At 63.1% G+C, this 57671-nt stretch carries 47 protein-coding genes and 2 tRNA genes (1 of these 49 running past the window's edge); 26 read left to right on the forward strand and 23 right to left on the reverse strand.

What is annotated here, in order from left to right; genetic code table 11:
* Window positions 1-146 precede the first annotated feature (146 nt).
* From BMF89_RS10620 to dnaA, 11 genes are all read right to left on the reverse strand, one after another.
* Window positions 147-222: transfer RNA gene (locus BMF89_RS10620), tRNA-Ala, on the reverse strand.
* A gap of 72 nt (window positions 223-294) precedes the next feature.
* Window positions 295-411 carry a DLW-39 family protein gene (locus tag BMF89_RS22170; protein WP_216353810.1) on the reverse strand — a complete coding sequence of 39 codons (117 nt, stop codon included), beginning with the start codon at window positions 409-411 and terminating at the stop codon, window positions 295-297.
* A gap of 57 nt (window positions 412-468) precedes the next feature.
* A tRNA-Ile gene (locus tag BMF89_RS10625) sits at window positions 469-542 on the reverse strand.
* Window positions 543-655: 113 nt separating this feature from the next.
* Window positions 656-1351, reverse strand: coding sequence for a DUF3566 domain-containing protein (locus tag BMF89_RS10630; protein ID WP_078107061.1), 696 nt, complete (start codon window positions 1349-1351; stop codon window positions 656-658).
* The gene (gene gyrA, locus BMF89_RS10635) at window positions 1348-4089 is read right to left on the reverse strand and encodes a DNA gyrase subunit A (RefSeq protein ID WP_078107062.1); all 2742 of its coding nucleotides are present in this window, start codon (window positions 4087-4089) and stop codon (window positions 1348-1350) included. The genes BMF89_RS10630 and gyrA overlap by 4 nt, the downstream gene beginning before the upstream one ends.
* Before the next feature lie 62 nt (window positions 4090-4151).
* Window positions 4152-6227 carry a DNA topoisomerase (ATP-hydrolyzing) subunit B gene (gene gyrB / locus BMF89_RS10640; protein WP_078107063.1) on the reverse strand — a complete coding sequence of 692 codons (2076 nt, stop codon included), beginning with the start codon at window positions 6225-6227 and terminating at the stop codon, window positions 4152-4154.
* Between the two features lie 397 nt (window positions 6228-6624).
* Entirely contained in the window at window positions 6625-7179 is a 555-nt protein-coding gene (locus tag BMF89_RS10645) for a DciA family protein (protein ID WP_078107064.1), read from the reverse strand.
* On the reverse strand, window positions 7166-8359 hold the full coding sequence (gene recF, locus BMF89_RS10650) for a DNA replication/repair protein RecF (protein WP_078107065.1): 1194 nt from the start codon (window positions 8357-8359) through the stop codon (window positions 7166-7168). The genes BMF89_RS10645 and recF overlap by 14 nt, the downstream gene beginning before the upstream one ends.
* 23 nt (window positions 8360-8382) lie before the next feature.
* Entirely contained in the window at window positions 8383-9303 is a 921-nt protein-coding gene (gene gnd, locus BMF89_RS10655) for a phosphogluconate dehydrogenase (NAD(+)-dependent, decarboxylating) (protein WP_139359626.1), read from the reverse strand.
* 60 nt (window positions 9304-9363) lie between these two features.
* The gene (gene dnaN, locus BMF89_RS10660; protein ID WP_078107067.1) at window positions 9364-10488 is read right to left on the reverse strand and encodes a DNA polymerase III subunit beta; all 1125 of its coding nucleotides are present in this window, start codon (window positions 10486-10488) and stop codon (window positions 9364-9366) included.
* Window positions 10489-11023: 535 nt separating this feature from the next.
* Window positions 11024-12445, reverse strand: a complete 1422-nt coding sequence (gene dnaA, locus BMF89_RS10665) for a chromosomal replication initiator protein DnaA (protein ID WP_078107068.1) — start codon at window positions 12443-12445, stop codon at window positions 11024-11026.
* A 465-nt stretch (window positions 12446-12910) separates the two neighbouring features.
* Here dnaA and rpmH point away from each other — a divergent pair, with 465 nt between their 5' ends.
* From rpmH to BMF89_RS10705, 8 genes are all read left to right on the forward strand, one after another.
* The gene (rpmH, locus tag BMF89_RS10670) at window positions 12911-13048 is read left to right on the forward strand and encodes a 50S ribosomal protein L34 (RefSeq protein ID WP_011776797.1); all 138 of its coding nucleotides are present in this window, start codon (window positions 12911-12913) and stop codon (window positions 13046-13048) included.
* 40 nt (window positions 13049-13088) lie between these two features.
* Window positions 13089-13496: a ribonuclease P protein component gene (gene rnpA / locus BMF89_RS10675; RefSeq protein WP_078107069.1), complete on the forward strand. Its 408-nt coding sequence runs from the start codon at window positions 13089-13091 to the stop codon at window positions 13494-13496.
* Between the two features lies 1 nt (window position 13497).
* A complete protein-coding gene (yidD, locus tag BMF89_RS10680; RefSeq protein ID WP_171983457.1) occupies window positions 13498-13887 on the forward strand; it encodes a membrane protein insertion efficiency factor YidD in 390 nt (129 codons plus the stop codon).
* A 17-nt stretch (window positions 13888-13904) separates the two neighbouring features.
* A complete protein-coding gene (yidC, locus tag BMF89_RS10685; RefSeq protein WP_078107071.1) occupies window positions 13905-14879 on the forward strand; it encodes a membrane protein insertase YidC in 975 nt (324 codons plus the stop codon).
* Window positions 14879-15457: a R3H domain-containing nucleic acid-binding protein gene (locus tag BMF89_RS10690; RefSeq protein WP_078107072.1), complete on the forward strand. Its 579-nt coding sequence runs from the start codon at window positions 14879-14881 to the stop codon at window positions 15455-15457. Before yidC ends, BMF89_RS10690 begins: the two co-directional genes overlap by 1 nt.
* A gap of 6 nt (window positions 15458-15463) precedes the next feature.
* The gene (rsmG, locus tag BMF89_RS10695) at window positions 15464-16114 is read left to right on the forward strand and encodes a 16S rRNA (guanine(527)-N(7))-methyltransferase RsmG (protein WP_078107073.1); all 651 of its coding nucleotides are present in this window, start codon (window positions 15464-15466) and stop codon (window positions 16112-16114) included.
* A gap of 86 nt (window positions 16115-16200) precedes the next feature.
* On the forward strand, window positions 16201-17256 hold the full coding sequence (locus tag BMF89_RS10700) for a ParA family protein (protein WP_241707634.1): 1056 nt from the start codon (window positions 16201-16203) through the stop codon (window positions 17254-17256).
* A gap of 67 nt (window positions 17257-17323) precedes the next feature.
* Window positions 17324-18535 (forward strand): ParB/RepB/Spo0J family partition protein, encoded by a 1212-nt coding sequence (locus tag BMF89_RS10705; protein ID WP_078107074.1) that lies wholly within the window; start codon window positions 17324-17326, stop codon window positions 18533-18535.
* 5452 nt (window positions 18536-23987) lie between these two features.
* Here the strand turns inward: BMF89_RS10705 and trxA are convergent.
* From trxA to BMF89_RS10730, 5 genes are all read right to left on the reverse strand, one after another.
* On the reverse strand, window positions 23988-24314 hold the full coding sequence (gene trxA / locus BMF89_RS10710) for a thioredoxin (protein WP_078107075.1): 327 nt from the start codon (window positions 24312-24314) through the stop codon (window positions 23988-23990).
* A gap of 36 nt (window positions 24315-24350) precedes the next feature.
* Window positions 24351-25307 carry a thioredoxin-disulfide reductase gene (gene trxB / locus BMF89_RS10715; protein ID WP_078107076.1) on the reverse strand — a complete coding sequence of 319 codons (957 nt, stop codon included), beginning with the start codon at window positions 25305-25307 and terminating at the stop codon, window positions 24351-24353.
* A gap of 166 nt (window positions 25308-25473) precedes the next feature.
* Window positions 25474-27117 carry an ABC transporter substrate-binding protein gene (locus tag BMF89_RS10720; RefSeq protein WP_078107077.1) on the reverse strand — a complete coding sequence of 548 codons (1644 nt, stop codon included), beginning with the start codon at window positions 27115-27117 and terminating at the stop codon, window positions 25474-25476.
* Between the two features lie 143 nt (window positions 27118-27260).
* A complete protein-coding gene (gene murJ / locus BMF89_RS10725; protein WP_078107078.1) occupies window positions 27261-29330 on the reverse strand; it encodes a murein biosynthesis integral membrane protein MurJ in 2070 nt (689 codons plus the stop codon).
* Window positions 29331-29401: 71 nt separating this feature from the next.
* Window positions 29402-29902: an NUDIX hydrolase gene (locus tag BMF89_RS10730; protein WP_059388857.1), complete on the reverse strand. Its 501-nt coding sequence runs from the start codon at window positions 29900-29902 to the stop codon at window positions 29402-29404.
* A 216-nt stretch (window positions 29903-30118) separates the two neighbouring features.
* Between BMF89_RS10730 and BMF89_RS10735 the strand changes: the two genes are divergently transcribed.
* From BMF89_RS10735 to BMF89_RS10750, 5 genes are all read left to right on the forward strand, one after another.
* Complete coding sequence (locus BMF89_RS10735) at window positions 30119-31615, forward strand: CCA tRNA nucleotidyltransferase (RefSeq protein WP_078107079.1); 1497 nt, start codon at window positions 30119-30121, stop codon at window positions 31613-31615.
* Between the two features lie 42 nt (window positions 31616-31657).
* Window positions 31658-32200, forward strand: coding sequence for a histidine phosphatase family protein (locus BMF89_RS10740; protein WP_078107119.1), 543 nt, complete (start codon window positions 31658-31660; stop codon window positions 32198-32200).
* A gap of 582 nt (window positions 32201-32782) precedes the next feature.
* A complete protein-coding gene (locus tag BMF89_RS21935; protein WP_171983456.1) occupies window positions 32783-32923 on the forward strand; it encodes a hypothetical protein in 141 nt (46 codons plus the stop codon).
* 147 nt (window positions 32924-33070) lie between these two features.
* A complete protein-coding gene (locus BMF89_RS10745; RefSeq protein WP_171983459.1) occupies window positions 33071-34642 on the forward strand; it encodes a glycosyltransferase 87 family protein in 1572 nt (523 codons plus the stop codon).
* The gene (locus tag BMF89_RS10750; protein WP_078107080.1) at window positions 34635-36080 is read left to right on the forward strand and encodes an NAD(P)/FAD-dependent oxidoreductase; all 1446 of its coding nucleotides are present in this window, start codon (window positions 34635-34637) and stop codon (window positions 36078-36080) included. The genes BMF89_RS10745 and BMF89_RS10750 overlap by 8 nt, the downstream gene beginning before the upstream one ends.
* Window positions 36081-36215: 135 nt before the next feature.
* On the opposite strand, the gene BMF89_RS10755 is transcribed toward BMF89_RS10750, so the two are convergent.
* A complete protein-coding gene (locus tag BMF89_RS10755; RefSeq protein WP_078107081.1) occupies window positions 36216-36821 on the reverse strand; it encodes an NAD(P)H-binding protein in 606 nt (201 codons plus the stop codon).
* Between the two features lie 83 nt (window positions 36822-36904).
* Here BMF89_RS10755 and BMF89_RS10760 point away from each other — a divergent pair, with 83 nt between their 5' ends.
* On the forward strand, window positions 36905-37297 hold the full coding sequence (locus BMF89_RS10760; protein WP_078107082.1) for a helix-turn-helix domain-containing protein: 393 nt from the start codon (window positions 36905-36907) through the stop codon (window positions 37295-37297).
* A gap of 71 nt (window positions 37298-37368) precedes the next feature.
* Here the strand turns inward: BMF89_RS10760 and BMF89_RS10765 are convergent, their stop codons facing one another.
* Complete coding sequence (locus tag BMF89_RS10765) at window positions 37369-38067, reverse strand: ABC transporter ATP-binding protein (RefSeq protein ID WP_078107083.1); 699 nt, start codon at window positions 38065-38067, stop codon at window positions 37369-37371.
* 39 nt (window positions 38068-38106) lie between these two features.
* A complete protein-coding gene (locus BMF89_RS10770; protein WP_078107084.1) occupies window positions 38107-39198 on the reverse strand; it encodes an ABC transporter permease in 1092 nt (363 codons plus the stop codon).
* 194 nt (window positions 39199-39392) lie between these two features.
* On the opposite strand from BMF89_RS10770, the gene BMF89_RS10775 reads away from it, so the two are divergent.
* The 8 genes from BMF89_RS10775 to BMF89_RS10810 all read left to right on the forward strand — a co-directional run bounded on the left by BMF89_RS10775 (window position 39393) and on the right by BMF89_RS10810 (window position 49779).
* Window positions 39393-40751 carry a sensor histidine kinase gene (locus BMF89_RS10775; RefSeq protein WP_078107121.1) on the forward strand — a complete coding sequence of 453 codons (1359 nt, stop codon included), beginning with the start codon at window positions 39393-39395 and terminating at the stop codon, window positions 40749-40751.
* The gene (locus BMF89_RS10780) at window positions 40748-41404 is read left to right on the forward strand and encodes a response regulator transcription factor (RefSeq protein ID WP_078107085.1); all 657 of its coding nucleotides are present in this window, start codon (window positions 40748-40750) and stop codon (window positions 41402-41404) included. Before BMF89_RS10775 ends, BMF89_RS10780 begins: the two co-directional genes overlap by 4 nt.
* 199 nt (window positions 41405-41603) lie before the next feature.
* Window positions 41604-43595, forward strand: a complete 1992-nt coding sequence (locus tag BMF89_RS10785) for a penicillin-binding transpeptidase domain-containing protein (RefSeq protein WP_078107122.1) — start codon at window positions 41604-41606, stop codon at window positions 43593-43595.
* A gap of 347 nt (window positions 43596-43942) precedes the next feature.
* Window positions 43943-45223 carry an FAD-dependent oxidoreductase gene (locus tag BMF89_RS10790; RefSeq protein WP_078107123.1) on the forward strand — a complete coding sequence of 427 codons (1281 nt, stop codon included), beginning with the start codon at window positions 43943-43945 and terminating at the stop codon, window positions 45221-45223.
* Window positions 45224-45246: 23 nt separating this feature from the next.
* Window positions 45247-45825 (forward strand): TetR family transcriptional regulator, encoded by a 579-nt coding sequence (locus BMF89_RS10795; RefSeq protein WP_216353811.1) that lies wholly within the window; start codon window positions 45247-45249, stop codon window positions 45823-45825.
* Window positions 45826-45857: 32 nt separating this feature from the next.
* Entirely contained in the window at window positions 45858-47540 is a 1683-nt protein-coding gene (locus BMF89_RS10800) for an ATP-binding cassette domain-containing protein (protein ID WP_078107086.1), read from the forward strand.
* Window positions 47541-47818: 278 nt separating this feature from the next.
* Window positions 47819-48589, forward strand: a complete 771-nt coding sequence (locus BMF89_RS10805; RefSeq protein ID WP_078107125.1) for a DeoR/GlpR family DNA-binding transcription regulator — start codon at window positions 47819-47821, stop codon at window positions 48587-48589.
* A complete protein-coding gene (locus BMF89_RS10810) occupies window positions 48586-49779 on the forward strand; it encodes an MFS transporter (protein ID WP_078107087.1) in 1194 nt (397 codons plus the stop codon). The genes BMF89_RS10805 and BMF89_RS10810 overlap by 4 nt, the downstream gene beginning before the upstream one ends.
* 73 nt (window positions 49780-49852) lie before the next feature.
* Here BMF89_RS10810 and BMF89_RS10815 read toward each other — a convergent pair whose 3' ends face one another.
* From BMF89_RS10815 to BMF89_RS10830, 4 genes are read right to left on the reverse strand one after another with little or no spacing between them, the layout of a single operon-like run.
* Entirely contained in the window at window positions 49853-50260 is a 408-nt protein-coding gene (locus BMF89_RS10815; protein ID WP_078107088.1) for a hypothetical protein, read from the reverse strand.
* Window positions 50261-50319: 59 nt separating this feature from the next.
* Window positions 50320-51564: an ABC transporter permease gene (locus BMF89_RS10820; RefSeq protein WP_078107089.1), complete on the reverse strand. Its 1245-nt coding sequence runs from the start codon at window positions 51562-51564 to the stop codon at window positions 50320-50322.
* Entirely contained in the window at window positions 51561-52289 is a 729-nt protein-coding gene (locus BMF89_RS10825; RefSeq protein WP_078107090.1) for an ABC transporter ATP-binding protein, read from the reverse strand. The genes BMF89_RS10820 and BMF89_RS10825 overlap by 4 nt, the downstream gene beginning before the upstream one ends.
* Before the next feature lie 6 nt (window positions 52290-52295).
* Window positions 52296-53837: an HlyD family efflux transporter periplasmic adaptor subunit gene (locus BMF89_RS10830; protein WP_078107091.1), complete on the reverse strand. Its 1542-nt coding sequence runs from the start codon at window positions 53835-53837 to the stop codon at window positions 52296-52298.
* A 180-nt stretch (window positions 53838-54017) separates the two neighbouring features.
* Here BMF89_RS10830 and BMF89_RS10835 point away from each other — a divergent pair, with 180 nt between their 5' ends.
* From BMF89_RS10835 to BMF89_RS10850, 4 genes are all read left to right on the forward strand, one after another.
* A complete protein-coding gene (locus tag BMF89_RS10835) occupies window positions 54018-55514 on the forward strand; it encodes a bifunctional phosphatase PAP2/diacylglycerol kinase family protein (RefSeq protein ID WP_078107092.1) in 1497 nt (498 codons plus the stop codon).
* Window positions 55515-55678: 164 nt separating this feature from the next.
* Window positions 55679-56677, forward strand: coding sequence for an ABC transporter ATP-binding protein (locus tag BMF89_RS10840; protein WP_078107093.1), 999 nt, complete (start codon window positions 55679-55681; stop codon window positions 56675-56677).
* A complete protein-coding gene (locus BMF89_RS10845; protein ID WP_078107094.1) occupies window positions 56674-57564 on the forward strand; it encodes an ABC transporter permease in 891 nt (296 codons plus the stop codon). Before BMF89_RS10840 ends, BMF89_RS10845 begins: the two co-directional genes overlap by 4 nt.
* Before the next feature lie 49 nt (window positions 57565-57613).
* A protein-coding gene (locus tag BMF89_RS10850) for a histidine kinase (RefSeq protein WP_078107095.1) crosses the window boundary here: on the forward strand, window positions 57614-57671 show its beginning. Its footprint extends 1229 nt past the window's final position; the window shows 58 of its 1287 coding nt (coding positions 1-58); the start codon lies at window positions 57614-57616; its stop codon lies beyond the right edge, outside the window.

Below are 57671 nucleotides of genomic sequence, written 5' to 3' on the forward strand. Positions count from 1 at the left end.
AGGACTCTGGCACCGCACAGGCTGGGCAGGACGATCATGACGCGCCCGGGATTTACACACGTTTTGTCCTATAACCCACAATTCAACCTTAGTGGGGCGGCTTAACGCAAAGAGTCCCGGTCATTTCTGACCGGGACTCTTTCTTATGGTGGAGGCACGGGGACTCGAACCCCGAACCCCCTGCTTGCAAAGCAGGTGCGCTACCAATTGCGCCATGCCCCCATAAGAAGCAACCCGTCCATACTACCCTAGTTCCATCGATGGTTTTGACCATCTCCAGACCGGGTGCCTTCGCTACTCAACCGTATCGGTTGCCTTGCTCCAGACCGTTTTCCGGGCTTCGGATTCCTGCACTTTTTTGTAGAGCAGGACGCCTGCGACCGCAGCTGCAACTACTAGCAACTTCTTCACACGCACCCCGTTCCGACCCGGTTTCCCGAACCTTTAGCAGAACCTGTGCAGGTTCCGTGGGCGTACCAGGACTTGAACCTGGGACCTCTTCGTTATCAGCGAAGCGCTCTAACCGCCTGAGCTATACGCCCCGATACCTCTTCGGGCCGAGACATGACTTTACAGCACATCCCGGCCCGATCTCAAATCGAGGTATTTTCACCACTGTTTTCCAGCAGTTTCCCCCAATTTCCGAGCGTTTGGGCTAGTCGTCGGTGAGGGTCACGCCGATGCCGCCAACGAGTGTTGCGGCAATGTTATAAAGCACGGCGCTCAGCATCGACAGGGCAGTCAGCAGCACGACATTCACTACGGCAATGATGGTGGCAAAGGAAGCCACCTGTCCCAGCGATGCGACCTTCTTGAGTTCGAAGCCACCGCTTTCCGAGCCCGCCAGGGTGCCCAGAAGGCTGTCCACCTGGTTGAAAATGCCGGTGAGGTCCAGAACGGTCCAAAGCACGACTGCTGCGATCACCGTCACGATGCCCAAGGCAACGGACAGCAGGAACGCCATCTTCAGGACAGACCACGGATCAACCTTGCTCACGAGCAGGCGGGCGCGGCGGACCTTGGCCTTGGGTGCCGGCTTCACGAGCCCGGGAGCCCCCGAGGCGGGACGCTGCTGGCCCTGCACGGGCCTCTGGCCGGGCGCGGCGGGACGCTGCCCTGCCGGGCGCTGTGTTCCTGCGGGACGCTGTCCCGGAACGGCCGGGCGCTGGCCGGGAACCGCAGGACGCTGGCCCGGTACCCTCTCCGCGCCGGTTCCTGCCGCACCCGGCGTGGATGCCGCGGGGCGCTGCTGGGGACGGGCCGGTGCGTCTACCCGCGGAGTCGCCGACGGCTGCCGCAATCCTCCAGGGACACCCGTACTCGGCTTGGGATATGAGTCCGAATTGCTCACTCGTTACCTCCGGTATTGTCTTCGTTCAGCTCGACGCCGGACCCATTACCGGATCCTGCGGCCGATCCCGATTCGGCCGTTGCGGTCGCCTGATCGGCGCCGCCGTTTGCAGCCAACGTTACGTCATCGTCCGCCCCGGACGTTCCTCCGGAGGGATTTTCGACGCTATTGACGGCTGAGGCATCTTCCGCGCCCTCGCCGTGTTCGTCGTCGGACTCCTCGACATCAAGGCCGCGTTCGCTGTTGCGGGCCACCTCGATGATGCGGTCGTTCTTGTCAGGCTTCGCGAAGATGACGCCCATGGTGTCACGGCCCTTGGCAGGAACCCCTGCCACCGCGGAGCGGACAATCTTGCCACCCTCCATGACCACCAGGACTTCGTCTTCTTCATTGACGATCAGCGCACCGACAAGGTCGCCGCGTTCTTCCTGAAGCTTGGCCACCTTGATGCCCAGCCCGCCACGGCCCTGGAGACGATACTCCTCGACGGCGGTGCGCTTGGCGTATCCGCCTTCAGTCACCACGAAGACGAACGAGCCGTCCTGGACGACGTCGGCCGCGAGCAATTCGTCGTCTTCACGGAACTTCATTCCGGTCACGCCCGAGGTGGCGCGCCCCATGGGACGCAATGCCTCGTCGGTGGCCGTGAAGCGGATCGACTGGCCCTTGCGGGAAACCAGGAGGAGATCGTCCGTTTCGGACACGAGCTGCGCCGAGACGAGCTCGTCCTCATCCCGCAGGTTGATGGCGATGACGCCGGCCGTGCGGTTGGTGTCGTAGTCTTCCAGGCGCGTCTTCTTCACCAGGCCGTTCTTGGTGGCGAGCACCAGGTACGGGGCTTGCTCATAATCGCGCAGATCAAGGACCTGGGCGATGTGCTCGTCCGGCTGGAAGGCCAACAGGTTTGCCACGTGCTGTCCCTTGGCGTCCCGGCCGGCCTCCGCCAGCTCGTACGCCTTGGCCCGGTAGACCCGGCCGAGGTTGGTGAAGAACAGCAACCAGTGGTGCGTGGTCGTAACGAAGAAGTGTTCCACGACGTCGTCGCCGCGAAGCTGGGCGCCTTTGACGCCCTTGCCGCCTCGCTGCTGCGAACGATAGTTGTCGCTGCGGGTTCGCTTGACGTAGCCGCCGCGGGTGATGGTGACCACCACTTCTTCCTCGGGGATGAGGTCTTCCATGGACATGTCACCGTCGAAGCCCATGAGGATGTGGGTCCGGCGGTCGTCTCCGTGCTTGGCCACAATCTCAGCCAACTCCTGGCTGATGATGTCGCGCTGGCGCTGCTCGGAAGCCAAGATCGAGTTGAACTCCGTGATCATGGCTTCAAGCTCGGCATGCCTGTCCTGGATCTTCTGGCGTTCCAACGCGGCGAGCCGGCGGAGCTGCATGTCGAGGATGGCGCGGGCCTGGAGCTCGTCGATCTCCAGCAGTCCCATGAGGCCGTCGCGGGCGGCCTCGGTGGTGTTGGAGGCCCGGATGAGCGCAATGACCTCGTCCAGCATGTCCAACGCCTTGAGAAGTGCGCGCAGGATGTGCGCCTCTTCCTCGGCCTTGCGCAGGCGGTAGCGGGTCCGCCGGACAATGACGCTCATCTGGTGGGCGACCCAGTGCCGGATGAAGGCGTCCAGGCTCAGCGTGCGGGGTATGCCGTCGACAATTGCCAGCATGTTGGCACCGAAATTGTCCTGCAGCTGAGTGTGCTTGTAGAGGTTGTTGAGCACCACCTTGGCCACGGCGTCGCGCTTGAGTACGATCACGAGCCGCTGGCCGGTACGGCCGGACGTCTCGTCGCGGAGGTCCGCGATGCCTTGGATCTTGCCGTCCTTGACCAGTTCGGCGATCTTGATAGCCAGGTTGTCCGGGTTTGCCTGGTACGGCAGTTCGGTGACCACCAGGCATGTGCGGCCCTGGAGTTCCTCGACGTTGACCACAGCGCGCATGGTGATGGAGCCCCGGCCCGTCCGGTACGCGTCCTCGATGCCCTTGTGGCCGAGGATGGTTGCACCGGTCGGGAAGTCCGGGCCCTTGATGCGCACGAGCAACGCTTCGAGCAACTCTTCACGGCTTGCAGTCGGGTTGGCCAGGTACCACTGCACACCGTCGGCAACTTCGCGGAGGTTGTGGGGCGGAATGTTGGTCGCCATGCCCACGGCGATGCCGGAGGAACCGTTGACCAGCAGGTTGGGGAAACGCGCCGGCAGGATGGTGGGTTCCTGGTTCTTGCCGTCGTAGTTGTCCTGGAAATCGACGGTTTCCTCGTCGATGTCGCGGACCATTTCCATGGCCAGCTGGGCCATTTTTGTCTCGGTGTATCGCGGGGCCGCGGCGCCGTCGTTGCCCGGGGAACCGAAGTTGCCTTGGCCCAGGGCCAGCGGATAGCGCATCGTCCAGTCCTGGATGAGGCGGACCAGGGCATCGTAGATCGCGGTGTCACCGTGCGGGTGGTACTGGCCCATGACCTCGCCCACCACACGGGCGCACTTGTTGAACGAACGGTCCGGGCGGTAGCCGCCGTCGAACATCGCGTACAGCACGCGGCGGTGGACGGGCTTCAGGCCGTCGCGGACGTCCGGAAGCGCGCGGCCGACGATGACGGCCATGGCATAGTCCAGATACGAACGCTGCATTTCCGTCTGCAGGTCCACCTGGTCTACCCGGTCGGTCAGTACATCGCCCTCGAGAACGGGTTCCGGAATGCCGGCCGATTCAGCGGGAACCTCAGGTGTTTCTTCACTCATAGTCTATGATTTCCGTTTCAGGTATATGTCAGTACTGGAATATTTCTAGGGCTTTGAAGTCTCTAGATATCCAGGAACCTGACGTCCTTGGCGTTCTGCTGAATGAAGTTCCGGCGCGATTCCACGTCTTCACCCATCAGTACGGAGAAGGTCTGGTCCGCTGCCAAGGCATCGTCCATGGTGACTTGCAGGAGCGTGCGGTGGTCCGGGTCCATGGTGGTGTCCCAGAGTTCGGTGTAGTCCATTTCACCGAGGCCCTTGTAGCGCTGGATGCCGTTGTCCTTCGGGATACGGCGGCCGGCGGCCTGGCCGGAAACCAGCTTGGCGTCACGCTCACGGTCGCTGTAGACGTAGTCGTGGGGGGCGTTCGACCACTTGATGCGGTACAGCGGCGGCTGGGCCAGGTAGACGTACCCGTTCTCAATCAGCGGACGCATGTAGCGGAACAACAGCGTCATCAGCAGCGTAGTGATGTGCTGGCCGTCCACGTCGGCATCGGCCATGAGGACGATCTTGTGGTACCGCAGCTTGGAGATGTCGAAGTCCTCGCCGATCCCGGTTCCGAAAGCCGTGATCATGGACTGGACTTCATTGTTGCCGAGCGCCTTGTCCAGCCGTGCGCGCTCCACGTTCAGGATCTTGCCGCGCAGCGGCAGGATCGCCTGGGTCTCGGGGTTCCGGCCACGCTTGGCCGAACCGCCGGCGGAGTCACCCTCCACAAGGTAGACCTCGCAGCGCGACGGGTCCTTCGAAGAGCAGTCGGACAGCTTGCCCGGCATACCGAAGGATTCCAGCGGGCTCTTGCGGCGCGCGTTGTCGCGAGCCTTCCGGGCGGCCATGCGGGCTTGGGCGGCCTGGACAGCCTTGCGGATGACGTCACGGGCCGGACCGGGGTTGCGTTCCAGCCAGTCGCCGAGCTGGTCGGTGACCACCCGTTGGACGAAGCCCTTGACCTCGGAGTTGCCCAGTTTGGTCTTGGTCTGACCCTCGAACTGGGGTTCGGACAGCTTCACCGAGATAACGGCGGTGAGGCCTTCGCGGATGTCGTCACCGGTGAGGTTGTCATCCTTTTCCTTGATGATCGTCTTCTCGCGCGCGTAGCGGTTGATGAGCGACGTCATCGCGGCGCGGAAGCCTTCTTCGTGGGTTCCGCCCTCGTGCGTGTTGATGGTGTTGGCGTATGTGTGGACGCTCTCGGAATATGCCGTGGTCCACTGCATCGCGACTTCGACGGCGATGTGCCGCTCAGTGTCTTCGGTTTCGAAGGCGATGACGTCCTCGTGGACGACGTCCACCTTCTTGTTCGAGTTCAGGTGTTTTACGTAGTCGAGGAGACCGTCGTTGTACTGGTAAACCACCGTACGGTGTTCTGCCGCGACTTCGCCGTCGGTGGCAACAGCGTCGAGATCCAGATCATCGTCGCCTGCTCCCGCGACAGGACGCTCGTCCGTGAGGGTGATGCGCAGCCCCTTGTTGAGGAAGGCCATCTGCTGGAACCGTGCGCGGAGGGTTTCGAAATCGAATTCGGTGCTCTCGAAGATGGTGCCGTCCGGGTAGAACGTCTGGGACGTTCCGGTCTGCTCCGTTGCTTCGCCCTGGACGAGTCCGCCTTGCGGCTTGCCGCCGTCGGCAAAACTCATTCGCCAAACGTGGCCCTGGCGACGCACCTCGGTGTCGACCCTGCGCGATAGTGCGTTGACGACGGAAATACCGACGCCGTGGAGGCCGCCGGACACCGCATAGCCGCTGCCGCCGAACTTGCCGCCCGCGTGCAGGATGGTCATGACAACTTCGACGGTGGGCTTCTTTTCCGTGGGGTGCATATCCACCGGGATGCCGCGGCCGTCGTCCACGACTTTCACGCCGCCGTCGGCCTGGAGGGTCACTTCAATGTGGCTGCAGTACCCCGCAAGAGCCTCGTCCACCGAGTTGTCCACCACTTCATACACCAAGTGGTGGAGGCCGCGCGGGCCCGTGGATCCGATGTACATGCCCGGGCGCTTGCGCACCGCTTCGAGACCTTCAAGGACGGTGATGTCGCTCGCACCGTACTCCTTGGACCCCGAGGGTGTGTCAGGCTTGTGGGCGTTCTCCTTCGCGGGCTCTACTGCCAAGGTCTCTGCATTGTCGTTAGCCACAGGCGCTTTCGACTCCTCCGTGTTCGATGGTCGCCGGCCGTCACCGCACCAAGGAAGCACGTCCGTCAGGACACACCACAGGGATACGGCAGCCGCCAACAGGGACGTCACTGCTAACGCCGGCTACTTCGCCATTGGCGGATCCGCTGTTACAAGTGCTGTTCAGCGGAGCCAATCAACGTTCACCGGCGCCCAGTTGTCTATGCCGATTCTATCGTGACTGAGCGCAGTTCCTCGCAAAACCCGGCCCATATGCTCAGGAAAGTAGCTGTGGGAGGCCGTGGGCCCCATCTGCAAGGTGCCAAAACGGCCCCCTCTAGGGAGCTATACGGTCCAGGGAGGTTTCACGCCCCTGTGCGCCCTTCAAGCAGAATGCGCCGGCGAGGGTGCACGGAAGTTACCCGTAGGTATCCCGGGGGCCCCGCCCATTAACGCTTCGGCCGCCCTTGCGCCAGCTCGGCGCGGTGGGTGCGAGCACCTGGATGGACGTCACCACTCCTTCTCCGAGTTCCCTTCGGAACATGTCCAGGAGGCTGGTGCTCAGGAGCCTGAGCTGGGTTGCCCATGCGGTGGAATCGCAGCGGACATGGAGCGTGGTGTCGGTGAAACTCTCAGGAGTGCAATGCGCGGAAATCTCCGGTCCCACCAAGGCATCCCACTCAGCCATCACGGAGCCGACGGCCACTGGAGAGGTCCAGCCCCGTTCGGCCACGAGCCTTCCAACGACTTTCCCCAGGCCAAGCGGATCCCTGCCGCTGCCGTGGAATTGGCTGAATCCGCGGGTGTCGCGGACGCCCTTGCGTTTGGGAGCGGCACCTGTCCGTGGGGCGGCGCGGCGGATTTCGCCCCGTGCAGCGGCCGCTTCCCGCATCCGGTTCAAAGCTGATTGGGCAGCATCAATCTCGTCGGGGTCCCTGCCCGGCTGGCGTCCGCCGGGGCTATCCTTCTCCATCAATGTCTCCGGGCACAACCTTCACGCGTCGCCCCGCCAGTTCCTCGGGAATGTCCGCGTCGACGGCGGCCGTCACCAAAACCTGTTCGGCGCCGGCCACTATTGCAGCCAGTTTACGCCGACGCTGTACATCCAGTTCGGCGAACACATCGTCGAGAATGAGGATCGGAGCAGAACCGCCGGTACGCGTGTCGTCGAGCATGACGTAGTACGAGGCCAGGCGCAGGGAGAGGCACATGGACCATGTTTCGCCATGGGAGGCATAGCCTTTTGCCGGTGCCTGGCCCAGAACCAGCTCGAGTTCGTCGCGATGGGGTCCCACTAGGGAAATTCCGCGTTCCAACTCCTTGCGGCGCGAGGCCGCGAAGGCCTGGATGTAGCGCTCCGTGAGCTGATCCACGGACAGCGAGCGGAGGTCCTCCACTCCCTCTGAACCTTCAGCGGGACGCTCCGCGGGACCGCCGTCGTCGTCCAGCACGCCCTGGATGGTGGAGCGGTAGACCGCGCCTGCTTCCTTCGATCCGTCCGTCAGTTGCGCGTAGGCGTTCTTGAGGTGGGGACGGAGCCGTTCGACGAGTTCCAGCCGCGCATGCAGGAGCTCCGCGCCGGCCCTCGCCATGTGCTGGTCCCAGACATCGAGCGTTGCCTCATGGCCCGAGGTGAATTTCCCGGTGCGGGCCGATTTCAACAGGGCATTGCGCTGTTTGAGCACCCGGTCGTAGTCGCTGCGGGTTGCCGCATGGACCGGCATGAGGCTGACCAGCAGTTCGTCGAGGAAGCGCCGGCGGTTGGACGGATCACCCTTGACCAGGGCAAGGTCCTCGGGCGCGAAAAGCACCGTCTGGCAAATGCCCAGGATGTCGCGGGCCCGGGCAGGATTTCCGCGGTTGATCCGGCCCCGGTTGGCACGGCCGGCATTGATTTCGAGTTCGACTACCGTCGATTGTTCGCCCCGGACAAGCTTCGCCCGGATCAACGCGCGGTCCGTGCCGAAGCGCAGGAGCGGCGCATCGGTACTGACGCGGTGCGAGCTCAGGGTAGCCAGGTATCCGATGGCTTCCATGAGGTTCGTCTTGCCGATGCCGTTGGACCCAACCAGGACCGTGACGCCGGGGCCAAGCTTGAGGTCAACCTGCGCGTAGCTGCGGAAATCGGTCAGCGAAAGATGTTCGAGGTACACGCGTACTGCTGGTCGGCCGGGGCCTAGTTGGCCGGACGGGTGGCGTGTCCGCCGAACTGGTTGCGCAACGCCGACACCATCTTCATGGCCGGTGAGCTGTCCTCGCGGGAGGAGAATCGGGCGAAGAGCGCAGCGGTGATTGCCGGCGCGGGAATCGCGTTGGCTATGGCTTCTTCCACCGTCCAACGGCCTTCGCCCGAGTCCTCGACGTAGTCCCCGATGGACGCCAGGCCCGGGTCTTCGTCCAATGCTTTGACCATGAGGTCCAACAGCCAGGATCGGACGACCGTGCCCTTTTGCCAGGCCCGGAAGGTACCGGGAAGGTCCTTGATGATGTCCTTGGCCGCGAGCAGTTCGTAGCCTTCGGCGTAGGCCTGCATCAGACCGTATTCGATGCCGTTGTGGACCATCTTGGCGTAGTGGCCTGCCCCCACGCCGCCCACGTGGACGAAGCTGTCGGCACGGTCGCCTTCGGGGCGAAGCGCATCGAATACCGGCATGGCGAGTTCGATGTCTTCGTCCGAGCCGCCTGCCATCAATCCGTAGCCGTTCTGCAATCCCCAGACGCCTCCGGAAACCCCGCAATCGGCGAAACGGATGTCCTTGGAGTCCAGGAACGCCGCGTGTTTCTGGTCTTCGGTGAAGCGCGAGTTGCCGCCGTCGATCACCATGTCCCCGGCAGAAAGCTTCTCGCCGAGTTCGCTGATCACGGCGTCGGTGATATCTCCGGAGGGCACCATGACCCAGACGAGGCGCGGCGTCGGAAGGGCAGCAATCAGCTCGTCAACGGAGGCGACGTCCGCGATGTCCTGATTGCGGTCAAAGCCGGTGACCTCGATTCCGCCTTTGCGCATGCGTTCGCGCATGTTGAAACCCATTTTTCCAAGGCCGATCAGTCCGATGTGCACGGTGTGAACTCTTTTCTGCGTTGGTGGTTGTGGTATTGACCCGACTGACTCGCATTTGATGTCGTTTTGAGCGCCCGTAACGACAACTAATGTCAGCTAGTTGGGGAGGCGGACGGGCATCACGAGGTAGCGGTAGTCGCCCTTGTCGTCGCCGTCGGCGTCAACCTGGGCGGTGATCATGGCCGGCTTGGGTGCCGTGGTGAAGGAGAAGCGCACGAACTTGGTCTCGATCACGCTCAGGCCCTCCACGAGGTAGTGCGGGTTGAAGGCGACAGTGATGTCTTCGCCGCTGAGCTGGGCTTCCAGTTCCTCGGATGCCTGCGCGTCTTCGCCGGTACCGGCGTCGAGGTTCAACTGGCCCTGGGTGAACGCCAGGCGGACCGGGGTGTTTCGCTCCGCAACCAGGGACACGCGGCGAACGGCTTCAACGAGTTCCTGGGTTTGGACCGTCGCGTGGATCGGCGTGGAATCCGGGAACAGGGACCGGATCTTGGGGTAGTCGCCGTCGACGAGCAGGGACGTGGTGGTGCGCCCGCCGCTTTCGAAGCCAATCAGGCGGCTGTCGTCGTCTGCGAGGGCGAGATGGATGTCTCCGCTGCCGCCCAGTGTCTTGGCCACTTCGTTGAGGGTCTTCGATTTCACCAGGGCGCTCGTGGAAATTCCCGGGGTGACGGGCTTCCACGGTACTTCCCGCATGGCCAGGCGGTAACGGTCAGTGGCGAGGAGGGTGATCATGTCATCTTCGATTTCCATCCGGACACCGGTGAGGATCGGCAGGGTGTCATCCCTACTGGCAGCGATGATGACCTGCGAAACGGCCTGCGCGAAAGCGTCACCGGGCAAGGTTCCACTGATGGCGGGAAGTGCCGGAAGCGGCGGGTATTCGGATTCCGGCATCGTGGCGAGATGAAAGCTGCTTCGACGGCACGTCAGCGTGACTTTGCTGCCATCGGTTTCGATGTCGACAGGAGCCGACGGCAGGCTGCGGCAGATATCGGCCAGGAGGCGTCCGGAAACCAGGATGGTTCCCTCTGTGGTGATGTCAGCCGGGATCTCGAGACGGGCGGAGGTCTCGTAGTCGAAGCTCGAGAGACTCACTGTTCCGGCTTCTGCCTTGAGGAGGAGACCTGAAAGTACCGGGACGGGCGGCCGCGGAGACAAGGACCGGGCTGTCCATGTGACGGCTTCTGCCAGGACATCCCGCTCGACTCTGAACTTCACGGAAGGGTGCCGCCTTTCATTGCTGCTGCCAGTGTTCCACCGGAAACTCCCCCAGGAGCCCGGAAATCCGGCGTCCGGAACCCGAAAGCTGCATGGTCCGCAGCGAGCGAACTACAAAGCAGCGCCAAGGATGGACGCGATGCAGACAGCTTAGCCGGAAGTTCGGGCATTAACCCATCCCCGGCCTGCTGGCCTTGGTTCGAAGCAGCCATGGGCTGCGTCGCTGGGTGGGCGGAAGGAGATTGTTATTTGAGGGAATTCATTTTTTTGGGATTAGTAGTGTTAATAACCCCTGTGGAAACTGTGGATAACCGGCTCTGGAGCCGCGGTTCCGGGGTTAAGCCCTGTTCACGACATGTGGGTGACAGGGGTTTTAAACAGGGTGTGGACGTGGATAACCCCCAGGGCCGTTTTTAACGATCCACAGACGGCTTAAGGGTTTTAAGCCCATTAACCGCGCTTGTCCCCTTAAGTATCCACAGGCTTATCCACATGCGCCTGTTAATAAGGTATGTAGTGGCCCGAGGGGACCGACTCAGGAATCGCGTTGCTGCTGCTTGATGCGGTTGGTCAGCTCGGTCACCTGGTTGTAGATCACACGGCGCTCGGCCATCAGTTCGCGAATCTTGCGGTCCGCGTGGATCACCGTTGTGTGGTCGCGGCCGCCAAGCTCCTGGCCGATCTTCGGCAGGGACATGTCCGTGAGCTCGCGGCACAGGTACATTGCGATCTGCCGCGCGGTCACCAACGTGCGTGTGCGGGACTTGCTGCAAAGCTCTTCCATGCTGAGCTTGAAGTACTCGGCCGTCTGCTTGAGGATCTGGTCGGCCGTGATCTCCTGGGCTCCGTCATCGGTGATCAGGTCCTTCAGCACCATTTCGGCGAGGGCCACATCGACGGGCTGGCGGTTGAGGCTGGCGAACGCGGTGACGCGGATCAGCGCGCCTTCGAGCTCGCGGATGTTGCTGGAGATCTTGGAAGCGATGTACTCCAAAGCGTCGTCCGGGGCGGACAATCCCTCGCTCTGGGCCTTCTTGCGGAGGATCGCGATGCGGGTTTCGAGTTCCGGCGGCTGGATATCGGTCAGCAGGCCCCACTCGAAACGGGACTTCATGCGGTCCTCGAATCCGGCCAGCTGCTTCGGCGGGAGGTCCGAGGTGATGACCACCTGCTTGTTGTTGTTGTGCAAGGCGTTGAAGGTGTGGAAGAACTCTTCGAGCGTCCGGTCCTTGCCCGCCAGGAACTGGATGTCGTCAATCAGGAGCACGTCGACGTTGCGGTACGTGGTCTTGAAGCTGGCGCCTTCGTCGTCGCGGATGGAGTTGATGAAGTCGTTGGTGAACTCCTCGGAATTCACGTAGCGCACCCGGATTCCGCTGTAGAGCCGGCGGGCGTAGTGGCCGATCGCGTGCAGCAAGTGGGTCTTGCCGAGCCCGGAGTCACCGTAGATGAACAGCGGGTTGTAGGCCTTGGCCGGTGCTTCCGCGACCGCGACGGCCGCGGCGTGGGCGAAGCGGTTGGAAGAACCGATCACGAAGGTGTCGAAGACGTACTTCGGGTTCAGCCGGCCGAATTCGTGCGAAGTGCTCGGCGGAGTGGGTTGCGGCTTCAGTTCCACGGCCAGGTCGTTCGCGGAAGAGAGTTCGACGGCGGGTGCCGGCTCTTCGTGGATGGGCACCAAATCCGTGTCGACGTCGATCGCGCACCGGATGTCGTCGGAAAAGACGCTGCGGAGGGCGTCATCGAGGGCGTCCTTGACTTGCGTCTGGAGAACCTCGCGGGTCAGTTCGTTGGGCACGGCCACCAGGAGGGTGGAACCGATCAGGCCCTGCGCCTGCGCAAGGATAACGAAACCACGCTGCCGGGGTGTGACGCGATCGTCTTGTTCCAGCAGGCTCAGCACCCGCCGCCAGGAACTTCCGACCGTGTTGGCGTGGTTGGCTTCGTCTACCGTCATCAATTGGTTCCCTCGAGTGCTTGCTTGCCTGGATTGCGGCAGCCGAAGGTCCGTGGCCGATCAAAGGGCATGGATTCCGAACCGAATCCACAGGGTTATGCACAGTCCGTGGATAATCGGCTACTGAGACACTCTAGGGGATGGAAACTCCAGAAGATAGCTGGGAACAAGCTTGTGGATAATTACACCGTTGTGGTTCTGAAACGGGGCCTGTGAGCCACTTCATCCACAGGCTGATGCGTGTACTTAGCCACAGCTGGGGATAACAGGCACGGCGGCTCCCGGTTTGACCTCGGGGGTCTTTTTGCCCTAACGTTGTGAAGTCCTATGTGTCCGCTTTTTGACCACCCGCACCTCCGGTAAATCCGGCGTTGGGCGGCGGCGGATACTCAATAAACTTAGCGTCGGCCAGTTCTTCCCCTTTTGATCGGGTGGGCGCACCTTTGATCCACTGGAGTAACTAACGTGAGCAAGCGGACTTTTCAGCCGAATAACCGCCGTCGGGCCAAGAAGCATGGCTTCCGCCTTCGTATGCGCACCCGTGCCGGCCGTGCCATCCTGGCCGCCCGTCGTGGCAAGGGCCGCGTCGAACTGTCGGCCTAAATATCTGACTCGTCGGTCAGCCTTCCAAGCGAGTCACTAGGTGCTAGCCACCCGTAACCGTCTGCGGACTTCTACCGACTTTTCAACAACTGTACGTTCCGGCGTCCGCAATGGACGCCGGAACTTAGTGTTATATACGGCACCTATCGGTGCCGGCGAACCGAGCCGCATCGGCTTCATCGTTTCCAAAGCTGTCGGGAACGCTGTGACCAGGAACCTCGTTAAGAGGAGACTGAGAGAAGCAGGTGCTTTGTCTTTGAATAGGCATGGCACGGGTCTTGCTGTGGTGGTCCGGGCGTTGCCCGCGGCCGCTACGGCAAGCTGGGACCAGCTGCTGACGGATTACAACGCCGCCTTGGCGGCAACCACGAAACGGCTCGGCGGATCCTCTCCGCGGGTTGTTTCGCCCACCCAGGGCACCACAACGGAAGGGACACCGCGTGCATGAGCTGAGCTCCGCCGTCGTCCGCTTCTTTAGAGTCGCTCCGGGGATCCTCGGAACTTTTCTGTGGGAGCTGCCGCGCAACGTCCTCATCATCTTGCTGAAGACGTACCGCAGGATCATTTCTCCCTTATATGGCCAGGTGTGCCGGTTCTTCCCCTCCTGCTCGGCTTATGCCCTCGAAGCGGTGACGGTCCATGGTGCCGTCAAGGGAAGTTGGCTCGCGGTGCGGCGCCTTGCGCGTTGCCACCCCTGGAACGCCGGCGGCGTGGACCACGTCCCCGCCGGACATCGTCATTGGCCCGAAGGCCAGACGCCCACAATTGTTGTACTGAACAACCCGGACCAGTTCCTGGCTGTGTGGTCTGATGAAGACGGTCGCCGCACAGCGGCCTGAGGAAATAGGGAAAACGTATGGACATCTTTGGAACAATTCTGGCCCCGTTCAAGTGGCTAGTGTCCGCGATCATGCTGGGGTTCCACGACGGGCTGAGTTTCATCGGCCTGCCTCCGGAGAACGGCTGGACCTGGACTCTGTCCATCATTGGCTTGGTGCTGGTGATCCGTGCTGCCCTGATCCCTGTCTTCGTCAAGCAAATCAAGGCACAGCGCGGCATGCAGCTGCTTCAGCCTGATCTGAAGAAGATGCAGGCGAAGTACAAGGGCAAGACCGACCAGCTCTCCCGCCAGGCGATGGCGCAGGAACAGATGGCGCTGTACAAGAAGCACGGCACCAACCCGTTCTCCGCTTGTTTGCCAATGCTGATCCAGATGCCGTTCTTCTTCGCGCTGTTCCAGGTGCTCTCCGGTATCACCCAGGCCCGACAGGCCGGCACGGGCATTGGAGCCCTGAGCCATGAGCAGGTGGTGCAGTTCGACGAATCCAGCATCTTCGGCGCTCCCCTCTCCGCGTCCCTGCTTCACGGCGGCCCTGCAGGCACCGACCAGACGGTTGTCTGGGTCCTGTCCATCGTGATGATCCTGGCCATGACGGCGTCGCAGTTCATCACGCAGAAGCAGATCATGGCCAAGAACATGTCCGACGAGGCGATGGCCAGCCCGTTCATGCGCCAGCAGAAGATGATGCTGTATATCCTGCCGCTGGTGTTCGGTGTGGGTGGCATCAACTTCCCGATCGGTGTCCTGATTTACTGGACCACCACGAACCTGTGGACCATGGGTCAGCAGTTCTTTGTCATCCGCCGCATGCCGACGCCGGGTTCCCCTGCTGCGAGGGCCCTCGCTGAGCGTCGCGCCGCCAAAGGCTTGCCGTCCCACCCGCTTTTTGGCGGTAAAAAGGACGCCGACGTCGCTGCCGAGGTGGCCGCCGTCGAGGTCAAGGCACAGCAGCGCACTCAGCCACAACGTAAGAACAGGAAGAAGAAGTAATGTCTGTTGAAAGCACCGAAGAGGCAACGGCCGCTGCCTCCGCCGAGGAACTGGTAGAAGCCACAGTAGAAACTTCGGAAGAGGACGCTGCTGCCGGCAAGGGCACTTCCGTAAGCCGCCTCGAGGAAGAGGGCGACGTCGCCGCAGACTACCTCGAGGAACTTCTCGACATTGCCGATATCGACGGCGACATCGACATCGAGATCCGGAATGGCCGCACCTACATCTCCATCGCAGCCGAAGACGATTCCGAGGGGCTGGAGAGCCTGGTAGGCCGCGACGGTGAAGTGCTCGAAGCCCTTCAGGAACTCGCTCGACTCTCAGTGCTCTCGGCAACCGAGAACCGCTCGCGCCTGGTGCTCGACATCAACGGTTACCGCAAGGAACGTGCCGGCGATCTGCAGCAGATTGCCGAAAACGCCGTGGCGAAGGTCAAGGAAACCGGAGCTCCGGTGGCACTTGAACCCATGAGCGCGTACGAACGCAAGATTGTGCACGACGCTGTCGCGGACCTCGGTTTTGTATCCGAGTCCGATGGCGAAGGCGCCGGCCGCCACATCGTGGTTTCGGCCGACTAACGGATCATGGTTGAAATCACGGCAGCCGAACTCCAGGCAGCAGAGAAGATTTTCGGTGACCGGCTCGGTCTCGCCCAGCGGTACGTAGAACATCTGGCGACGTCGGGAACCGAGCGCGGGCTGATTGGCCCGCGCGAGGTTCCCCGCCTGTGGAGCCGGCACGTTCTCAATTGCGCCGTCATCGAATCGGCGATAGCCCACGGAAGCCACGTTGCAGACGTTGGATCCGGGGCGGGACTTCCGGGCTTGTGCTTGGCAATTGCGCGTCCCGATCTTGAACTCACGTTGATCGAACCCCTGGAGCGGCGGGTCATCTGGCTTCAGGAAGTAGTGGACGACCTTGGACTGGACAACGTCACGGTCATGCGCACCAGAGCCGAACTCGCAGTGGGAATGGTCGACGCGGATGTCGTCACGGCGAGGGCCGTCTCTGCCCTGTCCAAACTCGCCGGACTGACCATACCCTTGCTTAACGGCAAGGGTGAAGTTGTGGCGATCAAGGGCCGCAGTGCTGCCGAGGAGATTGAGCAAGCAGCTAAGATCATCCGTAGGCTCGGCGGCGTGGAAACGTCTGTTGTGGTTTGCGGGCAGGAGCTCTTGGAGGAACCCACCACTGTGGTGAGGATCGTCGTTAACAAACAGCGGAAGATCGCCTAGCTTCGGCGCTGTGTCCCGCGTGTCCGCAACTGAGCGGTTAAGCTAGAGAACGGCAGCTAGAGCCGAATGAGAGTGAGAGTGTGACAGTGGGCAGTAGCGAAACCTCCACCCAGCGGATCCCGCCATTTATTTCCTTGGGGTCGGCTCGGGCCATGGCTGCACCCTCGGCATCCTTTGAATCTGCACTGATGCGCACGAATTCGGTTGCAAACGCCGCTGTTTCACGTGAAACCGTGATTGTCGGACATGACAACGTCATGGACTCCATTGATGATTCCAGCCCCATTGCACGCCAGCTCGCCAACGAGACCCGACGTCGTGAACGCCTGGTGGGACGTGAGCTTCCCAAGCCGGAAAAGACCCGCATTTTCACGGTGTCCAATCAAAAGGGCGGCGTGGGAAAGACCACCACGACGGTCAATATTGCGGCAGCCTTGGCCTCCGCGGGACTCAATGTCCTGGTGATCGACATCGATCCCCAAGGAAATGCATCCACCGCTCTTGGTATTGAGCACCACGCCGACGTCGACAGTATTTACGACGTGCTGATCAACGACCTCCCGCTGCGTGACGTCGTGGCTCCGTGCCCCGATATCCCGAATCTCATTTGCGCGCCGGCAACCATTCACCTGGCGGGCGCTGAAATTGAACTGGTTTCCCTCGTTGCACGCGAGCAGCGGCTACGCCGCGCCATCGATGTCTACTCGAAGGAACGCGCCAAGAACGGTGAAGGTCGTCTGGATTTCATCTTCATTGACTGCCCGCCCAGCCTGGGCCTGCTGACCGTCAATGCCTTCTGCGCGGCAAGCGAGGTACTCATCCCCATCCAGTGTGAGTACTACGCATTGGAAGGCCTGAGCCAGCTTCTCAAGAACATCGAAATGATCCAGAAGCACCTCAATGCCGATCTGGTCGTTTCCACCATTCTCCTCACCATGTATGACGGCCGCACCAACCTGGCCGCGCAGGTGGCTTCCGAAGTCCGCCAACATTTCCCGGATCAGGTTCTCGGCGCTGTGGTTCCTCGCTCCGTGCGCATCTCGGAGGCCCCAAGCTACCAGCAGACGGTGATGACCTATGATCCGTCTTCCAGCGGCGCGTTGTCCTACATGGAAGCCGCTGCAGAAATCGCCGAGCGCTAGACTTCCTTAATCACTGCAATATCCTTGGCGGGCTCTATTCTTGCCATTCCACCGGAGGGACATACTAATGAGCGAAAAGCGACGAGGCCTGGGTCGGGGTCTTGGGGCTCTCATTCCCAGCTCCGCTTCGGCTGGTGCATCAGGGAACGGCGTCCCGGCGTCCCGCCCTGTGGACCTCTTTTTCCCTGAGGCGCGGAAGGCGCCGGAGACGGTGGACACTCCCGAGGCGCCTGAAACGGAAGTAGCGAAGAGTTCTCCCTCGCGAGGCTCTTCGTCCAAGAGCACGACGGCGGCAAAGAGCCCTGCTGCGAAGTCACCCGCGGCGAAGGTCACCCCCGCGAAGACCACCGACGCTGACCGACCGGCCGGATCGAAGCCAGTCGAGGCCGCCGCTGATGCTTCAGGAGAGGCCGTGGCTGACTCGCTTCCCTCGGAATCGTCCGAGGTCCAACTGGTCGAGGTTCCCGGTGCGCGCTTCGCCGAAATCCCTGTCGGGGACATCCATCCCAACCGCAAGCAGCCGCGCAGTGTCTTCGATGAGGACGACATGGCGGAGCTGGTTCATTCCGTCAAGGAAATAGGCGTCCTCCAGCCAATTGTTGTACGTACTTCAACCGAAAAAGGTGGAGAACCGTATGAGCTGGTGATGGGTGAGCGGCGATGGCGGGCAGTGCAGGCCGCCGGGCTCGAAACCATCCCGGCGATTGTTCGCGATACCACTGATGACGACCTCCTTCGCGATGCGTTGCTGGAAAACCTCCACCGCAGTCAGCTGAACCCTTTGGAAGAAGCTGCCGCCTACCAACAGCTCCTTGAGGACTTCGGTACCACCCACGAGCAGCTGGCCGATCGGATCGGCCGTTCGCGTCCGCAAGTGTCCAACACTCTCCGCCTCCTCAAACTTCCTCCGCTCGTGCAACGGCGCGTAGCAGCCAGCGTGCTCTCGGCCGGCCATGCGCGGGCATTGCTTGCTCTCCCGGACGCAGCCTCGATGGAGCGTCTCGCGCAGAAGATTGTCGCCGAAGGAATGTCAGTCCGGGCCACCGAGGAAGCTGTCGCGTTGTACCAGGATCCTACGGTGCCGCCGAAGAACAGCATTCCGCGTCCCAACGCACGCCATGAGCGTCTCGACTACCTTGCTTCTTCACTTTCGGATCGCTTGGACACCAACGTGAAGATCACCTTGGGTGCGCGAAAGGGTCGCGTCAGCATTGAGTTCGCTAGTGTTGAGGATCTGAATCGCATCATGGATGTTTTGTCACCAGGGGACGAAAGCTAGTCGCTCGGTTTCCACGGAACTGAGGTTTGCTTCTCACGAGGCAGGCCCCATTTTCATTTAATGGTTTCCCTGCGGTGCTTGCAGGGGTTCGTTTGGTCCTTGTTCTTTGCTCTTTCATAGATACCCGGCTCATATGGCGCGCTCCCATGGCGTGCGCTGGCGGGCTCGTTCGCAAGGGTGGGGCGTGGTGTAGTGCTTTCGGGGCTGTGTTTCACGTGAAACGAGGCGTTGTATCGGCCCAAGGTATTGGAAGATCAGGAGCCTTTCGCACCCAACGGGATCCCCCTTGCCGCTCGGAGAAGACAGTATCGAGTTCAATTGGCTGCTGCTATAGAAGTCGACACGCTAGCGTGAGGCTCTGTCTCTGAACCTCACGCTAGCCACCGTTGCCTCGTGGCTGCGTTCTTGATCTTTGCATTGGGTAGCAAGATGTGTCTTGGTTGACGGTTCCCTTGATTCTCCGCATTCGAAGTTCGGGCAGCACGCGCAATTGTTTGCCACAAAGCCAGGCTTCAGCCATCCTGGAGGCTGGGCCTTGTTCTTTGAGTGATACATCTCCACAGACTTCTCGGATGATGCCTCCTGAGCGTGGACCGCATGCCAATGTTTCACGTGGAACAGCCAAGTCTGCCGACGTGGGTCGGGGAAATCCCCTCGACAGTGCGCGGGCCTTCCGGTTGATCAGGCCGGCTGTATGGACCGTCGCCAGCTCCCGTTTCACGTGAAACAGGAGCGGCGATGGAGTCCATCACAATCGAGCCAAACCTCGCCCACCCCGGTAATTGGTAGTCCACTCACAGTTGGGAGCAAATTCGCTGCAACGTGGCGGTGTGCCCTGGGCGAGAAGTAAACAGTTGCTCGGATTCCATCTGTCCATTCACCCTCTAGCAGGTGAAGGCATCAAAGACCATCTGCGCCTCCGGAGCCCACCATTTCAGGATGCGATCGCCCATCACTCAACGACGCGGTGTGTTTTTGCCTGCTTGTGCTCCCCTTTCGGCGTTGGTTGCACCTTGTCGGGCGTAACAGGTCCGACCATCCCCGCTGGGTGCTATGTTGCCAGGACGCGGGTCTTCCAGTTTCCAGCTAGTTGTTTGGGTATCAGTAGCCCAGGCACTGTCTGCTTGCACCTACGGTGGGCCGTACTCGGCGCGAGTTCAGTGGCGGGTGCATACGCCTGTCTGCGGTCTTTGGGGGGCTATCTGTGTGTCTGCGCCAGTGACAGCCACGAACCACCGTTTCCCGGGGACCAAGTGACGACGGGTGCGCCGAACCGAATGCTGCCGAACATCTTCAGGATCTGATGGACGCGGTATTGGTCGACTTCGACGGATTGCTCGCCACTCCAACTTTCACGACGACAGAGGCGCGACTGGTGGGAAGCCGTTCCCTGAGCTCGTTGGAGTGTGGCAGTACGGCTGGAAGGGAGTCCGCCTGGGAAGAATACTTCACTGAGTTCGCGTGATTGTCGCCCGGCGGCTGGGAGACAACAGCCCCCGAACTCGTGGATTGCGGCATGGCGGTCAGGCTGGGGCGATCTCCCATCCGGACTTCGGAGCCTATTCCATCTTCCATGTTCGGACGCGTTCAAGACGGTTCGCGATCCCTCGGACATCGTCGTCGAATTCCACAGCTCGGTAAGTGCGATGGGTCCCCGAATGCGTCAGCACCGCAAGACGGACTCAGGAAGAATCTGATCGAAGTCTTCCTGTGGACCACGGAACTCACAGGAGAGACAGGATCTCGTGGTGTGCGGTTTCGGCGATGGCTCCAGACGACGGTGCCTGCGCCTACGCGGACTTAGGTGCCTGCCGAGAACGGCGCCTGGAGGCAGCACAGATGACCCCTGTACCTGGCGTGCCGGCTTGCGGTGAACTTGGATCGAACGTGAGGGGACGCCGGCTCCCCCGGAGACGTCGTGCGGCGGGATTGAAATCCTGGCATCCTGCCCGCAGTTGTCCTCGTGCCGCGCTGGCCTCAGGTGAGGCTCGCTTGCTGTACTGCTTGCTGGCGCGGCGATAAGCGCGCCGAGGATGTCCGGATGGCTTTCAGTCCTGGTTGGCAGCGCACCGAATCTCTTCATGGACACTTCACACACTTCGGTCTGTCGAATGATCCAGCCCACGGGCGTCCGTGGCTGGGGCGTCCTGAGTCCGGATCCTTCAAGAGATTCAGAGGGCGGTCGTCCTAGCGGGCTTCTATCGCTCGAGCTCCGGCTAGCTAAAGCGAGAGAGTTAGTAGGACCCGATGTGGCTTCGGTTGAGCTCGTCGTCGGATCGTCGACGCTATGCAGGCCACTGCTTCCACGGGTCGGCGGGGCGGTATCGACGAACCTGGACGCAGACGATCCGAGAAAGCTTACCCGCGTGGAGTGTGTATCTCGCTGTTGAAAAGTCTGAGAGCGGCGGTGGATATCGCTGTGGATAACTTTGTTGATAATTCGGTGGGATGGCGGGAGCTCGGGCCGGGGCTCTGTGGGTATCTCGTCGGCCGGCGTCGGTATTCGTGTGGTCCTGAGGTTCCTCGCTGGCTCTGTTTCACGTGAAACAGTGCCAGCGCCTGTAGATTAGCCAGATTTGCCCCGTTTGGGCCCAATATTGGCAGATTCACGGGCTTCTGGGAACTTTCCGGTCCGTATCAAATCTGATCTCATCTGGCCGGCTGAGCTTTGCTGCGTTTCGCGCCGGATATGCTCGCCCATCGGCCGGGAGAAGCTAGTCGAAGTGGTTCTTTGCGCCCGTGGATATCGCTGTGGATAACTGTGTGTATAACTTTGGGCCGGTCGGTGGATATCCCTCTCAGCGAAGATCCAGTTGAAGTGGAATCTTGCCTTCATCTTGCCCGCCAGTGCCCTGCTCGACTCGGCTCGGCTTTGCGCTCTCGGGATCTTCTATGCCGCCTGCGCGCCGTGTGAGCGCTCCTGAGTTCGACGGTCGCTGCATGTTTCACGTGAAACGCGACCGAACCGAAGACTGCCGATCACCCGACACCTTCCACCGTCGTTGGGCAAGGGTCGGTGGCAACGACCGAGATCGGGGACCCCAGGAGCGTGACTGCAGCGGGAGCGCCTGCTGACATTCGGAGAAGCATTGCTGAGATCCATCGGCCCGTGGGTTAGCTAACCGGACGCGGTTCAGTCACGCGGAAACGCGGTTGAGTCACTAGATTGCGGCCAGCCCTGGATTCTGAATCTCGGACCCGGCGGCCGCGTAGGCATAACGCTTCTCGTAGTTCACCTTCGTTCATGAGGTAGTTCGGCCCAATCATTGCTCGCGGTTAGAGGGTCCTCCTCAGATCTTTTGGATTGAGCAGGCGCTCCAGATCAACCCTGTCTACCCCGGACACCCCCGCCAAACGCAGCCAACCCCGCCGTGGCCACCCGAGTTGATCTGCCTCGGGGTTCAATTGTTAGCGCTTCTCGCGTCGTTGCAGGAAGGGGCATGTGCGAGGGACGCCCAAGGAGACTACTACCTCCAAGCTGATCAATTCGTGGCGGTCCCTCTTGCAGGACTCTTTGTCCCGCTGAGGCGGGCTTGAACCCAGACTTTCGTGCTGGGAGGCAATTGCCGTGGACCTAGTTCCAGTTGCGCGTTTGAGGCTCCGTCTCCCCCAATGCCGTATGTCCACGATCATCGGGGTACAGACCGCCTTCAGGGCCACCCTGGCCCGGCTCAGGCGAGTTTGTGGACCCGGGAACCAGTGCCCGAAGCTGTGGATGGTGGGTTCAAGATAGCGTGGTCGGCTGAGTCGAGCCGGACTGCAAGGCAGTCCGCCAAAGCAACTTCACCGTGGCGGCAGGGATCCTGGAAGGGTACTCCCACAATCAATCTGAATCCCTCGAACGGACCAAGTGATTGCCTAACGGCCCGCTCTGAGGTCACGTGCGCCCGCGAGCGAAGAAGGCCTAGCCTTCCTAGGGCCTGACATGTTGTGTAGCTGCGGCACCTTTGTCCGCACTGTGCAGCCGCTGGCCCCAGGTCCAGCTGCCTGAGAGGGTCCGATGCCGCACACTTCTGCTCATTCAGCCACGTTCACGTCTACGCCGTTACGGATCGGCGTCGCGGATCGATGGGGGCTGCCGATAGAGCCACCCACAACCCGGCCCCAAGGTCCCCCGACCTTCTCACACCATGAGGATGAAGGCGTCCGCACCTCGCCTGCTCCCAGCCTCGTAGTGCCAAGGGGCCATTCCAGGGAGCTTTATTGTGGCGCAGGGCAATGGCGAACTCCTCCCCCGATTGGCGGCCAACAAGCGGACTCCTCAGCCTCGATGCGTATCCAAGGGTGACCGGAATCGAAGGCACTGGTGATGACGGACGGATCCATCGACGAGGGTGGGCCGGTGTGCGGGAGTGAAGCAACCTGAATTAATTGTTTATTGAGCAATTGGCACTAACGGTCGAGTCTTCTGCCGGCCGACGTCGTTTCGCACGCGCTTGTCCGGTGTCCGCATGGCTCTACGCGTTGCGAGATTCGCTGGTAGGCACCTGGCGCGCCTGCCTGTCGACGGCCCACGGAAGCGTCGGTATTGATCGCAGGCCCGAGGATGTGCCCGGCCGGCTCTCGGGACGCCACGGTGTTTCACGTGAAACATCGCTGATGTCGGGATTCTCAATAGGACGCTGATCGCGTGCCAAGGAGTGTGATTTGCAGCGACCCCCGGCGTACCGGCCAACGGCTAGCGTCCAACAACTCGAAAAATGGTTCTCTACGGGAATTGATCGACCTGGAAAGCCGCAATGAATAGGGGACGACGCCCCGGCTCGGCGGCAAGCCGTAACCCCCGCAACCAGCAGTGCCAGCGCAGTTCCACGTGAAACCGTCCAATCGCCACTGTCTCGCGATCTGTCTGCGCGAGCGCCAGGTCATCCAGCAGTGAACCCGGCAGCCAGAGCACTTTTACTCCACTCGTCAACGACCCATGTTTCACGTGAAACAGTGCATGTGGTGAACGTATGGTTCGACCTGTTTCGAATGGCGATGGATCGTGGGCGCCAACGGACGAGCAGTACGGTTTCACGTGAAACAGTCGGATCACTGCCCTTGGTACGAACGTAGGGACTCGGCAGTATAAATGGAATCTCCCTGCGTCCGCGGCCATGCATGAGTCGGCTGGGCACAACTATTGCTTAGCAAACATTCCAGCGCTCGAAGGCGGAATTGATTCACTCACTCCGGCCCGTCTCCGGGGGGCCGAAGGTTCAGTGTCCGTCTGGGCCGTTCCAGCGAAGAACTCCCGCTTTTGAAAGTGAAAAAGGTTCACAATAGGAATACAAACCGAGACTGGCAGCCGCCGCTCGCTGCGCCTCTCAATATCACTAGCCGACACCACAAGCCTCGGGCCTCGAACTCAATAGCGTGTACCCAAAGACATGAAAAAGCCGGCGGTCTCGCTCAACAGCGAAACCATCGGCTCAATCGGGAAGCAGGCCTTACAGGCGCGCCGGATGTCCTAGGACAGAACGGATTCAAATTCCTTTTCGAAGAACTGCTTCGGCTTTGCACCGATAACTGTGCTCTTCACTTCTCCCCCGCTGAAGAGGTAAACGGCTGGAATGGACGTGATGCCGTACTCGGCGGCTATGGCCGGGTTGTCGTCGACATTCAGCTTGACGACATCGACCTTGTCTCCGTATTCAACCGAGATCTCATCGAGGATTGGACCCAACTTGCGGCACGGGCCGCACCATTCTGCCCAGAAGTCCACAATGACCGGCTTTTCAGCGGCCAGGACGTCGGTGCTGAAACTGGCGTCGGTAACGTTTTTCGCGTTGCTCATAATTCTTTCCCTTCGAATGGATGGCTGCTGTGCCGGTTAGGCCTGCAGGTCTGCAAGATAGTGTTCGACGTCCAAGGCAGCGACACAACCGGATCCGGCTGCCGTGATGGCCTGGCGGTAAGTCGGGTCCACGACATCGCCGGCGGCGAAGACGCCCTTGATGCTGGTCTTGGAGCTGCGGCCGTCGACGGCGATGGTGCCTTCAGGGGCGAGCTCCAGTTTTCCCTTGACGAGTTCGGTGCGGGGATCGTTGCCGATGGCCACGAAAACTCCTGTAACGGCGAGCTCGGACTCGGTGCCGTCGACGAGGTTTTTCAGCTTCAGGCCAGTCACCTTGTCCCCGCCGATGACGTCCTCGACGGCGGTATTCCACACGAAGTTGATCTTTTCGTGGGCCTGGGCGCGGTCACCCATGATCTTGGAAGCCTTGAGGGTGTCGCGACGATGTACCACGGTGACGGACTTCGCGAACTTGGTGAGGAAGAGGGCTTCCTCCATGGCAGAGTCGCCACCGCCGATCACTGCGATGTCCTGGTCTTTGAAGAAGAAACCGTCGCAGGTTGCACACCAGCTCACGCCGTGGCCGGAAAGACGCTTTTCATTCTCGAGGCCGAGCTCACGGTATGCGGAACCCGTGGACAGAATGATGGCGCGTGCCTTGAACTTCTCCCCCGTGCCGATAGTCACGGACTTGATGTCGCCGTCGAGGTCCAGTTCGGTGACATCCTCAAACTGAATCTCCGTCCCAAAGCGTGCCGCCTGCTTTTCGAAGTTCTCCATGAGATCGGGTCCCATGACGCCCTCGGGGAAGCCGGGGTAGTTCTCGACGTCTGTCGTGTTCATCAGTTCGCCACCGGCAGTCACGGAACCGGCGATGAGAAGCGGGTTCATGTTGGCCCGTGCCGTGTAGACGGCCGCCGTGTAACCGGCAGGCCCGGAGCCTACGATAATGACATCACGTACGTTGGACGCGGTGTTTTCTGCGTTGCTCACTGTTGGGTGAACCTCTTCCTTAGTCGATGCACCGGTTCCTTGCGGCCGGCCACATGGCACAACCCTATGGCGGCGCGGAATATTCCGATGTTTCCGGGGACCCTAATATCCACCACCATTCAGGGTACCTTCTGGCAGTGCAGGGCATGGAAGCGAGAAGCGTCGGCTACTGGACCTTGATCTCCGCAAGGCGCAGGCCGTAGCCGTAGCGCGTCTTGGGGGCGGTCAGTTTGGGCAGGGCCTTGATGGAGATAATCACGTATTGGGCCGTTACAGGGGCACTGAGCGGCATGGTGAGCTCCGGTGAGGTGAAGCTGTTGGTGCCCACCAACTTGGCACCGTCCAAGGCCGGACGATCATTGGTGTAAACGCTGATGTTTCCACCGGATGCGCCCAACTGGCTCAAAGTGACGGACGTCACCTGCGAGGGTGTCTTGAGCTTGACCAGCAGCGACACTCCATCGGGTGCGAGTCCACCCCAGTCCGCCGTGGCGAATTCCATGTCCGACCAGTAACTGGCGGCATTGCCGTCGTATGCCTTGACCAAGTCCTTGTCGTAAGTTGCTGCGAAATCGAAATCGCCCATGCGGGTGACTCCATCGATGACCGGCGGCGCTGCGACCGGCGGTGCCGAGGCGGTACCTGTGCTGCTCGGCTGTCCAGTTACGGTTTGAGACGCTGAAGAGGACTGCTTGGCCGCGGGAGCCCCGCCGGGGATGAGGTTGCCGAGATTGGTGACAGCAAGGATCAAACCTACGATCAACACGGCGGCAAGGACCCCGCCTACGAGCCAACGGAAGGAACGGGGCTCGCGAACCGGCTCCTCGTCGTAATATTCGTCCTCGTCGAGGGGCCCTGCTTGCTCGCGCGCGTTCGACGGGAAGCTCGATGCTCCCCGGCTGTATCCGGCGGCAGCCGCGGCCGCATCGCGGGAAGCGCCCGTGCCGCGCGCTCCGCCGTCGTCGTTAACGAAGCCATAGTCGTCCTCGGACCAGAGAGAGACTTTGGATTCCTGGGCCGGGGTTGCAGAAGTAGGCGCCTGAGGAGTGGATGCTGGAACAGCCTGCGTGGCGGGCGCCGCTTGGATTTGCTGGGGAGCGGTCCGGCTCGCCTCGGCGGCCGAAGTGGACGCGGGCCTCCCCGAAGGCGCGGCTTGGCCGTCGTCGTTGTTTGACTTGCCGCTGCCCTTTACGGCGGCCGCGGCCGCTGCGGCAGCAGCCCCTGCCCCCGCTGCCGCAGCAGCGATGCGGGAACCAATGCCCCCGGAGGCCGACGCCGGCCGGCCAGCGGGCATGGGAGGAACCACCGGGCGGTGCGGGTCAGCGGCAGCCGGCAGCGATTCGCCAGCGGGATGGGGCTCGACCTCGTCGTAACTGATGTACTCGGCGTCGTGCTCTTCGTCGTCGTAGAGCCCGTCGTAGGTCTCGGGTTCGTGGGAACGGGCCTGGCCGAAGATCTCGCTGCCAAGCGTGTCCGTGAAGAACGGTTCGACGTAAGGCGGATTGGTGGCCACCACCAGGTCCAGCAGGTCGGGCGCGCTGCTGTGGTTCGTAATGAGGTACGTGGTGCTGTCGCTGACCCCGAGGTCGAGGATCTGGACATGTCCGGGCCGTTCGCCGGTGGCGACCTCGCGGGCGCTCTTGGCAACCTGATCGGCGTTTCCGGGGCCAGCCACGAGGATGCTGACAGGCCTGTTGAGGACCTGGTCCACGCCGTCGAGCACCAGATCCTGGTCGTGCGAAGTCAACACGGTGGCTGTGACTTTGTAGCGGCCGCCAAGCACTGATCCGACATCGATCGGGTGGGACACGGGTTCCTCCTAAGACTGTCCGGAAGCTGCGGGTCCTGAATACGGGATCCGGCCAGCCGGGTGACCCGTGGTCTGCAACTACCTGTATTAGTTTCTGATCCTAGCTGATTGGGCCGTTCCGACTCCCGGTTTGAGCCGATCCGTCACCTTTTGCGGCGTGATCCACCGCGGAAATAGGGGTTGTTTCCCAGTGTTCCCTGATAGGTGCGGCGGCCGGGCAACGGGATGCCTGGGCGGCCTGCTCCCCGTTGTGCGGTGCTGGGGAGGTCTTCATCGGGCAGGTAGGACTTCTCGACGTCGGACCAGGCGTCCACCTTGTCCGTCCCCTCCGCAATGCCTCCATCGGTATCGTGGCCGTGATCCCACCCGTCCTTCGAAGGCATGGTCTGCACGGCCGGACCGGCGCGGAAGGATGCTGCGTCGAACTCCCCCGAGATGCGCGGAATGAGTCCGGTGTCGTCGGAAACCGTGGCGCGGGCCGCCGTCGGGGTCTGCTCTCCACCCGCGGACGGTGCTTTCGCAACCGGAACGCCCCGGCCGAGCCGTCCAAGCACCGGACGGAGCAAATCGCGGAGCTCACTGACGTGGAAGACGCGCAGCAGGAAGAGGTATGCAAGCAGCATGACGGGCCCGACGACGACCACCGTCACCAATGCGGCAGGCCGGCTGCTCCAGGCGAAGCCGTCGGCGTGATAGCTGCCCAGGAGCCACAGGGCCACGGCACCGGCGATCGCCGAGCCCAAGGCGGCGTAGCCCATGCGGATGTACGAGTTTGCGATGCGGGGGCCGTCCACGTGGCCGAGGAGGCGTCGCAGGAACCAGACGCTGATCACCACGGAAAGGATGTTTCCGAGGGTATACAGGACGGCGATCGCGAAGATGATCCGCCCGACCGGCAGGAACTGGATGATGAACGCGCCCACAACGTTGACCAGCGCAAGGATGAGCTGGATGTAGAAAGGGGTCCGGGCGTCTTCATTCGCGTAGAAGACACGCGACATCATGAAGTTGGCGCTCATGAACGGGGTGCTCAGCGCGAGGATCGTCAGCGTCTGGGCTAGCATGACGCCGTCCTGGGGTTTCCCGCCGGAGAAGAACATGCCCAGCGGTCCGGCGAGGGCGAACAGAGCCAGTGCCCCGAAGACAGTGGCGACGGCCATGGTCCGCAGCCCGTGCGACAGGGCTTCGCGCAGTTCGGCTTTGTTGCCCGCCTGGGAGGCATGGGCCATCCGGTTGAACAGCACCGTGGCGAGCGACAACGCGATGATCGAGTGCGGGAGCAGGTAGAGCTGGCTGGCGACTTCCAGGACCGCGTTACCCGGGAGAGTGGCGGCCGCCGGGTCTTGCGCGTGCTCCAGCCGAAGCCGCTCGGAGCCGGGAATCGTGGCGATCCTCATGACGTAAAGGAACGCGAGCTGCCCGACGGCGGCGGTCAGGAGCGTCCAGACGCTCAGTTTCGCCGCCTGGCCCAGTCCTACGCCCCTCCAGCCGAAGCGGGGCCGGAGCCCGAGCCGCAGGCGGATTACCGGGACGAGGAGTATGGCGGTCTGCGCGAGCACGCCGACAGTGGAGAATCCGGCGATCAGGAACGTCTGGACAGGCCCCCAATTGTCCAAGGTGTGGGGGTTGGTGTTGTTGGCGCCGAGGATCCAGATGAACATGCCCAGTCCGGCGATGGCCACCACGTTGTTCAAAATGGGAGCCCACATCGCGGGGCCGAAGGCACCGTTGGCGTTGAGGATCTGGGTCAGCAGCGCATACAGACCGTAGAAGAAGATCTGCGGCAGGCAATAGAACGCGAAGGTTACGGCCAGCGATTTCTGTTGGGGTGAATAGCCCTGGGTGGTGAGGTCGATAACCATCGGCGCGGCCAGGGTGACCAGGGTGGTCAGCGTCAAGAGAACCAGCACAGCCAGGGTCAGGAGCCGGCTGATGTAGTCCGCGCCGCGGTCCGGACCCTTGCTGGCCTTGATGATCTGCGGGACCAGCACAGCGTTGAAAACGCCACCGGCCACCAGGAGGAAGATCAGGTTCGGCAGGTTGTTGGCATTGATGAAGGTGTCGTTGACCGTCGATCCCAGGCCCAGTGCGGCGCCAAGCATCCAGGTTTTGGCGAAGCCGAGGAACCGTGAAACGAGCGTCCCTGCGGCCATGACGGCGCTGGAACGGGTTTCTCCGGACTGTGGTGACTGGGTTGTTTTGGCGGCAGACATTGTCATTATCGTCCCACGAGCCAGGCTGCCTGTTGCGTCAAACCGGCATCAGCCGGAAGGAAAGGCCCGCGTTAGAGGTGTTCGGGCAGGACTTCCCGGGCGAGATCGGCGATGCGCCGCTCATTGGGAAAGGACAATTTGCGGGCCAATTCCTGGAGGGGAACCCACGCGGCATCGATGGCCTCTTGGTCGGGATCGTTCTCGATGGTCAGCTCCCCGCCCGTGGCGCGCAGGAGGAAATGGTGCACGGTTTTGTGGACGCGGTGCCCGCTCACGGTGAACCAATAGTCGATGCTGCCGAGCGGAGCGAGGACGTTGCCCTCGATTCCGGTTTCTTCAGCGATCTCGCGGACGGCTGCTTCCTCGTTGTTTTCCTTGCCCTCCGGATGCCCTTTCGGCAGGCACCACTCGAGCCGGCCACCCCTATTAAGCCGGGCGATGATCGCAACCCTTAGTTCGCCGTCGGACGTGTCTACGACGACGCCGCCGGCAGAGACTTCCTCCACCGTCGGAAGGGCGGCCTGGGCCGGGTGCGGAGCGGGCGCGACGTGGGCACCAATTGCCGACGGCAATGGTGCGTTCGTCCTCCTGCCAGGTGCACTCGGGATCGGGTTGGCCATGAAGTCCACTCTAACGACTCTTGCCCGTTGGTGATGACCGGGACATGGACTCACGGTGACGCGCGGATGGCGTGAGACCGTGATCCCGGTGTTGTTCCCACCCAATCGCGGCGCAATGACGAGGATCCGGTGTGATGGCGCGGTGAAATCTGACAAGCTTAAGGAACTATGGCGCAAGTATTGGACAGTTCTTCAGTTAATTTCCAGATGGATCCAGTGGTCCTGGACCTCGGTCGGCGGTTCGTGGACGCTGGATTCGAACTGTCGCTGGTTGGCGGGCCGGTGCGGGACCTCTTCCTCGGACGTGTCTCGCCGGACCTGGATTTCACCACTGACGCCACTCCGGACCAGACCCTCTCGATCATCAAGAGGTGGGCCGACAATTTCTGGGAAATCGGACGCGCCTTTGGAACGATCGGGATGAAGAAGTCCGGCTTCCAGATCGAGATCACGACCTACCGCGCCGAGGCTTACGACGCCGATTCCCGCAAGCCGGCGGTGGCTTTTGGCTCGTCGCTCCTGGACGACCTCCTGCGCCGCGACTTCACCATCAACGCCATGGCGCTCCGGCTGCCGTCGCTGGAACTCGTGGATCCTTTCGGCGGGGTCCGCGACCTCCACGCCTCGGTCCTCGCCACTCCGGGAGCACCCGAAGCGTCATTCTCCGATGATCCCCTTCGCATGATGCGTGCTGCCCGTTTCGCCGCGCAGCTCGGCGTTGCCGTGCACGACGACGTCCGCCTCGCCATGTCCGGCATGGCCGAGCGGATCAAGATCATTTCCGCCGAACGCGTGCGCGAGGAACTCGTCAAGCTCATTAACGGTGCGCACCCGCGTGCGGGCATCGACCTCCTCGTGGAGACCGGACTTGCCGAATTCGTCCTCCCCGAGGTCTCCGCGCTGCGCCTTGAAGCCGATGAGCACCACCGGCACAAGGACGTCTACCAGCACTCCTTGCAGGTCCTGGAGCAGGCTGCGTCGCTTGAGACGGGCCCGGACGGCCCGGTGCCAGGTCCGGACTTTGTGTTGCGCTTCGCCGCGCTCATGCACGACGTCGGGAAGCCGGCGACGCGCCGTTTCGAACCGGGCGGCGCGGTGAGCTTCCGCCACCACGACATGGTGGGCTCCAAACTGACCGCAAAACGCATGAAGGCCCTGCGCTTCGACAATGACACCATCAAGGCCGTGGCGCGGCTCGTGGAGCTTCACATGCGCTTCTACGGTTACGGCGACGCCGGCTGGACCGATTCCGCCGTCCGCCGCTATGTCGCAGACGCCGGCCCCTTGCTGGAGCGCCTGCACCGGCTGACCCGGTCCGACGTCACCACGCGTAACCAGCGCAAGGCCGAGCGGCTCTCCTTTGCCTACGATGACCTTGAGCAACGGATCGAAGTCCTGGCCGAACAGGAATCGCTCAATGCCATCCGGCCGGACCTGGACGGAGCGCAGATCATGGATTTGCTGGGACTCAAGCCCGGACCCGTGGTTGGCCGCGCCTACAAGTTCCTCCTGGAGGAGCGCATGGAAAACGGTCCGCTGTCCCAGGAAGAGGCCGAGTCCAAGCTCCTGGGGTGGTGGACCGGCCAACCCGAGTCCGCCGTCGAACTTTCATCGGAACCAGCCGTCGATGCCAAAGCAGGCACCGCCGAACCAGAGGAGTCCTAAGTGAACCCCGCAGCCAAGCTCTCCCGGCCACAGCTCTGGATCATGCGTCACGGCGAGACCGAATGGTCCAAGAGCGGCCAATACACCGGTTTGACGGACCTTCCCTTGACGGTCGAGGGAGAGCAGCAGGCCGTGGAAGCGCGCAAAATCCTGGAAGGCATCGACTTCGACCTGGTCCTGACATCGCCGCTGCGCCGAGCCCGCCGTACCGCGGAATTGGCGGGCTTCCCCGACGCCGTTCATGAGCCGCTGGCTGTGGAGTGGAACTACGGCGATTACGAAGGCATTAGCTCGGATCTCATCCGCAAGGACAACCCGGATTACCTCATCTGGACCGACGGCGTTCCCAACGGCGAGACACTCGACTCTGTGGCGGCCCGGGCCGACAAGATCATTGCCCGCGTCCTCGAGTCCGGAATGGACAATGTCCTGATTGTCGCGCACGGCCATTTCTCCCGCATCCTCACGGCCCGTTGGCTCGAATTGGACGCGAGGGAAGGACGCCACTTTGTTCTGGGAACGGCAAAAGTTTGTACCTTGGGATGGGACAAGCGGACGCCGGCCATTCTCCGCTGGGGACTGTAAGAAGAATTAATTTCTAAATTGTTTGTAATTTGCTGGTCAACAGTGCGATTCATGGTGTAACTTTATTTTTGATCCCAGAGCAATCTGCCGGGATTGAGGCGTGCGCTACCCAGTCAGTCATCTGCGGTTGCGCCAAAACAGAAAAGGAGGTTGGGAAAATGATTACTTTGACTAGCGGATGGAAGATGACCGTTGCTGGCACCCCGGCCTTCGCTGTTCGACGCCGTCCTGCGGCCTAACTTCTCCTGGTTTCCTTCTTCCCCCTGATGTTTCAGGGCTGATCAAGGGGCAATCAGGCTCCGAGTTGGGCCTGCCATTGAGCGGTATCACGCGATCGACGTGGTGCGCAGTTTCCTCATAGTTCGGAACCAGCTTCTTGTTGGGGACGGCTGCCCCTGGATACCCCTACCGGAGTTCCATGCTCCGGTACGGATACGGTCGTTCGAGAAATCCGCTTAATCCACCCCTCATTGCCTGGCATTCACGCGCCTAATTCCGCCGCTGTTTTCTTCGAATTCAGGGGGCTTAATTGTCATGCCTGAATTCCGGCAATTCTCTTCAATAACGAAAGGAGGTGAACCCTTGGCCAAGCGCCTCAGGGACTTGATGGTCTTCAACAGCAAGCCCGTCGTCAAAGACAAGACCCTCTTCAACGGACAACTGTTGGACCAACGCCGGGAAGACGTCTACGTCGTCCTGCATCAAATGGGCATCATCCGCTGAGTGTCCCCACCACTGCACTACAGGAGGGACTGATGGCACACATCGGACCGTTCGCCCCGGAAGCCCGCGCGGCTACGCGTGGGCTTCCGCCTTTTAAAGCGGGGGCTTAGGGAGGAGCGCCCCGTGCCTGAAGGTAAGCTCGATTCCATGCAGGAGACAAAGCCGCACATCCAGCAAAAGCGTGCGCGCTTTGTGGTTCCCAGCCGTAGTGATTCCTTGCTCAGGAACTTCACCGAGTTGATCGGGGGACCCCTCGGACGGCGGTCCTCCCCCGGGGCCATCTCCCCCGGATTCTTCACCGTGGAGCGGGTCCTGGTCATCCTCACGATCGTCGCCGCCATCGTGTCGATCATGATCAAGGGTTATTGCCGCGTCAACGGCTGGCACACCCCCCAGCAGTTCTATGCCACCTGCTACTCGGATTTCCCCGAACTTTTCAGCAGCAGGGGCTTCGCCGACGGCGTCTTCCCGTTCCTTGATCCGAAAAGCATGTTCGAATATCCGGTGATCATCGGGCTGATAGCCGGTGCTACCGCACGGTTGGTCCCGGGCCACGGCGCCACCCCCGATCGGATCCTGGGCTACTTCGACGTGAACGCCACCCTGATTGCGGCCATGTGGATCGTGGTGGTCCTGGCTACCGCGCGCATCAATCGTCGCCGGCCTTGGGACGCGGCAATGGTGGCCCTCGCGCCCGGGATTGTCCTGGCCGGAGTCATTAATTGGGACATGTGGGCAGTTGCCATGCTCGCCGTGGGGATGTACTTCTTCTCGAAGGACCGTCTCGTCATAGCCGGCCTGTTCATCGGCTTGGGAACGGCCACCAAGCTTTATCCGCTGCTTGTCCTCGGCGCGATCCTCCTGCTGGCCTTGCGAAGCGGCCGCCTGCGGGGCTTCTTTGTGACCACCGTGTCAGCCGCGGTCGCTTGGCTGGCAGTCAACGTCCCGATCGCGGCCATCAACCCAGCCGGTTGGCGCTACTTTTTCGATTACACCCGTGATCGCCCCGCGGGGTACAGCTCCTTGTGGTTCGCGTATAACCTCGTTGCCGAACGCCTCCGACTGGCCAAACTTGGCCCCGACGCCATCAATGCCTTGGCGATGGACATGTTCCTCCTTGCGTGCGTTCTGATTGCAGTATTGGCATTGGCGTCGCCGCGTCGCCCGCGGCTGGCCCAGTTGACCTTCCTGATCGTCGCAGCCTTCGTGCTGAGCAATAAGGTCTATTCGCCGCAATATGTGCTCTGGCTGGTGCCCTTGCTGGCTTTGGCCAGACCCCGCTGGCTCGACTTCCTGGTCTGGCAGGCAGCCGAGGCGTTGCATTGGGCTGCCACCTGGATGTATCTGGGTCAGATCAGTAGCGGCGGGGCGGCGCAGAACAACATCGATATGCCGTACTACGTCATGGCCGTGATGCTGCATATGGCCGTAACGGCATATTTGATGTTGAGGGTTGCATGGGACATCTGGGATCCACACCTTGATCCCCTCCGGGTCCAGGGTGTGGACGATCCCCACGGTGGCCTGTTCGATGGCGCGAAGGATTGGTTTCGGGTGGACCTCAAGAGTCCGACGGCCTCGGTGCTCCCCTGGCGGCGCGTTGAGGTGAACTCCGCTGAGGACCGTTCCGGGCGCGAGCCGCAATCCGGGCGCGACACCTCCGGAACTCCCCGGGACTCAGTCAGCTCCACGCAAGGCGAGGGCGAACGCCATGGCTGAGGTCGCCGTCGTCGGCTCCGGACCGAACGGTTTGGCCGCCGCGGTAGTGATGGCCCGAGCGGGCCTGGCTGTCCGGGTGTACGAGGCCGCCCAGACGATCGGTGGTGGAACGCGGACGACTGAACTGCTGGAGCCGGGGCATATCCACGACGTCTGCTCCGCTGTGCACCCCATGGCGCTGGCTTCGCGTTTCTTCCGGGATTTTGAGCTCGAACGGCGTGTGGAGCTGCGTTTGCCGGAGGTCCAATACGGAACACCGCTCGACGGCGGCAGGGCAGTTCTCGCGTATCGCTCGCTGGAGCGGACGGCTTTTGAACTCGGGGCCGATGGAGCAGCATTTACCCGCCTCATGGGACCGTTGGTGGAGCATCTGGGCGGCGTCCTTGACGTGACGCAGAACCAGTTGCTGCGGATGCCGGCCCGTCCGATCGCCGCGCTACGCCTCGGCCTGGCAACCTTGGAGCAAGGTTCACCGTGGTGGAACCGGCGCTTCATAGGAGATGCGGCGCCCGCACTCCTGACAGGTGTGGCGGCACATGCTCTGTCTCCCCTTCCTTCGCTCACAGCCTCAGGGGCGGGACTCCTCCTGGGTGCGCTGGCCCATGCCGGTGGCTGGCCCATTCCGGTTGGTGGATCCGTGGCCATAGCGGATGCCATGGTGCGGGACATCGAGGCCCACGGCGGAGTGGTCGAGACCGGTGTGCGGATCGATTCCTTGGAAGAGCTGCGTCCCGCGAAGGCCATCCTGCTGGATGTCGCACCACCAGGACTGCTGCGCATGGCGGGCGCCGCGCTTCCCGCCCGCTATAGGAAGTCGCTGGAAACATTCCGTTTTGGGAATGCGGCATGCAAGGTGGATTTCATCCTGTCCGGGCCGGTGCCTTGGACGGCTCCAGGTTTGGCCGACGCCGGGACGGTGCATGTGGGCGGCACGCGTGCCGCCATGGCGGAGGCCGAGAACCTTGTAGCTGCGGGCCGGCATCCCGCGAAGCCGTATGTCCTTGTGGCCCAGCCATCCATAGTGGATCCGGGGCGCGCTCCCGTAGGGCGGCACATTCTCTGGTCCTATTGTCACGTTCCCAAAGGTTCCACGGTGGACATGGCCGAGGCGATCATGTCCCGGATCGAGGAATTTGCGCCGGGTTTCCGCGACGTGGTGGTCGGCTGGAAGACGACAACGGCGGCGGGCTTGGCCGACTACAACGCGAACTACGTGGGCGGCGATTTTAGCGCGGGGCTCATGGACATCCGAGGACTGGTACAACGTCCCGTCCTCTCCTCAGTGCCGTGGCGGACTCCTCTGCCAGGGGTGTACCTGTGCTCCTCGTCTACGCCTCCAGGACCCGGAGTAACAGGAATGCCCGGGTACCATGCTGCTAAATATGCCCTGAAGGACATGTTCGGTCTCCCGATACCCGGGCTTGGCCTAGGCGCATAACCCCTGCGACGCCCGCTCACTTATGTCGTCAAAATCCGAAACGCTCGCTCACTTGCGTATACGAGCGGCCCGCGTTTTTCTTCAGATGTGAGCGGGCGTTGGGAAATGGGCCCTCATAGGTGAGCGGGCGTTGGGCTAGTTGGCTGCCGTGAAGCGTGCCCGGCGGTGGGCAGGAGTTTCGATTTCGTCCAGCATGGCCACAGCGTAGTCCTGGGTGGAGATGGTGTTGCCGGCCGGAGAATCCATTGCAGTGGAGTAGTTCCCGGTGCGCTCACCCGGCTGTATGACGGGCGCGGGTGCGAGTACGGTCCAGTCCAGGCTCTCGGGAGCTTCCTTGACGGCGGCGAAAGCGGCCGCGGCCGTGGTTGCTTCGGCCTTGTACGCCTCAGGGAAGTCGGGCGAATCGAGGAGGCGGACGCCGTCGATCTCTAGGGTGCCTGCGCCGCCGACGATCATGAGCCGTGTGCTTTCTGCGTTGCTGTACGCGGTGTCCATTGCTGCCAGCCACTCCCCGTGGTCTCCGCCGGTGCGGCTGGGACCGGTGGCGAGGATGACGGCGTCGTGCTCTTTGGCGACCTCCGCGAAGCTCTGGCCATCAGCGAGGTCGGCGGCGAGGGCCTTCGCTCCAGCAACCTCCGAGCCCTTACGGGAGATCGCGGTGACTTCGTGGCCGCGGGTGAGGGATTCGTTGACGATCTGGCTTCCGACCATGCCTGTTGCGCCGTAAACTGCGATTTTCATGACTCTCCTTGGGGTTGCTATCCTCGTGATATCAAAACAGTATCTAATTGATACTGATAGCTTCAAAGGAACTTAGTTACCTCATGGATACCAGCGACCTGCCAGCAAACATCCTCGACCCTGACTGCCCGTCGCGGGTGATCTTTCAACGCATCGGCGACAAGTGGGCTTCGTTGGTGGTCCAGGTCCTCGCGGACGGCCCGATCCGGTTCTCCGAGCTCCGCAAGATGGTCCATGTAGTGACGCCGAAGGTGCTCACCCAGACCCTTCGAGCCCTGGAGCGGGACGGTCTCATCACCCGGACCGTCCACGCGCAGGTGCCCCCTCGCGTCGACTATGAACTGACCGAGCTCGGAGCTTCCTTGCTGGAGCCCTTGACCCTTTTGCGCCTCTGGGCGGAGGATCACGTGCCCAGCATTCTCAAGGCCCGCGACGCCTATGACGATGCCCATGACGAGGCCGTGATCGGAGGCTGAACCTTCCGGCCTTCGCCAACTGACTCGCAGTAAGTGTCGTTTTGAGGCCTCATAACGACAACAAATGCGAGTCAGTTGGGTGTGCCGACGGGGACGCGCGCACTGAGGCGTCCGTCCCGCACGGTGGCGACGGAGTCGGTGAGCGGAAGGAACTCGGTGTCGTGCGTGACCATGACGGTCGCCGTCGCGAACTCGTCGGTGACTTGACGCAGTAGCCGCACGATCGATTCACTGCGTTCGTGATCCAAGGCTGCGGTCGGCTCGTCGACAAGCAGCACCCGGGGCTGGCCCATGAGCGCCCTCGCGATGTTTACCCGCTGCCGCTGCCCTCCGGAGAGCTGGTGCGGCCTCTTGCTGAGCGAACTCCCGAGCCCGACGACGTCGAGCAGTTCGGTAGCGCGCTCACGTGCCGCTTTGGCCGGCTTTCCCCGGAAGTGGTCGCCGATGATCAACTGCTCGACGGCGGTCAGCGACGGCAGGAGGTTGGGTTGCTGGAAAATGATGCCCACTTTTTCCCGGCGCAGGGAAGTGAGTTCGGGGTCCTTGAGTCCTGTGGCATCCGTGCCGTCTATGATGACGAGCCCGGAACCCGGCCGAACGAGTGTTGCCGCCACGGCAAGAAGCGAGGACTTCCCGGAGCCCGACGGGCCCACGAGGGAAAAGAACTCGCCGGCGTCCACGCTGAGATCCACGGCGTCCAGGGCCTTGAGGGTGGAGTCTCCGTCCGGGTACTCCAGGGTGACGTTGACGAGGTTCAGTACGGGGTTCATTGATATGCCTTTCATGGAATATTAGATTTCGGCGTTGGCCTAGTTGCCGCCAAGGGCGATGAGCGGATCCACCTTGGTGATGCTGCGTACGGCCATCGCCGCACCGCCAAGCCCGAGGATCACGATTCCGGCAATCGGGACGAGCGTCGTCAGTGGAGTCACGAGGAATGGGGCGGCCTTGGCAGCAAAGAAGCCGCCAACCACGCCAACGCCGCCGCCCAGTCCCGCCCCTGCGAGCAAAACGATTCCCGCTTGGACCAAGGCGTCGCGCACGACGTAGCCGGACGAGGCACCCATGGCTTTGAGCACCGCGATGTCGCGTGTGCGCTGCACAGTCCAGACGGTCAGGAACGCCACGATGACAAGCGCCGAGATGCCATAGAGGAAAGCCTGCATCAGCATGAGGGAGCCGTTTTCACTCTTGTAGGAACCGAGGGCCTGGAACGAGCCACTAGGCGTGGCACTCACCGTGCCGGCTGCTGCGTTGGCGGCGTCGGGGTCCACAGAGGCTCCGGCGTCGTAGGTCACCGCGAGGACCGTCCCAATCGATTCCCCGGCAGGAATATGTGCGAGCTTTTGCCACGTTGCCCGGGAAGTCCAGACAACCCCGGTGTGCGAATACCACTCGTCCTGGGTAACGGCGTAAACCGTCAGGCTGGTACCGCCCACGGTCACGCTGCTCCCGGTACTCAGCGCCAGTTCCTTCGCCAAGGCCTCCCCGACCACCACCTCGCCGTCCCTGACCGCCACTGGCGAGATGCCGCCGTCGGCCCCGAAGACCGCGACGTTGGCAGTGCCGGCGGCATTATTGGAGGAATCGAGGGACTGGAACCGCGTCTGGGTGATACCCACTGCTTCGACAGAAGCAACACCCGGCCGGTTCCGCCAGGCTTCAAGCTGCTTGTTGGAGACTTCCGATTCCGTGTAGGACGCCTTGGCCTCGCCCCCGGCTGGCGCGCCGAAGGCGATTTGCTGCGCTGGAAGGGCTGAGATGGCCGACGTGGACTGGTCACCGAGGCCCGCCGTCAGCCCGGAGAGCATGACGAGGAGGAGTGTGATGAGGGCGACGACGCTTCCCATGAGGGCGAAGCGGCCCTTGGCGAAGCGGATGTCGCGCACTGCGAGAAACATGGAATTCCTTTGGTTCGGAGGCGATTTTCTGGTCCTGATTCAACTTTCCTGGCAGTTGGCGGCTGAAGCATCGGGAAGTGGATGGACCCATCCGATCGCCTTGGTTGACCGCGGGATCAACCGTTTGGTTGATTGGAGCCGAATACGGCGGAACCGGGGCAAAAGTGTCGGAGGGCGAGGCTACGCTGGAGGGCATGCAGGGAGACGATTCGCAGCAAGTCGCCGCGCCGCCTGCGCCGCGGCAGCAACCAGGTGACACGGCGCAGCCCAATGACACGAAGCCCATTGGCTCCGCCGTGATTCTGCGGGTCCTGCGCGTCAGCCTGCACGTCGGTTTTGCGGTGCTCTTGTTGGTGGCGGTCGTCAGGCTTGCAGTCGCGGGCCTTTCGCCTTTCGCCACCGGGGCGGGCCTCGGCCTTTCGCTGCTACTGGCTGCTGTCTACCTCGCAGGGACGGTTCTCGAGAAGAGGCACGCCGGCCATTCCAAGCGTTTCAATCCGAAGCCATACGCGCGCTGGTGGCTCGCCGTCGTTGGATTCCTTTGGCTGCTGCTCATGCTCATCAGTCCGGACTTCGCGTGGATAGCTTTCCCGCTGTTCTTCCTGCAGCTGCATATCCTGCCGCGGCGTTTCGCTCTTCCCGCGATCGCTGCCAGCACCGCGCTCCTGATCGCGGCGATGTGGTTCCATAACAGGGGTGCCGGGGCGGATGCCCTGCAACTTGCCATGGTCCTCGGGCCTGTTTTCGGGGCCGCCTTCGCGGTTGTCACCGGCCTGGCTTATCGGGCGCTCTACGTCGAGGCGGAGAACCAACGCCTTGCCGCCGAGGAATTGCGCCGTACCCGGGCCGAATTGGCACGAAGCCAGCACGACGCCGGTGTGCTGGCAGAGCGCGAAAGGCTCGCCCGCGAAATCCACGACACCCTGGCGCAGGGATTCTCGAGCATCGTCCTGATGGGGCGCTCGGCGGAGAAAGCCCTCGACGCCGGTGACAATGTCGCGGCCCGCGACCGGCTCAGGACCGTCCGTGAGACAGCGGCCAGCAACCTGGCGGAGGCCCGCAACTTTGTCCGCGGACTTGGATCCCCCGAACTGGATGAGTCTGAGCTGGCGGACACCCTGCGGCGCCTCTGCACCAAGACCGAGGCCGAGGCCTCCGCCCGTGGAGCCACGCTGCGCTGCCGCTTCGAGCTCCAGGGCACGCCGGTGCCGCTGCCCAACCCATACCGGACCACCCTGTTGCGCGCGGCTCAGTCTTCCCTGGCGAACGTGTGGGCGCATGCCCAGGCGGGCACCGCCGTCGTGACCCTTTCCTTCCTGGACGCCGAGGTGACCATGGATGTGTTCGACGACGGTGCGGGCTTTGATCCCGAAGCGGCGGCTGCCGCAGCAACCCGCGACGACGGAACCGGCGTCGGGCTCAAAAGCCTGCGCGAGCGGCTCGCTGCCCTCAACGGAACGCTCGACGTCGAGTCGGCTCCCGGGGAGGGGACCGTGGTGGCAATCCGGCTGCCGCTGGGTACCGGCAACGCAGCCCAGGAGGGGGCCTCGTGACCACCATCAGGGTCTTGCTTGTTGACGATCATCCCGTGGTCCGCGCGGGGCTCCGGGCCATGCTTTCCGACTTCGAAGGCGTCCGCGTGGTGGCGGAAGCCGCCGACGGCACCGCCGCATTGGCGGAACTATCGAAGCTCCACACCCTCGGCGAACCCGTCGACGTGGTTCTCATGGACTTGCAGATGGGCTCGGGCATGGACGGCGTCACCGCCACGGGCAAGATCAAAGCCGGGGAAGCCGGGACTCCCGCGCCGCCGGTCCTGATCCTGACCACCTACGACAACGACGCCGACATCCTCGCCGCGGTAGAGGCCGGTGCCAGCGGATACATGCTTAAGGACGCGCCACCTGAGCAAATCCGGCAGGCCGTGGTGTCTGCGGCGGCGGGTCGGACGGCCCTTGCGCCCGAGGTTGCCGCCCGGCTCATGGGGCGGATCCGCAATCCGGTGAACGCCTTGAGTGCCCGTGAAGTGCAACTCGTGGAGCTCCTCGCCACTGGGATGAGCAACCGTGCGATGGCGAGGCAACTCTTCATTTCCGAGGCCACAGTCAAGACCCATTTGGTGCACATTTACGGCAAGCTCGGCGTCGACAACCGGACCGCGGCCATCGCGGCGGCGACGCAGCGCAGGATCATCCGCAGTCAGTAGAATCGGCACGCACTCCGGGTGCCTGGGGAACCCAACTGACTGGCAGTAGGTGTCGTTTTGGGGGCCGAAAACGACACCTACTGCGAGTTACTTGGGGAAAGTGGCTACGCGCTGTTCTTGAACCCCTGAAGCATCACAAAAGCGCAACGTGCTGTGATTTGGATCATTCCTGTCGGTCCAAGAAGGCATAATGGCGCAAATGGGGAAAACTAAAAACATTGTCCTGGGGCTTGCCGCCCTGATGATTGCCGGGTCGCTGACCTCTTGCGATGACGGCCGCTCCGGAGCGGAGGGCGCGGCCAAGCAGCTCGCGTCCTCTTTGGCGGCGCTCGACGTCGGATCGCTCGCCGTTGACGGCAAGGATGCCGCGGCGGCAAACGAGCAGCTCAAAGCGGTGTTCGCTGCCCTTGATCCGGCCAAGCCTTCCGTTGAGAGCGGCGCGGTGACGCTCGACGGCGACAAAGCGTCAGTCCCGCTCAACTTCACGTGGAAGATCGGGACCGCGGAGTGGAAGTACACCTCCCAGGCTGCACTGAAGAAGTCGGGCGACAAATGGGCGGTCCAGTGGAATTCGGCACTCCTGGAGCCGGACCTTAAGGACGGCGAGGTCCTGGACAAGACCGTCAATTCGCCATCCAGGGCCGACATCCTCGGCGCAGGGGACGCGAAATTGGTCAGCTACCGTCCGGTGGTTCACGTGGGGATCGACAAGACAACGATAGGATCGGCCGATCCTGCAGCGTCCGCGGCGAAGCTCGCGCAACTGGTGGGCGTGGACGAAGGCGCGTATGTGAAACAGGTCCAGGCTTCCGGCCCGCAGGCCTTCGTCAGTGCGATCACGCTGCGCGAGGACGGCAGCCGGACGGTCACAGACCAGCAGATCGCCGCGATTCCCGGCGCCCGTGGCATCCGCGATTTTCTGCCTTTGGCACCAACCCGCACCTTCGCCCGCGCCGTCTTGGGTACCGCGTCCGAAGCAAGCGCCGAACAGATCCAAAAGTCCGGGGGCGCCCTCAAGGTGGGAGACACCGTCGGATCCGGTGGCCTGCAGGAGCAATATGACACTCAACTCCGAGGCCAGGACGGGGTCTCCATCAAAGCCCGGCCTCAAGGCATGACAGACGACCAGATCAAGGCAGCAAATCCGGATCCGCGCCGAGTGCTTTTTGCCGTCAATGCGAAGCCCGGCGACCCGTTGAAGACCACCCTGGATCCGCGCTTGCAGCAGCTCGCCGAAGACACCTTGGCCGGTGTTGGGCCGGCCTCGGCAATTGTGGCACTCCGTCCCTCCACCGGCGCCGTCCTCGCAGCGGCCTCCGGTCCCGGCAGCAACGGCTACAACACGGCGATGCTCGGCCAGTACGCGCCGGGGTCCACGTTCAAGATCGTCGATTCCCTCGCCTTGATCCGCAATGGAATGACGCCGGATTCCAAGGTTGAGTGCACGCCCACAATCACGGTGGATGGCCGGACCTTCAAGAACGCCGAAGGCTACCCGGCGTCGTCCTTGGGTTCTGTTGAATTGCGGGACGCCTTTGCGCATTCGTGCAACACGGCCTTCATCAGTTCCCGCGACAAAGTGAGCCAAGCCCAGCTCGAGTCTGCGGCAACCTCGCTGGGTGTGGCAGTCCAGGCCCCGAAGCTGGGGGCTGACGCCTTCCTGGGCTCCGTGCCGGGAAACGCTGATGGCACCGAGCACGCAGCTTCGATGATCGGCCAGGGCAAAGTGCTTCTTTCGCCGCTCGCGGCGGCCATCATGGCCGCATCGGTGGCCCACGGCGCGCCGGTGTCGCCGCAACTCGTCCTGAACCCCGGCGCAGTCCCGTCCGCAGGTGCCACGCCGACGCCGTCAGGCCCGCCGTCGTCGTCGGCGTCCCCCGGTGCCTCGGAGTCCCCCATCGCGGCAGCGTCCGAGAAACCGGTCACCCCGGCTGAGGCAGCCGCGCTGACTGACATGATGAGGGCGGTGGTGACCTCCGGCCACGCCGGTTTCCTCGCGTCAGTGCCGGGGGCGCCCGTTGGCGCGAAGACCGGAACGGCCGAATTCGGAAATGACAACCCGCCCAAGACTCACGCCTGGATCGTTGCAGTGCATGGAGACCTGGCGGTCGCAGTGTTCGTGGAAGACGGCGGCCTCGGCGCGACTACCAGCGGTCCGCTGCTCAAATCGTTCCTGACCGCCGCCGGCTGAGCTCGCGGGCCGCAGACCGCTGGTGTTCGTTCTCTGGATGGACGTATTCTCAGGCTGTTCCGCCGCGCCTTCTGCTGGAAGGTGAAGCCAAAGAGCAACAGCATCAAGGGGAACCCATGTCGACGCCGGAGCAAGGATTTCAGCCCGCTTACCCACCACCGTCCGATCAGCGCCCCGTCAGCATGGGGCAGTTGCAGTGGTACAGGAGGGAAAGATTCTCGGTTGGTAACGTGGCGCGGTATGTGAGCGGGCGTCGCAGCCTCTGGACACGACCGCGAGGCGGGTGCACACTTAATTCAACGCTTGTTGAATTAGTTGCGGAATGAAGTTCAACTCCGGGAGTGGCCATGGACCAGCCTGAAAGCACCACATGCGTCATCGCGGGCGGGGGACCCGCCGGGGTGATGCTCGGACTCCTCCTGGCGCGGGCCGGCGTCGAGGTCACGATCCTTGAAAAGCACGCCGACTTCCTGCGCGACTTCCGCGGCGACACCGTCCATGCCTCCACCATCCGACTGTTGGATGAGCTTGGGCTGGGCGAAGGATTCCGGGCCTTGCCCCAAAGCAAGCTCGGCAATTTCAAACTCCCCACGGGCGGCAAGGAAGTCACCCTGGCCGACTTCGACCGCCTCAAGCCACCCTACGATTACGTAGCCATGGTTCCGCAGTGGGACCTCCTGAACTTCCTGGTGGACGCCGCACAGCAAGAGCCGCAGTTCACGCTCCGGATGAACACCGAGGCCACGGATCTGCTGTACGACGACGGCGGGAAAGTCGCCGGGGTGGCGTACCGCACCCGGGACGCGGCGTCCGGCGTCGAAATCGGAACGGGGGAGCTTCGCGCGACGTTGACGGTGGCATGTGACGGCCGCAGCTCGGTGCTCCGGCAGAAGGCGGGCCTCGTCCCCCGTGAGTTCCCCGTGCCGTTCGACACGTGGTGGTTCAGGCTGTCCCGGCGTGCGGATGAACAGGAACAGTTGGCTTCGATCATGCCCCGCTTCTCCCGCGACGATGTGCTCCTCAGCCTGACCCGCAAGGACTTCTACCAGATCGCCTATATCGCGGAGAAGGGCAAGGATCCGAAATTGCGGGCCGAAGGGGTGGAGAGTTTCCGTGCACGCGTGGCCCGCATCCGCCCGGACCTGGCGGACCGCGTGGACGAAATCAGGTCCATGGACGATCTCCATTTGCTCGACGTGAAGCTCAACCGGATCAAGCCATGGCACAAACCCGGGCTGCTCCTCATCGGAGACGCCGCCCACGCCATGTCGCCCGCAGGCGGTGTGGGGATCAACCTGGCCATCCAGGACGCAGTCGCGGCAGCCCAGCGCCTTGCCCGCCCTTTGCTTCAGGGCACCTTGGGCGAAGCCGACCTCGCCTCGGTGCAGAAGCGGCGATGGTTCCCCACGGTGGTGATCCAGAATGTTCAGCTCCTCATCCAGAAAGCCGTTTTCGGCCCCGCAGTGAAAGGCCAGTTGATGGGCCCGCCCAGTCCGGTCGTCTTTATCGCCCGCCACGTGCCGTGGTTCCGGAAACTTCCAGCCCTCATGATCGCTTTCGGGCCGCGGCCGGAACACGCCCCGGACTTTGCGCGCCGGAAGGCCGCCGCGAACCGGAAATCGCTGTGAACAGAGGGCGGCGGCCCGGACGCGTGAGCAGCCGGGACGCGGTTCTCAGTGCGGCTCGCGAACAGTTCAGCCGTAAAGGATATGACGCCGCGACTGTCCGGGCCATCGCGGCGGAGGCCGGCGTGGATCCGTCCATGATCAACCACCATTTCGGAAGCAAGGAGCAGCTGTTCATGGCTGCTCTTGAGTCCCCCGTGGACCCCAAGGACCACATCACGGCGGTCCTCAGGGGTCCGCGGGAAGGGGTCGGGGAGAGGCTGGTAATGCGTGTCCTGACCGTGTGGGACTCGCCCGCGGGGGCAGCCGGCGTCGCGGTTCTGCGAACGGCGATGCAACATGAGTGGGGTGCCGCGCTGGTCCGCGAGTTCATCCTCAACCGCGCCATCAACCCGCTTCTGGCCGGCCTCGGGGTGTCCGCGGAAGAGGCGTCGTGGCGCGGAAACCTGGTGGCGTCGCAGATTTCCGGACTTATCCTGACCCGCTACCTGATCAAACTGGAGCCGATCGCTTCGACGCCGCACGCCGTCGTCGCCCGAGCGCTGGGGCCGACCATCCAGCGATATCTCACTGGTGCCGTTGGTGCGGACCACCTGGGCGGCTGAGGATCCCCCGCGGTCCGTGGGAAGATTGGCCAGTGGCCCATATTGACGTTTCAGGCATCGACTACTTCCTCTCCGACGGCACCCAACTGCTCAACGGCGTGACCTTCAAGGTCCCGGACGGCAGCAAAACAGCCCTGATCGGGCCCAACGGAACGGGAAAGACCACCCTGTTCAAGATCATCGCCGGCGATCTCACGCCTGACGAAGGAGTGGTGGGACGCTCCGGCACCATGGGCATCATGCGACAGTTCGTCGGGCAGGTCCGCGATGAATCAACCGTGCGTGACCTGCTCGTTTCCGCCGCGCCGCCAGCCCTCGCCGCGGCCGCGAAGGCGGTCGAGGACGCCGAGCTCGCCATGATGGAGCACGACGACGAGCCCACCCAAATGCGGTACGCCCAGGCGATCGTGGACTGGGGAGACGCCGGAGGGTACGACGTCGAGACCGTCTGGGACGAAGTCTGTATGGCCGCACTCGGCATCCCCTTTGACCGCGCGCAGCACCGACCGGCGTCGAGCCTTTCGGGAGGCGAGCAAAAGCGCTTGGTGCTCGAGGCGCTGTTCTCCGGGCCGGATCAGCTCCTGCTCCTCGACGAGCCGGACAACTACCTCGATGTTCCGGGCAAGCGTTGGCTCGAAAGCAAGCTCAATGAATCCAAGAAGACGGTCTTCTTCATCAGCCACGACCGCGAGCTGCTCAACAACGCCGCAGGCCGCATCGTGACGCTGGAACCCGGCATCAACGGCGCCGGGGCCTGGGTGCACGGCGGCGGCTTCGGCACCTACGTGGACGCGCGCATCGACCGCAACGCGCGCTTCGAGGAACTGCGCAAACGCTGGGACGAGGAGCACTTGAAGCTCAAGGAACTCGTCATCATGTACAAAACCAAGGCGGCGTTCCGCTCGGACATGGCCAACAAGTACCAGGCTGCCCAGACGCGGCTCGCCAAGTTCCTGGAGGCCGGACCGCCCGAGGCCTTGCCGCTGGAGCAGAACGTCAACATGCGCCTCAAGGGGGGCCGGACGGCCAAACGAGCGGTGGTGGCTGAAAAGCTTGAACTTACGGGCCTGATGAAGCCGTTCTCCACCGAAATCTGGTTCGGCGACCGCGTGGGCGTGCTGGGTTCCAACGGTTCGGGCAAGAGCCACTTCCTGCGGCTCCTCGCCGCTGGCGGCACCGACCCGGAGCGCGAGCACTTGCCCGTTTCCGACGTCGAGATCGCCGAAGTTCCGCACGAAGGAACCGTCAAACTGGGTGCCAGGATCCGTCCCGGATTCTTCGCCCAGACCCATTCCCGTCCGGATCTCCTGGGTCGGACGCTCCTGGACATCCTGCACCGGGGTGACGAACACCGTTCCGGGCTGGGCCGGGAGGCAGCATCCGGCGCGCTCGACTCCTACGGGCTGGTGGGTTCGGCGGAACAGAAGTATGAGTCGCTCTCCGGAGGGCAGCAAGCGCGTTTCCAGATCCTGCTCCTCCAACTGTCGGGCGCCACGCTCCTGCTCCTCGACGAACCGACGGACAACCTGGACCTGCACTCGGGCGAAGCCTTGGAACGTGCCATCGACGCGTTCGAAGGCACCGTCCTGGCTGTCACCCACGATCGCTGGTTCGCGAAGTCCTTCGACCGCTTCCTCGTCTTCGGATCCGACGGCAAAGTCTACGAGTCCGCGGAGCCCGTCTGGGACGAGTCCCGGGTAGAGCGGGCGCGCTAGCCTCCAGGCGCCCCCGACGCCCGCTCACCTTTGGTGGTTTTTTCGGGAACGCCCGCTCACGTCTTGTGGGTTTTTCGGGAACGCCCGCTCATGTCTGGAATAGGTGAGCGAGCGTCTACCGGAAGTGCCGCATAGGTGAGCGAGCGTCTGAGCCGTTGTCACGCAGGGCGACTTCCACATCCACTCCACGCCCCGTTCTCGCGCCGGTCACGTCCAAACCACCCGCCCATATGATCACGAGTGATGATTAAATGCTCATTCTTGGATAGCATATGAGCATGAGAACTGCTGACCGCCACCGGCTCATTGGCGAGCTGTTGCGTGAGCGCGAAGAGATCACCGTTGACGAGCTCGTTGCCGAATGCGGGGCCTCGGGGGCCACTATTCGGCGCGACCTGGAAATCCTCGCTTCCCACGGCGTCCTGCGCCGCGTGCATGGCGGGGCCCGCAGCCTCGTGGACCGCGGCGACAACCCGGGCTATGGGCAGCGCGAACTCGAGGACCAGGACGCTAAGGAGAGAATCGCCGTCGGCGTCGAACGGCTGCTCCGCGACCGCGATCACGTGTGGCTGGACAGCGGTTCCACGGCAACGGAGATCGCGCGCCGGCTCGCGCAGCGGGCACTGACCATCATGCCGATGTCCCTTCGTGCGGTGGAATTCCTGGCCGCCGACATTCCCTCTGGACGGCGTCCCGGTCTCTTGTTGCCTGGCGGCAGCCTGGTTCCCGGCGAGCAGTCGTTCCGTGGGCCGATGGCAGAGGCCAACATCCGCTCCTTGCGTTTCGACGCCGCGATCGTCACGCCCTGTGCCATCAACCTCAAGGACGGCCTACTGGCGCACGATCTCGAGGACGCCGCGATCAAACGGGCAGGCCTGGAATCGGCCGGCCGGGTGATCGTGGCCTGCACGGGAAGTAAATGGAATGCACAGGCCGTGGCTCTGGTTGCAGCCATGGACGCGGTAGATGTCATTGTGACGGACCGGAAGCCAAGCACTGAAGAACGCACCCTACTTGAAAATCTCTCCGTGGAAGTTGTGACCGTATGACCACCAGCACCCGAACCGCCCCGAACGTCAAAGCCGCAGCAATCGCCACCTTCCTGGTCTTCGGAATGAACGGGCTGGTTTTTGCCAGTTGGGCGGCCCGGATACCCGCCGTCACCCAGACCCTGCACCTGACGTCAGGCCAGATGGGCACCCTGCTGCTGTGCACCGCCGTCGGGTCCCTTGTGGCGCTGCCCTCCGCGGGGTGGGTTGTCGGCAGGATCGGTACGGCCAATACCGTCCGCGCTGCCGGTCTGCTGGCCGCCTCTGCCGGAGCGGCCATCGCGTTCTCCTTGATGGCCGGCTCCGTGGCCGCCACCGCGCTTGCGCTGTTTTTCTTCGGCGTGGGGGTTGGGCTATGGGATGTGTCGCAGAATATCGAAGGGGCCGACGTCGAACATCGCCTCGGGCGCACCATCATGCCGCAGTTCCACGCGGCTTTTAGCGGGGGCGCTTTTGTGGGTGCGTTGATTGGTGCGTGGCTTTCCCAGATCGGCGTCGGACTTCCGGAGCATTTGCTGGTCATTGCCGGCGTCGTGGTTCTTCTCACCTTGACCGCGCCACGCTACTTCATGCCCCACGAAACCACGGGAACGATGCCCGACGACGGCGCGCCCGCCGTGAAGGGCCCCTCGGCCTGGCGGGACTCCCGCACCCTGTTGATCGGCGTCGTGGTCCTCGGGGCGACCCTCACGGAAGGCGCCGGAAACGATTGGATCGCCAAGGCGTCGGTGGATGGCCTGAATGCTTCCGAATCGACGGGCGCTCTTTTGTTTGCGCTCTTTGTGGCCGCGATGACGCTCATGCGTTTCTTTGGCGGCCGCGCGATCGACAGGTTCGGCCGCGTAGCCGTGCTGCGGGTCAGCATGGCCGCCGCTGCAGTGGGCCTGACGCTCTTCGTCTTCGCGGGAAACCTGGTCCTTGCCGGGGCGGGTGCGGCCCTTTGGGGCATCGGCGCAGCCCTGGCCTTTCCGATGGGCATGTCCGCTGCTGCGGATGATCCGAAACGCGCAGCCGCACGCGTGTCGGTGGTCTCGACCATCGGTTATGTCGCGTTTCTCGCCGGTCCGCCGCTCCTCGGTTACCTGGGCGACCACACCGGCATCCACATGGCCCTGCTTGCCATCGGTGCTCCGATCCTGATTGCCCTGTGGTTGGCAGGAGCCGCGAAGCCCCTCGTTAAAAGCAACTGACTCGCAGTTGTTGTCGTTATGAAGCGTCAAAACGACAACAACTGCGAGTCAGTTGGGTGGCTACGCGTCGGTGTTACGGAGCCGAGGTGGCGGGTGCCGAAGGAATGGCGGTCGGCGATGCCCCGTTGGTCGGAGCGCCGCTCTGCCGATTCCGGCCCTGGCCCCCGTTGAAGTTCTGGAACTGGCCGCGGCCGGGACGGGCCTGGCCCGCGTCCATTGCCTTGGTGACGCCGACGCCCGCAAAGAACCCGACGGCAACCAGCAGCACTGCAAGGAGGATCTGCGTCAAGCGACCCATCTTGAAGCGCTTCTTGGGCACGAACGGCTCCGACGGCTGGGGCTGGCCCCAGCCCTGTCCGCTGGGTTCCTGGCCGGGGGCTTGCAGGACCGCGGTCGGCTGTCCGGCGTGCGGCTGCTGGGTGTAGGGCGGCTGGGGTTCCGGCTGGTTGGTGGGGCCGGGCTCCGGTGCTGAGTAGGACATTTAGGGATCTCCTGTTTGGCTGTTTTCTTTAGTTGCTGGGGAGTGGAACTGTGGGCCGGCTATTCGTACCGCAGGGCGTCGATCGGCCGGAGTTTCGCCGCCTTGTTGGCCGGGTAGATTCCGAATACCAAGCCGATCGCCGCGGATACCAGGAACGACAGCCACACGGTCCACCACTGGACTTCGGGTTGTGTTCCCAGCAGGGGGAAGGCGCTGCCGATATAGCCGGCGGCGATTCCGAGCACTCCGCCGATCAGCGAAATGATGAGCGATTCGATCAGGAATTGGCTCACGATGCTGCCCCGCGAAGCTCCGATCGCCTTGCGGATGCCGATTTCGCGGGTACGTTCGGTGACCGTGACGAGCATGATGTTCATGACGCCGATCCCGCCCACCAGGAGCGAAATGCCGGCCACGGCTCCCAAGAGCACGGTCAGCGTCGCCGTCGTGGTGGTGGCGGTCGTGAGGATCTGCGCCTGGTTCCGCACTTGATAGTCACGGTTGGCGGAAGTGACGTTGTGCCTGGCATCGAGGATCATTTGAACCTCGTTCTGGGCCTGGTTCATCACGTCCGCTGACTTCGCCTGGACCGTGATCGAGGCGAGGGACGGCGAGTACCCCGTGAACTTGTCCTGGGCTGCGCTGTAGGGGATCACCACAATGTCATCCGGATCGTTGAGGCCCGAGGACCCCTTTTGAGCCAAGACGCCGGAGACCACGAAGTTCTGGCCATTGAGGGCGATGGTCTGCCCCACGGCCGAGGTCACCGAGCTGCCCACCAGGTCCTGCGCCACGGTGTTGCCGACCACGGCCACCGCGGTGCCGCTGCTGGCGTCACCGTCGCTGAAGTAGGATCCCGCCGCGAGCGTGTCGTTCGAAATGGAAAAGTACGACGGCGTGGTCCCCACGAATGTTGCGACCGCGTGGGTTGCGTCCTGGTAAGTACCCGTGACGTTCTGGGCCGTGACCACCGGTGCCGTTGCGGCGATGTCGGGGGCCATGACCGGATCCGTCAGCGCGGCCATGTCCTGGAGCGTGAGGTTGGTGCCACGGGACCGCGGACCGGTGACGGCTTGTCCGCCTGCGGAGCGGCCGCCGGCCGTCGTCTGGCGGCTCACGGTAAGCACGTTGGTTCCCAGTTTGCCGATCTGGGTCTTGATGGCGTTGGAAGTTCCGGCGCCTACGGCCAGCAGGATGATGACGGATGCGATGCCGATCAAGATGCCCAGGGTGGTGAGGATGGAGCGCATCTTGTTGGCCATCACCCCTGTCAGGGCGAAGCGGACGGATTCGGCGATCATCATGCCGGCACCGCCGTGGCTACCGGGTGGGCGTGGACGTCCCGAAGCCGGTGGTCCTCAATGATGTGCCCGTCCTGGAATCGCACAACACGGTTGGCCCGCGCCGCGACGTCCGTCTCGTGGGTAATCATCACGATGGTCCGGCCGTTGGCGTGCAAGGACTCGAAGAGATCCAGGATTTCGTGCGAGGACTTGGTGTCCAAGGCTCCCGTCGGCTCGTCGGCCAACAGCAACACGGGGTTGGTCACAAGCGCCCGGGCGATGGCAACGCGCTGCTGCTGTCCACCCGAGAGCTGTGAAGGCTTGTGGTCGGCGCGTTCCGCCAAACCCACCGAAGCGAGCACTTCCAAGGCCCGCTCGCGCCGTTCCTTGCGGTGCACTTTTGCGTAAGCGAGCGGCATGGAGACGTTGTCCACGGCCCGCGTGCGCGGTATCAGGTTGAAGTTCTGGAAGACGAAGCCGATTTTCCGGTTGCGGATCTGGGCGAGCTGGAATTCGTCCAAGGTCCCGGTGTCGATCCCGTCCAGGTGATAAGTCCCCTGCGTGGCGCCGTCGAGGCAGCCGATGATGTTCATCATGGTGGACTTTCCGGAGCCCGAGGCGCCGATGATGGCTACGAAGTCGCCCCGGTCAATGGAGATGCTGACGGAATCAAGCGCCCGTACTTCGGCCTCCCCTTTGCCATAGATCTTGCTCACGGAGTCCAGTTGGATGACAGCGTCGTTCACGGCTGATTACCCGCCATTTCCGCGTGTGCCACCGGTGCCGCCGCCCGTAACTCCGGCGCCGCCTGTTCCACCGAATCCACCCGTGCCGCCGAGTCCGCCCGCGCCGGTTCGTCCGGTGGTGCCGGTGGTGTCAAGCGTGGAAGAGATGGCCGGGAGCTCAATCTGATCGCCCGCGTTGAGTCCGGTGAGCACCTGTGTGCGGCCGTTGTCCGTGATCCCGGTGGTGATGGTCACCGCCGTCGTAGTGCCGTTCTTCATGACATTGACGGTCTGCTTGGTGCCGGTGGTGGTGATGGCCAGCGAAGGCACCGCCAAAGCGTTCTTGGCGGTCGCCGTGGTCACGGAGATATTGGCGCTCTGGCCGAGCCGGAGGTCAGCCGGCGGGTTCTTGATGGAGATCGTCACGGGATAGCTGACAACGTTGTTGGTGGTTGTGGCGTTCTGGGCGATTGCCGTGATGGTACCGGTGACCGGTGCCGCGGACGGGTCGGTCTTGAGTGCCGGGAAGGTGAAGGTGGCCGAGTCGCCGGTCTTCATGGCGGCGATGTCCGATTCGGCGAAGTTGGCGATGACCTGCAGGTGCGCCGTGTCGCTGATCGTGATCAGCCCGGAGGACGACGTGCTCGCGGCGCTTGTGGAAGCGCTGCCGGAGGAAGCGGACGCCCCGGAAGAGGAGGATCCGGAAGCGGATGAGCCGGAGCTGCCACTACCGGCGTTGCCTCCGACGACGGCGTTCACGGCGGTGACCGTACCTGACACCGGGGCCGCGAGTGAGCAGGCCGCCAGGTTCTTGGTCGCAGTGTCGACCGCAATCTGGGCAGAAGTCGTGTTGGACGTGGCGCCGCCGCCGCTCTGGGCGGAATTGAGGGCGGTCGCGGCCGAGGCGACCTGCTCTTTGTCCTTGAGCGCCGAGCTGGCTTGCTGGTTGGCTGCCTGGGTCAGTGCTTGGTTGTCCTTCGCCAGCTGGGCCTGCGCAGCGCTGAGGGCGGACTGCGCCGGTTGGCTTTTCGGCTGGGCACTGGCGGTGGCCTGCGCAGAAGCGAGCGTTGCATTGTCATTGTTGACGGCCGTTTGCGCGGCGGCCACGGCACTGGCTTGCTGGCTCGCGTCCAGGTCGGCCGTTTGCTGGGCGTTGGTGAGGCTCTGGCTCGCTGAAGCTACCTGGTTGCTGGCGGAGGCCGCCTGTTGGTTTGCCTGCGCCGCGGCGGAATCCAGCTGGGCCTGGGCAACCGCCAGGGCGTTCTGGGCGTTGGTCGGATCAATGGTGACCAGCACCTGCCCGGCCGTGACCTGCTGGCCTGTCACCGCGGAGACAGTGGCGATGGGCCCGGTGCAGTTCTGCGCGTTGATGACCGTGGTGCTCGCGGGCGAGACGTTTCCGCTTGCGGTAGATACTGCGGTGAGGTCCGCTGCGCTGACCGCGACCGTGCGGGCGGCGGTGTCTGAGGCCGTCTGCGGCGCGCCATTCAGCACGAAGAAGGCACCGGCGGCAAGGCCGACAACGACCACCCCGATGCCGCTGTTGATGAGTTGAGGTTTTGAGAGCATGCCCGAAGACTATGGTCGCTGTCTTGGAGCATGCCGAGTGCTACCTGATGGTTTACCCTATGTGACACCCTGCCCGGCGTGTAGCTTGAGCCATGCCCGCGGGGGGCTGCGAGACGCGTGCACGGCTAAATGACCACCGGTCATCCCCCAGACTATCCGACCCGCCGATAGTCTGGTGGGATGCGAAGCATGCTGCGATGGGGGCCCGGCCGGATAGCGCGATTGGATCGGGCGGCGGTCCGGGTGGTCTCGAGGTGGCCGGAAGGCCCGCATGACGACGTGTGGAAGACCCTCTCGCGGGCCGCAACCAAGGGCAAGCTCTGGTTTGCCGTGGCTGGCGTTTGTGCGGCATTTCCGGGGAAGCCCCGCAACGCAGGGATCCACGGACTCCTGGCCCTTGGCGTTGCGTCGGCGATCACCAATCTCGGTTTCAAGGCGCTTCTTCCGCGGACGCGTCCATTGCCCGAACTCCTTCCGGCATTCCGGTTTGTCAATCCGCAACCCACAAGCTCCTCGATGCCTTCGGGCCATTCGGCGTCCGCGGTTGCGTTCACTCTTGGCGTCGCGCTGGTGAGCCCCCGCCTTGGAGCGGCCTTGGCTCCGGTTGCGGCAGGCGTGGCGTATTCCCGGGTTCATACCGGCGCCCACTGGCCCTCCGACGTGATGCTCGGCTCGGCAATCGGCGCAGGAGCGGCGCTGCTCACGCGAAAGTGGTGGCCTGCCCGGCCCCCGGTTCCGGACACGGACCGTTCACCGGCCGACGCGCCTGCAGTCGGCGACGGCGAGGGGCTCAGCATTGCGGTCAACGCCCTTGGTGGTTCCTACTCGCCGGAGACCGAGGCCCAGCTTCGGGAAATATTCCCAAAATCGCATATAAGACTGATTTCCGACGGCGACGATGTAGTTGCCGAAGTCCGGGCCGCGGCAGGGCGCCCCGGGACGAAGGCCCTGGGCGTGTGGGGCGGTGACGGAACTGTCGGCGCCGCCGCTGCCGCCGCCGTCGAGCACGATCTGCCCTTGCTGGTGCTGCCTGGCGGGACGCTCAACCATTTCGCGCGCGACGTGGACGCCCGATCCCTCGAAGGGGCCCTCAAGGCCGCCAAAACGGGAGCAGCAGCATGGACGGACCTGGGCCATGTGAGCGCGGGCCGCGGCATCGACGGCAAGGACGAAACCGCCGAACTCATCATGCTCAATACCGCGAGCATCGGTGTCTACCCCAACCTGGTGCGACGACGCGAACGGCTGCAGCCCGCCTTGGGGAAGCCCCTGGCGGGACTAGTCGCCGGCTTGCGGACGTTCGGCGCGGCACGGCCCACCACACTCCGGATCAACGGTGTCCCCCACAAGTTGTGGATCCTCTACCTGGGCCGCGGCCGTTATTACCCGCGGGACCTGGCGCCTTTGACCCGTCCGGTGCTCGACGACGGGGTGCTGGACATCCGCATGGTGACGGCCGATGAGCCTTTCGCACGGTTGCGTCTGCTGTGGGCGGTCCTCACCGGAACCGTGGGTACGTCCAAAGTCACCCATCTCAGCGAAGCGGCGGAGCTCAGGATCGAGGCGTCCGGAGAACCGCTCGTGATAGCGGTCGACGGCGAGCCGTTGCCCGGCGTGCGGACCGCCGACTTCACCGTGAAGCGCCGGGCGCTACGGGTGTATTCACCGCTTTACTAATGCTTTCCCAGTGGCGGGATCCCTGGCCGAGGCCGGCGTCATCCATAGGGACTACCCTGAGCGACCCCTGAATCATCCCTGAGACCGGCGAATTCGGCCCTCCCGGTGGCTAGCGTTGTACCTACAGTCACCACATAGCTGCAGCAAGCGGAGGGAACGCTTCCATGATTGAGGCAACAGGCTTGAGGAAGGTCTACGGCGCAAAGACAGCCGTGGACGGAATCAGCTTCACCGTTCAGCCCGGGAAAGTCACGGGCTTCCTTGGCCCGAACGGCGCCGGCAAATCCACCACCATGCGCATGATCATGGGCCTGGACCGCCCGACGTCGGGCGACGTCCTTGTCAACGGGCGGCACTACTCCCAGCACAAAGCGCCGCTCCACGAAGTGGGAGCGCTGCTCGATGCCAAGGCGGTGCACACCAGCCGCAGCGCGTACAACCACCTGCGCGCCATGGCCGCAACCCACGGGATTCCGAACTCACGCGTCGAGGAAGTCATCGAGATGACCGGCCTCACCGCGGTAGCCAAGAAGAAGGCCGGAGGGTTCTCCCTCGGCATGGGCCAGCGGCTTGGCATCGCCAACGCACTCCTCGGTGATCCCCAGACGCTCATCCTCGACGAACCGGTCAACGGACTCGATCCCGAGGGCGTCCAGTGGGTCAGGAACCTCGCACGCTACCTGGCAAGCCAGGGCAAGACCATCTTCATCTCCAGCCACCTCATGTCCGAGATGGCCCAGACCGCGGACCACCTCATTGTGATCGGTCGAGGCAAGATCATCGCCGACACCACGGTGGATGCGCTGATCGAGAGCCAGTCCCGCAAGCGCACTTTGGTCCGTACCTCGGAGACGACGCGCTTGTCCGAGTTGCTGGCCCGCGACGGTGTCCGCGTGGAACAGAACGAACGGGAAACCCTGGAGGTATACGGGGTGGAGCCGCTCCGCATCGCCGAACTCGCCCTCGACAACCGGGTGCTGGTTTACGAGCTCACGCCGCTCACGTCGTCGCTGGAAGAGGCCTATTTCCAGCTGACCAAGGACGAGGTGGAGTACCACTCGCACATCACCGGTGGACCGACGGCACCAGGCGGGCCGCTGGACGCGAACCCCGCCGGAGTCGGCGCCACCCCAGCTGCCACCATGGAAGGGATCCAGTCATGAGCACCACCACCGTCAGCAAGAAACATGCGGTCCCGTCAGCCGGGACCGGTGGCGTCACTTTCCTCAGGGTGTTGAACTCCGAAGCCATCAAGTTCCGGACCCTCATGAGCACGAAACTCCTGTTGGTCCTGACCTTCGTGGCCATTGTCGGCATCGGCCTGCTGTCTGCCTTGGTCCGCTGGAACTTCATCAACCAGATGGTCGAAGTCGGCCGGCAGGGTCACAAGGAAACGGTGCAGCAGGCCGTTGACTCCTTCCCTCCCGGATCGGGGTTCAGCCTGTACAACCTGCCGAACGCCGGACTCAACATCGGCATCCTGGTCATGGGATCGCTGGCCGTACTCTTCATCGCCTCTGAGTACGCCACCGGCATGATCCGGTCGACCATGAACGCGGCTCCGGGCAGGCTCTCCACGTTCGGCGCCAAGGCCGTGGTCCTGGTTGTGGTCTCCTACGTCCTGTCGGTCGTGGCCGGCGTGGTGACCTTCCTGTTGGCGTCACCCATGTTCGCCAACTTCTCCCTTGACCTCGGCTGGAACACGGACGGCGTCCTCTACAGCGTTTTCACCGGCGGCCTGTACGTCTCCGGTGTTGCGCTGATCGGCCTCTCACTCGGAACACTGCTGAAGAACCCGGCCGGCGGAATCACCGTCCTGGTGGGCATCATGTTCGTCCTCCCCTTCGCCGGCCAGTTCCTCAGCCTCGCGCCCGGTGACTTTTGGAAGTATGTCCCGCAGTACCTGCCCAGCGAGGCCGGTGGCCGCTTCCTGTCGATCGGCCACGTAGACGGCACCCTGGATCCGTGGGCGGGCGGCCTCGTGTTCCTCGGCTACGTCATCCTGTTCATGGTTCCTGCCCTCATTGCCCTCAAGAAGCGCGACGTCTGATTCGCACTTCAGGGTCACCCGCTCAAGGCAAGGCCACTAGGCTCAAGCCATGAGTGAAGAGTTGCCAGCACCGGACGCGTCGGCCCACGGAGCCGACGCGTCCTTTG

The organism is Arthrobacter sp. SRS-W-1-2016 (assembly GCF_002009585.1).
GTDB classification, from domain to species: Bacteria; Actinomycetota; Actinomycetes; order Actinomycetales; family Micrococcaceae; genus Arthrobacter; species Arthrobacter bambusae_A.

Bases quoted from the DNA above. Each gene is read 5' to 3' on its own strand.
- BMF89_RS10805 (WP_078107125.1), top strand. From the start codon at position 47,819: ATGAGAACTGCTGACCGCCACCGGCTCATTGGCGAGCTGTTGCGTGAG.
- dnaA (WP_078107068.1), bottom strand. From the start codon at position 12,445: ATGACGGTAGACGAAGCCAACCACGCCAACACGGTCGGAAGTTCCTGG.
- BMF89_RS10820 (WP_078107089.1), bottom strand. From the start codon at position 51,564: ATGATGATCGCCGAATCCGTCCGCTTCGCCCTGACAGGGGTGATGGCC.
- BMF89_RS10645 (WP_078107064.1), bottom strand. From the start codon at position 7,179: ATGGAGAAGGATAGCCCCGGCGGACGCCAGCCGGGCAGGGACCCCGAC.
- BMF89_RS10690 (WP_078107072.1), top strand. From the start codon at position 14,879: ATGTCTGTTGAAAGCACCGAAGAGGCAACGGCCGCTGCCTCCGCCGAG.
- gyrA (WP_078107062.1), bottom strand. From the start codon at position 4,089: ATGAGTGAAGAAACACCTGAGGTTCCCGCTGAATCGGCCGGCATTCCG.
- BMF89_RS10790 (WP_078107123.1), top strand. From the start codon at position 43,943: ATGGACCAGCCTGAAAGCACCACATGCGTCATCGCGGGCGGGGGACCC.
- BMF89_RS10785 (WP_078107122.1), top strand. From the start codon at position 41,604: ATGGGGAAAACTAAAAACATTGTCCTGGGGCTTGCCGCCCTGATGATT.
- BMF89_RS10750 (WP_078107080.1), top strand. From the start codon at position 34,635: ATGGCTGAGGTCGCCGTCGTCGGCTCCGGACCGAACGGTTTGGCCGCC.
- BMF89_RS10770 (WP_078107084.1), bottom strand. From the start codon at position 39,198: ATGTTTCTCGCAGTGCGCGACATCCGCTTCGCCAAGGGCCGCTTCGCC.
- murJ (WP_078107078.1), bottom strand. From the start codon at position 29,330: ATGTCTGCCGCCAAAACAACCCAGTCACCACAGTCCGGAGAAACCCGT.
- BMF89_RS10845 (WP_078107094.1), top strand. From the start codon at position 56,674: ATGAGCACCACCACCGTCAGCAAGAAACATGCGGTCCCGTCAGCCGGG.
- BMF89_RS10755 (WP_078107081.1), bottom strand. From the start codon at position 36,821: ATGAAAATCGCAGTTTACGGCGCAACAGGCATGGTCGGAAGCCAGATC.
- BMF89_RS10735 (WP_078107079.1), top strand. From the start codon at position 30,119: ATGGCGCAAGTATTGGACAGTTCTTCAGTTAATTTCCAGATGGATCCA.
- BMF89_RS10840 (WP_078107093.1), top strand. From the start codon at position 55,679: ATGATTGAGGCAACAGGCTTGAGGAAGGTCTACGGCGCAAAGACAGCC.
- BMF89_RS10815 (WP_078107088.1), bottom strand. From the start codon at position 50,260: ATGTCCTACTCAGCACCGGAGCCCGGCCCCACCAACCAGCCGGAACCC.
- BMF89_RS10740 (WP_078107119.1), top strand. From the start codon at position 31,658: ATGCGTCACGGCGAGACCGAATGGTCCAAGAGCGGCCAATACACCGGT.
- BMF89_RS10705 (WP_078107074.1), top strand. From the start codon at position 17,324: ATGAGCGAAAAGCGACGAGGCCTGGGTCGGGGTCTTGGGGCTCTCATT.
- yidC (WP_078107071.1), top strand. From the start codon at position 13,905: ATGGACATCTTTGGAACAATTCTGGCCCCGTTCAAGTGGCTAGTGTCC.
- rsmG (WP_078107073.1), top strand. From the start codon at position 15,464: ATGGTTGAAATCACGGCAGCCGAACTCCAGGCAGCAGAGAAGATTTTC.
- BMF89_RS10810 (WP_078107087.1), top strand. From the start codon at position 48,586: ATGACCACCAGCACCCGAACCGCCCCGAACGTCAAAGCCGCAGCAATC.
- BMF89_RS10765 (WP_078107083.1), bottom strand. From the start codon at position 38,067: ATGAACCCCGTACTGAACCTCGTCAACGTCACCCTGGAGTACCCGGAC.
- BMF89_RS10830 (WP_078107091.1), bottom strand. From the start codon at position 53,837: ATGCTCTCAAAACCTCAACTCATCAACAGCGGCATCGGGGTGGTCGTT.
- BMF89_RS10745 (WP_171983459.1), top strand. From the start codon at position 33,071: ATGCAGGAGACAAAGCCGCACATCCAGCAAAAGCGTGCGCGCTTTGTG.
- BMF89_RS10835 (WP_078107092.1), top strand. From the start codon at position 54,018: ATGCGAAGCATGCTGCGATGGGGGCCCGGCCGGATAGCGCGATTGGAT.
- trxA (WP_078107075.1), bottom strand. From the start codon at position 24,314: ATGAGCAACGCGAAAAACGTTACCGACGCCAGTTTCAGCACCGACGTC.
- BMF89_RS10775 (WP_078107121.1), top strand. From the start codon at position 39,393: ATGCAGGGAGACGATTCGCAGCAAGTCGCCGCGCCGCCTGCGCCGCGG.
- BMF89_RS10760 (WP_078107082.1), top strand. From the start codon at position 36,905: ATGGATACCAGCGACCTGCCAGCAAACATCCTCGACCCTGACTGCCCG.